This window comes from Mesopusillimonas faecipullorum (assembly GCF_020539505.1).
GTDB lineage: Bacteria > Pseudomonadota > Gammaproteobacteria > Burkholderiales > Burkholderiaceae_B > Mesopusillimonas > Mesopusillimonas faecipullorum.
Genome location: NZ_JACDXW010000010.1, coordinates 1 through 42,546, shown reverse-complemented (window position 1 = coordinate 42,546; position 42,546 = coordinate 1). Strand labels below are relative to the sequence as shown.

Annotated in this window: 39 protein-coding genes and 1 tRNA gene; 10 read left to right on the top strand and 30 right to left on the bottom strand. The window is 57.5% G+C overall.

The genetic code is table 11. The annotated features are described in order from the left end of the window. The 16 genes from H0484_RS14220 to H0484_RS14145 all read right to left on the bottom strand — a co-directional run. The coding region (locus H0484_RS14220) for a GTP-binding protein (protein WP_255645315.1) at window positions 1-126 on the bottom strand (126 nt) is incomplete at its 3' end. 77 nt (window positions 127-203) lie between these two features. Continuing rightward, window positions 204-2,306 carry an elongation factor G gene (gene fusA, locus H0484_RS14215; protein ID WP_226955301.1) on the bottom strand — a complete coding sequence of 701 codons (2,103 nt, stop codon included), beginning with the start codon at window positions 2,304-2,306 and terminating at the stop codon, window positions 204-206. Between the two features lie 15 nt (window positions 2,307-2,321). Next, window positions 2,322-2,792, bottom strand: a complete 471-nt coding sequence (gene rpsG / locus H0484_RS14210; protein ID WP_226955300.1) for a 30S ribosomal protein S7 — start codon at window positions 2,790-2,792, stop codon at window positions 2,322-2,324. A 206-nt stretch (window positions 2,793-2,998) separates the two neighbouring features. Beyond that, the gene (gene rpsL, locus H0484_RS14205; RefSeq protein WP_226955299.1) at window positions 2,999-3,376 is read right to left on the bottom strand and encodes a 30S ribosomal protein S12; all 378 of its coding nucleotides are present in this window, start codon (window positions 3,374-3,376) and stop codon (window positions 2,999-3,001) included. Window positions 3,377-3,777: 401 nt separating this feature from the next. Next, the gene (locus H0484_RS14200; RefSeq protein WP_226955298.1) at window positions 3,778-4,236 is read right to left on the bottom strand and encodes a MarR family winged helix-turn-helix transcriptional regulator; all 459 of its coding nucleotides are present in this window, start codon (window positions 4,234-4,236) and stop codon (window positions 3,778-3,780) included. A gap of 58 nt (window positions 4,237-4,294) precedes the next feature. Next, window positions 4,295-5,230 (bottom strand): ABC transporter permease, encoded by a 936-nt coding sequence (locus tag H0484_RS14195; protein WP_226955297.1) that lies wholly within the window; start codon window positions 5,228-5,230, stop codon window positions 4,295-4,297. Beyond that, the gene (locus H0484_RS14190; protein ID WP_226955296.1) at window positions 5,230-6,282 is read right to left on the bottom strand and encodes an ABC transporter permease; all 1,053 of its coding nucleotides are present in this window, start codon (window positions 6,280-6,282) and stop codon (window positions 5,230-5,232) included. Before H0484_RS14190 ends, H0484_RS14195 begins: the two co-directional genes overlap by 1 nt. Beyond that, complete coding sequence (locus H0484_RS14185) at window positions 6,264-7,781, bottom strand: ABC transporter ATP-binding protein (protein WP_226955295.1); 1,518 nt, start codon at window positions 7,779-7,781, stop codon at window positions 6,264-6,266. The genes H0484_RS14190 and H0484_RS14185 overlap by 19 nt, the downstream gene beginning before the upstream one ends. 15 nt (window positions 7,782-7,796) lie before the next feature. Then, complete coding sequence (locus tag H0484_RS14180) at window positions 7,797-8,786, bottom strand: BMP family protein (protein WP_226955294.1); 990 nt, start codon at window positions 8,784-8,786, stop codon at window positions 7,797-7,799. 92 nt (window positions 8,787-8,878) lie between these two features. Beyond that, the gene (locus H0484_RS14175; RefSeq protein WP_226955293.1) at window positions 8,879-9,565 is read right to left on the bottom strand and encodes an isochorismatase family protein; all 687 of its coding nucleotides are present in this window, start codon (window positions 9,563-9,565) and stop codon (window positions 8,879-8,881) included. 36 nt (window positions 9,566-9,601) lie between these two features. Beyond that, window positions 9,602-9,889, bottom strand: a complete 288-nt coding sequence (locus H0484_RS14170; protein WP_226955292.1) for a hypothetical protein — start codon at window positions 9,887-9,889, stop codon at window positions 9,602-9,604. Next, window positions 9,886-11,703, bottom strand: coding sequence for a hydantoinase B/oxoprolinase family protein (locus tag H0484_RS14165; RefSeq protein WP_226955291.1), 1,818 nt, complete (start codon window positions 11,701-11,703; stop codon window positions 9,886-9,888). Before H0484_RS14165 ends, H0484_RS14170 begins: the two co-directional genes overlap by 4 nt. Window positions 11,704-11,705: 2 nt before the next feature. Further along, a complete protein-coding gene (locus H0484_RS14160) occupies window positions 11,706-13,832 on the bottom strand; it encodes a hydantoinase/oxoprolinase family protein (protein WP_226955290.1) in 2,127 nt (708 codons plus the stop codon). 233 nt (window positions 13,833-14,065) lie between these two features. After that, window positions 14,066-14,644, bottom strand: coding sequence for a YceI family protein (locus H0484_RS14155; RefSeq protein WP_226955289.1), 579 nt, complete (start codon window positions 14,642-14,644; stop codon window positions 14,066-14,068). Window positions 14,645-14,727: 83 nt separating this feature from the next. Then, the gene (locus tag H0484_RS14150) at window positions 14,728-15,279 is read right to left on the bottom strand and encodes a cytochrome b (RefSeq protein ID WP_226955288.1); all 552 of its coding nucleotides are present in this window, start codon (window positions 15,277-15,279) and stop codon (window positions 14,728-14,730) included. Next, window positions 15,266-16,495 (bottom strand): citrate synthase, encoded by a 1,230-nt coding sequence (locus H0484_RS14145; protein ID WP_226955287.1) that lies wholly within the window; start codon window positions 16,493-16,495, stop codon window positions 15,266-15,268. The genes H0484_RS14150 and H0484_RS14145 overlap by 14 nt, the downstream gene beginning before the upstream one ends. A gap of 183 nt (window positions 16,496-16,678) precedes the next feature. Here H0484_RS14145 and H0484_RS14140 point away from each other — a divergent pair, with 183 nt between their 5' ends. From H0484_RS14140 to H0484_RS14110, 7 genes are read left to right on the top strand one after another with little or no spacing between them, the layout of a single operon-like run. After that, a complete protein-coding gene (locus tag H0484_RS14140) occupies window positions 16,679-17,542 on the top strand; it encodes a fumarylacetoacetate hydrolase family protein (RefSeq protein ID WP_226955286.1) in 864 nt (287 codons plus the stop codon). Then, a complete protein-coding gene (locus H0484_RS14135) occupies window positions 17,535-18,551 on the top strand; it encodes a cupin domain-containing protein (RefSeq protein WP_226955285.1) in 1,017 nt (338 codons plus the stop codon). The genes H0484_RS14140 and H0484_RS14135 overlap by 8 nt, the downstream gene beginning before the upstream one ends. A gap of 54 nt (window positions 18,552-18,605) precedes the next feature. Further along, window positions 18,606-19,778 carry an ABC transporter substrate-binding protein gene (locus H0484_RS14130; protein WP_226955284.1) on the top strand — a complete coding sequence of 391 codons (1,173 nt, stop codon included), beginning with the start codon at window positions 18,606-18,608 and terminating at the stop codon, window positions 19,776-19,778. A 37-nt stretch (window positions 19,779-19,815) separates the two neighbouring features. Then, window positions 19,816-20,703, top strand: coding sequence for a branched-chain amino acid ABC transporter permease (locus H0484_RS14125; protein WP_226955283.1), 888 nt, complete (start codon window positions 19,816-19,818; stop codon window positions 20,701-20,703). Then, window positions 20,700-21,662: a branched-chain amino acid ABC transporter permease gene (locus tag H0484_RS14120; RefSeq protein ID WP_226955282.1), complete on the top strand. Its 963-nt coding sequence runs from the start codon at window positions 20,700-20,702 to the stop codon at window positions 21,660-21,662. Before H0484_RS14125 ends, H0484_RS14120 begins: the two co-directional genes overlap by 4 nt. After that, window positions 21,659-22,396, top strand: coding sequence for an ABC transporter ATP-binding protein (locus H0484_RS14115; protein WP_226955281.1), 738 nt, complete (start codon window positions 21,659-21,661; stop codon window positions 22,394-22,396). The genes H0484_RS14120 and H0484_RS14115 overlap by 4 nt, the downstream gene beginning before the upstream one ends. After that, a complete protein-coding gene (locus H0484_RS14110; protein ID WP_226955280.1) occupies window positions 22,393-23,094 on the top strand; it encodes an ABC transporter ATP-binding protein in 702 nt (233 codons plus the stop codon). The genes H0484_RS14115 and H0484_RS14110 overlap by 4 nt, the downstream gene beginning before the upstream one ends. A gap of 102 nt (window positions 23,095-23,196) precedes the next feature. Here H0484_RS14110 and H0484_RS14105 read toward each other — a convergent pair whose 3' ends face one another. Both H0484_RS14105 and H0484_RS14100 read right to left on the bottom strand, forming a co-directional pair. Further along, window positions 23,197-24,183 carry an ABC transporter substrate-binding protein gene (locus tag H0484_RS14105; protein WP_226955279.1) on the bottom strand — a complete coding sequence of 329 codons (987 nt, stop codon included), beginning with the start codon at window positions 24,181-24,183 and terminating at the stop codon, window positions 23,197-23,199. Between the two features lie 36 nt (window positions 24,184-24,219). Then, complete coding sequence (locus H0484_RS14100) at window positions 24,220-25,551, bottom strand: Rieske 2Fe-2S domain-containing protein (protein ID WP_226955278.1); 1,332 nt, start codon at window positions 25,549-25,551, stop codon at window positions 24,220-24,222. Between the two features lie 138 nt (window positions 25,552-25,689). Between H0484_RS14100 and H0484_RS14095 the strand changes: the two genes are divergently transcribed. After that, complete coding sequence (locus tag H0484_RS14095; protein ID WP_226955277.1) at window positions 25,690-26,889, top strand: Gfo/Idh/MocA family protein; 1,200 nt, start codon at window positions 25,690-25,692, stop codon at window positions 26,887-26,889. Window positions 26,890-26,911: 22 nt separating this feature from the next. Then, window positions 26,912-27,457 carry a MarR family winged helix-turn-helix transcriptional regulator gene (locus H0484_RS14090; protein ID WP_226955276.1) on the top strand — a complete coding sequence of 182 codons (546 nt, stop codon included), beginning with the start codon at window positions 26,912-26,914 and terminating at the stop codon, window positions 27,455-27,457. 8 nt (window positions 27,458-27,465) lie between these two features. On the opposite strand, the gene H0484_RS14085 is transcribed toward H0484_RS14090, so the two are convergent. Together H0484_RS14085 and H0484_RS14080 are read right to left on the bottom strand one after the other, a co-directional pair. Next, window positions 27,466-28,023, bottom strand: coding sequence for a DinB family protein (locus H0484_RS14085; RefSeq protein WP_226955275.1), 558 nt, complete (start codon window positions 28,021-28,023; stop codon window positions 27,466-27,468). Further along, window positions 28,023-28,877, bottom strand: a complete 855-nt coding sequence (locus tag H0484_RS14080) for an IclR family transcriptional regulator (RefSeq protein WP_226955274.1) — start codon at window positions 28,875-28,877, stop codon at window positions 28,023-28,025. The genes H0484_RS14085 and H0484_RS14080 overlap by 1 nt, the downstream gene beginning before the upstream one ends. A gap of 236 nt (window positions 28,878-29,113) precedes the next feature. Here H0484_RS14080 and H0484_RS14075 point away from each other — a divergent pair, with 236 nt between their 5' ends. Continuing rightward, window positions 29,114-30,193 carry an aromatic ring-hydroxylating dioxygenase subunit alpha gene (locus H0484_RS14075; protein WP_226955273.1) on the top strand — a complete coding sequence of 360 codons (1,080 nt, stop codon included), beginning with the start codon at window positions 29,114-29,116 and terminating at the stop codon, window positions 30,191-30,193. Between the two features lie 128 nt (window positions 30,194-30,321). Here H0484_RS14075 and rpoC read toward each other — a convergent pair whose 3' ends face one another. The 10 genes from rpoC to H0484_RS14025 form a co-directional block, all read right to left on the bottom strand. Next, a complete protein-coding gene (gene rpoC / locus H0484_RS14070) occupies window positions 30,322-34,572 on the bottom strand; it encodes a DNA-directed RNA polymerase subunit beta' (RefSeq protein WP_226955272.1) in 4,251 nt (1,416 codons plus the stop codon). Further along, window positions 34,572-38,684: a DNA-directed RNA polymerase subunit beta gene (gene rpoB / locus H0484_RS14065; RefSeq protein WP_226955271.1), complete on the bottom strand. Its 4,113-nt coding sequence runs from the start codon at window positions 38,682-38,684 to the stop codon at window positions 34,572-34,574. Before rpoB ends, rpoC begins: the two co-directional genes overlap by 1 nt. Before the next feature lie 166 nt (window positions 38,685-38,850). Beyond that, entirely contained in the window at window positions 38,851-39,231 is a 381-nt protein-coding gene (rplL, locus tag H0484_RS14060) for a 50S ribosomal protein L7/L12 (protein WP_226955270.1), read from the bottom strand. 72 nt (window positions 39,232-39,303) lie between these two features. Next, on the bottom strand, window positions 39,304-39,828 hold the full coding sequence (gene rplJ / locus H0484_RS14055; protein ID WP_226955269.1) for a 50S ribosomal protein L10: 525 nt from the start codon (window positions 39,826-39,828) through the stop codon (window positions 39,304-39,306). 257 nt (window positions 39,829-40,085) lie between these two features. Continuing rightward, the gene (rplA, locus tag H0484_RS14050) at window positions 40,086-40,781 is read right to left on the bottom strand and encodes a 50S ribosomal protein L1 (RefSeq protein WP_226955268.1); all 696 of its coding nucleotides are present in this window, start codon (window positions 40,779-40,781) and stop codon (window positions 40,086-40,088) included. Between the two features lie 2 nt (window positions 40,782-40,783). Continuing rightward, a complete protein-coding gene (rplK, locus tag H0484_RS14045; protein ID WP_226955267.1) occupies window positions 40,784-41,215 on the bottom strand; it encodes a 50S ribosomal protein L11 in 432 nt (143 codons plus the stop codon). Between the two features lie 73 nt (window positions 41,216-41,288). Next, window positions 41,289-41,822 carry a transcription termination/antitermination protein NusG gene (nusG, locus tag H0484_RS14040; protein ID WP_226955266.1) on the bottom strand — a complete coding sequence of 178 codons (534 nt, stop codon included), beginning with the start codon at window positions 41,820-41,822 and terminating at the stop codon, window positions 41,289-41,291. A 3-nt stretch (window positions 41,823-41,825) separates the two neighbouring features. Beyond that, window positions 41,826-42,206 (bottom strand): preprotein translocase subunit SecE, encoded by a 381-nt coding sequence (secE, locus tag H0484_RS14035; RefSeq protein WP_226955265.1) that lies wholly within the window; start codon window positions 42,204-42,206, stop codon window positions 41,826-41,828. Window positions 42,207-42,253: 47 nt separating this feature from the next. Beyond that, window positions 42,254-42,329: transfer RNA gene (locus tag H0484_RS14030), tRNA-Trp, on the bottom strand. 90 nt (window positions 42,330-42,419) lie between these two features. Further along, window positions 42,420-42,546, bottom strand: a 127-nt coding sequence (locus tag H0484_RS14025) for an EF-Tu C-terminal domain-related protein (RefSeq protein ID WP_449288526.1), incomplete at its 5' end; no start/stop codon positions are given.

The window sequence follows — 42,546 nt, the reverse complement described above, 5'->3', positions numbered from 1 at the left end:
GCCGCCAAATTCCTTGGACAACACCGTGCAGATCGCTGCCGTCAGCGTCGTTTTGCCGTGGTCAACGTGGCCAATCGTGCCTACGTTTACGTGCGGTTTCGTCCGCTCAAACTTCTCTTTTGCCATGACTCAATTCCATCAATTAGTTCAAGAATACAGATAAGCATTCCGCCAGCCACTAGGGCTGGACGGAACCCAGTTTATTATTTACCGCGCGTGCTGATGACTTCATCAGCCACGTTCTTGGGAGCCTCAGCGTAGTGCTTGAACTCCATCGTGTAGGTTGCCCGACCTTGGGTCTGCGAACGCAGGCTGGTCGAATAACCGAACATCTCAGCCAGCGGCACTTCGGCTTTGATGATCTTGCCGCCGCCAGGGATGTCGTCCATACCTTGCACCATACCGCGGCGGGACGACAAGTCGCCCATGACCGTACCGGCGTAATCTTCAGGCGTTTCAACTTCGACAGCCATCATGGGCTCGAGCAGCACGGGGCTGGCCTTGCGCATAGCGTCTTTGAAAGCCATCGAACCAGCCATACGGAAGGCGTTTTCGTTGGAGTCCACATCGTGGTAGGAGCCGAAGGTTAGCGTAACCTTGACGTCGACCACGGGGTAGCCGGCCACGATACCCGAAGGCAGCGTGTCTTGAATACCCTTGTCCACTGCGGGGATGTACTCGCGAGGCACCACGCCGCCCTTGATGGCGTCGACGAACTCGTAACCACCGCCAGGAGGCAGGGGCTCGAGTTTGATGACTGCGTGACCATATTGACCACGACCACCGGACTGCTTGACGAACTTGCCTTCGACGTCTTCGACCGTCTTGCGAACGGTTTCGCGGTAAGCCACTTGAGGCTTGCCAACGTTGGCTTCAACGCCGAATTCACGACGCATGCGGTCGACCAGCACTTCAAGGTGAAGCTCGCCCATACCGGAAATAATGGTTTGGCCGGATTCTTCGTCGCTGCTGACGCGGAAAGAAGGATCTTCCTGAGCCAGACGCGACAAGGCCACGCCCATTTTCTCTTGGTCGGTCTTGGTCTTGGGTTCGACAGCCTGCGAAATCACGGGCTCGGGGAACTCCATGCGCTCGAGCAGGATGTGCTGACCTATGTCGCACAGGGTTTCACCCGTGGTGACGTCTTTCAGACCAACCACTGCGGCGATGTCGCCTGCCAGAACTTCTTTGATTTCTGCACGGTTGTTGGCGTGCATCTGCAAGATACGACCGATACGTTCTTTCTTGCTCTTGATAGGGTTATAAACCGTCTCGCCAGAGTGCAGAACGCCCGAGTACACGCGCACGAAGGTCAACTGACCAACGAAGGGGTCGCTCATCAGCTTGAATGCCAGCGCCGAGAACTTGGCGTTGTCGTCAGCAGGTAAGCTGATCACGTTGCCGTCATCGTCGGTCCCTTCGACAGGAGGAATATCGACCGGCGAAGGCAGGTAGTCGAGAACGGCGTCAAGCATGCGCTGAACACCCTTGTTCTTGAAAGCCGTGCCGCACAACATGGGCTGGATTTCGCCGGCGATAGTACGCAGACGCAGACCATTGTTGATTTCGGCTTCAGTCAGCTCGCCTGTTTCCAGGTACTTGTTCATCAGGTCTTCGTTGGCTTCAGCAGCCGACTCGACCAGCTTTTCGCGCCACTCGACAGCGTCGTCAGCCAGATCAGCGGGGATATCTTCGTAGTCGAACTTGGTGCCGTTCGAAGCTTCGTCCCAGATGATGGCTTTCATCTTGATCAGGTCGACCACACCCTTGAAGGTGTCTTCAGCGCCGATGGGGATGACGATAGGCACAGGGTTAGCCTTCAGGCGCACCTTGAGCTGCTCGTAGACCTTGAAGAAGTTGGCGCCGGTGCGGTCCATCTTGTTGATGAACGCCAAACGGGGCACGCCATACTTGTTGGCCTGACGCCACACGGTTTCGGACTGGGGCTGAACACCGCCCACGGCGCAATACACCATGCAAGCACCGTCGAGCACGCGCATCGAGCGTTCGACTTCAATGGTGAAGTCAACGTGGCCCGGGGTGTCGATGATGTTGATGCGGTGCTCGGGACGGTCGCCCGCCATGCCACGCCAGAAAGCAGTGGTGGCCGCCGACGTAATCGTGATACCGCGTTCCTGCTCCTGCTCCATCCAGTCCATGGTGGCGGAGCCTTCGTGGGTTTCGCCCAGCTTGTGGTTGACACCGGTGTAGAACAGGATGCGCTCGGTCGTCGTGGTTTTTCCAGCGTCGATGTGGGCGGAAATACCGATATTGCGGTAGCGCTCGATTGGGGTTTTGCGGGCCATGATTGAGTCCTTAGATTACCAACGGAAATGGCTGAAGGCCTTGTTGGCTTCGGCCATTTTGTGCGTGTCTTCGCGTTTCTTCATCGCGCCGCCACGGCCTTCCGCCGCGTCCAGGAGCTCGCCAGCCAGGCGCAGATCCATGGACTTTTCGCCGCGCTTTTTGGCGGCTTCGCGCAGCCAGCGCATCGCCAATGCCAGGCGGCGCACAGGGCGCACTTCAACCGGCACTTGGTAGTTAGCGCCACCGACGCGGCGGCTCTTGACTTCGACGACGGGCTTGATGTTGTTGATGGCGGTGTTGAACACTTCGATGGGCTCTTTGCCCGTCTTGCTCTGGATCTGGTCGAGGGCGCCATAGACGATACGCTCGGCGACAGCCTTCTTACCAGACAGCATGAGGATGTTCATGAACTTGGCCAATTCAACGCTGCCGAACTTGGGATCGGGCAGGATTTCACGTTTTGGTACTTCGCGACGACGCGGCATTTTGACACTTCCTTGTGACAGTTCAGTTGAATCGCACCATTTTGGCGCGACCATGACCCCCTAACGAGGGAGCCCCTTACGTGCCCGCATTGATTTTATGCTGGGCTGCACATGACACCCTGCCCCGAACAGACGGGACCGAATGAAGCATATGTGTACTACAGATGTACGACTTAAGGGTTACAGCAGTTACTGCAAAAAGGCGATTAGGCCTTCTTGGGGCGCTTGGCACCGTATTTGGAGCGCGATTGCTTGCGGTCTTTCACGCCTTGCAAGTCGAGCGAACCACGAACAATGTGGTAACGCACACCGGGAAGATCCTTGACCCGACCGCCGCGCACCAGCACAACCGAGTGCTCTTGCAGGTTGTGGCCTTCACCGCCGATGTAGGAGATGACTTCGAAGCCGTTGGTCAGGCGCACTTTGGCAACCTTACGCAGAGCGGAGTTAGGCTTCTTGGGGGTGGTGGTGTACACACGGGTGCAAACGCCGCGGCGCTGCGGGCAGTTTTCGAGCGCGGGGCTCTTGCTGCTGATGTGGCTGACTTCGCGCGGCTTGCGCACGAGTTGACTAATGGTTGGCATGTCCTTAACGCATCCTTTGAGCTGCACGCACCTACAAAAAGCAAGGCATGCACTGAATGATCGCCTTTCGCGTGACTTTGAATGCCAAGCTAAGCGACTCAACCTAAGTTGGGCCGTTAAACCCCGCACCCAAAAACAACTTAGGCGGTTTTTTGCGCAAAAACCGCCCATTAACCAAAGATGTTGCGTTAAAGAGCGGCTTTTACTGAAACTTGCGCGCTAACCGACTAACCCGGCGCGCTTCCTGGCCGTTTGCTTGGCTAACCCGCCGCATAAACACGCAAGCAGGAAAACAAGTTTTCGGTCAGCTCGCCATCATAACACAAAATGCGCAAGCACAGGCACTTTTTACTAGACAAGCACTACATAAGTCGTGCAGTAAGCAAGTGCTCTAGACGTCCTTAAACACGACATACATGTTCTGCCACTTTTTTCAGGGATACGCCCAAGGCGGTACGTTCTTGTTGATCAAGCACTTCAAGCGCGTTCTGAATAATTTTATGCGCATCGGGCCAAGCTTGCGCGTATTTCGTGCGTCCTAGTTTCGTCAGATAAACCCGGGTGGAGCGATTGTCCTGCGGGTCGCTCTTGCGCACCGCCAAGGCGCGCTCCTCCATCTGGCTGACGACGCGACTTAGCACAGCAGGCCTGACGGCCGTAGCACGCGCAATTTCCGTAATATTCTTGCCATCCTCATCGTGCAGATACTGCAACACCCGGAAATGGATGTAGGTGATGTCCAGTTTACGCAAGGTAAAGTTGCGCAGGTCCTGTTCCATACGGAAGATGATAGAAGCCATCTGGAACGCGATATTTTGGTCTAGGCCCAACTGGGGCGGCTTGAGGTCTGGAGTCGACATACGGGATCAAACAAGTTGCGCTCGCGGCTACGGATATCGTTGCCACGGCAGCGATTCACTAAGCGCTTCGGCCTGCACGTAAAGACCTGAACGGCAAACCCAAGGCGGCTGGAGCGGCCGAGCGTCTGGCGAATATTACCAGGGCCACCAACGCAAGCCCATACGGCATCATCACAAAAAACTGGTAAGGAACGCCTGGATACCAAGTCTGTAGTCGTATCTGCAAAGCGTCCGCCAAACCAAAACCCAGACACGCCACCAATACACCCAACGGATTCCAGCCCCCAAACACCACACAGGCGATGGCGATGAACCCCCTGCCAGCCACCATCCCTTCGACGAAGGCATTCACCTGCGCCAGCACGAGAAAAGCGCCCCCCAATCCCGCCATCGCCCCGCCAAACAGGACTGCCATGAGGCGATAACGATTGACGCTCACCCCCGCCGCATCGGCTGCTTGGGGGTTCTCGCCAGCAGCGCGTAGTTCTAGCCCCCAGCCCGTACGCGACAGACCGAAGTACAGAACGACAGCCAGTACGATCGCCACATAAACCAGCAGGGTATGGCTGAAAAGAACCTGGCCTATAAAAGGGATCTCACGCAGTGGTCCAAAATCGACGGCGGCGAACGATGGGATCGAGACCGGCCCGCCTCCCCCTATAGTGAGTCGGTAACCAACACCCGACAGACCCGCCCCAAGAAAAACCAGCGCCAGCCCAGAAACGATCTGATTGGCGCATAAGTATATGGAGACCCAGCCGTGCAGCGCCGCCAAAACCACGCCGCCCGCAATGGCCAGTATCGTCCCGCCCCAAGGGGAACCGGTATATACAGCGCCGGCTGCCGCCAGAAAGGCGCTGAACAGCATGATGCCTTCCAGTCCGACATTCATCACGCCGGCACGCTGGCTCACCGTCTCGCCCAAGGCGGCAAAGACGATGGATATGCTCAGTCTAATGCCCGCCGCCACAAGACCTGCAATCATCAACTCCATCAGGACGCTCCCTTCTTTTTGGAGATCGAATCAAAGCAAAGAAAGCCCATCATCACTACGCCCTCGATGATGTAAACGATAGGAAACGGAATGCTAGCCTCGCGCTGCAAGACTCCGGCACCCACATAAAAAATGGCAAACAACACCGCCATAGGCGGCACCCACAAGGGCGAAAGGCGGGCCATCAAAGCGATAGCGATAGCCGCTTGCCCATAGCCCGAAGAAAAATTGTCCTGCAGGCGTTCATGTATTCCCGCCACCTGTACGCTGCCCGCCAAGCCGGCCAGGCCAGCACTGATAAACATGGCCCACACCACGACACGCTTTTCCCGCAAGCCGGCATAACGTGCAGCGAGAGGATTGCAGCCTACCGCCGTCAGACGAAAGCCAAATGCTGTCTTCTTGATCAGAATGTACAAAACCACCACCGCAAGCACAGCTACTACCAAACCGTAATGCACTCGCGAACCCTCAATCAAATTAGGCAGCAGCAACGTCTCGGGCAGGTAATCGCTCCATGGCATCAGGCGCGCGGGCTCTTGTAATGGACCGCGTATCGCCCAACTTAGTAACTGCAACACCATGAAGTTCAGCACAATGGTAGAAATGATCTCGCTTGCTTTGAAGCGCACAAGCAGCCACCCTACCAGCACCCCCAATAGGCCGCCGCCGACAAACCCTGTTAGCAGATAAAGCACCAGTCCCAGCGGCGCGGGTAAATCAGCAAACAATGGCACACAGGCAAACGCTATCATCGCCCCCATCAGAAACTGTCCATCGCCACCGATATTGAACACCCCAGCCCGGAAAGCAACGGCGACGCCCAAACCTACCAGCGTCAACGGTATGCATTGCGTTAGCACCTCGTAAAAGCCGTTAGAGGTGCCCAAGGTATAGCTCAGTAGTGCTGCGTATGCGGCAAGAGGATTTTTGCCGGCAGCCATAATGAACACTGCGGGTATCAAAGCCGTCACCAGGGTAATCAGCGAAGCCGCCCACCATAACGCTCTGGGCCTCTTGGTGTTGGCACCCTTCATCTTTGAGTCATCCACCTGCCTACTTCCTGAAGAGTCGTTTCTGAAACCGCCACAGGACCGTGCAAACGACCGGCTGACAGCACCATGATGCGGTCAGCGATTGGCCACACCTCAGCCAAGTCGGCTGAGGCCAGCAGCACCCCGGCTCCGGTCGCACGCCGCTCTAGCAGCTGATTATTAATAAAGGCGATAGTTTTAACGTCCAAGCCCCGCGTAGGATGGGCTGCGACGATCAGACTAGGGTGACTGGCCAACTCTCGCGCCAACACCAGTTTTTGCTGATTCCCTCCCGACAGCTGTGACATTGCCGCCTGTAAACTTGGTGTTTTTATCGCGTAGTCTCGCACTGCCTCTTCTACAGCCGTTTCGACCTGTTTGGGTCGCAACCAACCTAGACGATTAAACTGCGCACACCCCAAATGCGTAAGCAGAAAGTTGTCTCCCAGCGACGCATCGGGCAAGACACCGTCTTTGAGCCGATCTTCAGGGATATGGCAAACGCCTTGGCGACGCAGCGCAGCAGCGTCCAAATAGTCGCCCCCTTCTCCGAACCAGTAGTCCAGCCGCCCAGCGTCGGGCTTAAGCAAGCCGGTAACAGCACGCACCAACTCGGATTGACCATTACCTTCCACCCCGCACAAGGCCAGGATTTCGCCGCGACGCACCTCGAAGGTGGCCTCATGCAAGGCAACCGTGCCATTGGGACGCTTGATTGTCAGCCCCGCCGTCTTGAGCAAGCTCTGCCCCGACTGTACCGCACCGCTCTTCTCGGCCAAAACCGGCATCTCGTCTCCCACCAGCAAACGGATGAGATCCTCCCGGCTTTTGCCTCTTACGTCAGAGTTATTAACCACTTTGCCATGGCGCATCACGACCACCCGGCGACAGCTTTCAAGGATGTCCTCGAGCTTGTGGCTGATGATGATGACTGCCGTGCCCTGAGCCGCAAGCCCCGCCACCATGCGAAACAGCGCAGGCCGCTCTTCTTGGGACAAAACAGCAGTGGGCTCATCCAGAATCAACAGACGCGGTTTGCGCGACAGTACCTTCATGATCTCGACCCGCTGCTGCTGACCTACCGTCAACCTATCGACGCGGACATCGAAATCCACATCCACGCCCAGGCTTTTGGCCAGCACACCAATTTCGGCTCTCAATCCACCGAAACCCAGCAGCATACGCCGCCCCCAACGGGGGTCGCCCAACGCCAGATTTTCGGCAACCGTCAAGGCCCCTACCAACTTGAAGTGCTGGTGCACCATGCCTATGCCGGCTTCAGCCGCCTCTCGAGGGGACGAGAGGACAAGCGCTTGGCCGTTCAACTGCATCGTGCCGCCATCTGGCCGAATCAGGCCCGAGATCACGTTCATTAGCGTGGATTTCCCCGCGCCGTTCTCACCAAGAATACCCATCACCTCACCCGCATCCAGCGTCAGGCTGACGCCATCGTTTGCAATGAGACTGCCGTAACGCTTGGTGATGCCTTCCAGCCGCAGGAGCGGAATATCAGCCATCGTCAGCTCCGCGTCTCAGGGAGAGGTTTTTTCCTTGATTTCGGGCAGATCATCTATCGTGCCCGCTCGTATGCCATCTTCTATGGCCTTGATAGCTGCTTTGTCCTCGCTGGACAGCTTGCTTTCGAAGTTGCGCAACGGTGCCAGGCCAATGCCATTGTCATTCAAGCCCAACAAATAGTTCCTGGGCTCTATGGTGCCGTCCATCACTTTGCTGATGGCCATATCGATATTCACATCGAAGTTGATCAGGGCCGTGCTAACGATGGTGTCCGGCGCTAAGGCCGCCGAGTCGAAGGCCGTACCAATCATCAGCACCCCCTTCTCTTTAGCGGCCTGCAAAGTGCCCAACACGTTCTCGTTGCCTATACCCGACACCACATCCGCCCCGCTGTCTATCATGCTGGAGGTGATTTCTTTGGCTTTGGCGATGTCGGAGAACGAACCGACATAGGCAGAAAGCACTTGGATATCAGGATTGATACGCTTACTGCCACGCTTGAAGCCTTCGTCGTATTCCTGAATGGTGGGCACAGGAATAGCAGGCACGTTGGCGATCTTGTCTGACTTGCTGACCAAGGCAGCCAGCGCACCGGCCATATATCCAGCATCACCCCAGCGGTTGTCGAAGGAGGCCAGGTTGGGCGCTGCCGCAACTTTGGCGGTATTAACGATGAACCATGTTTTTGGAAAGCGTTTATGTATACGCTTGGCAGAATCGGCAAACTGGAAGCCATGAGCGATGACGACGTCATAACCATCGCGGGCATAAGAGGACAGCGCCTCTTGGGCTTCCGCCACCCCCGTATTTTCGCGTACCGAAACTTGAAGATCGGGATATTTTTCTTTGGCCTTCTTGATGCCATCGGCAGCAGCGCTATTGAACGTGCCGTCCGTTACGGAACCGGGCAGGATCAACGCCACCTTTAAAGGGCCTTTACCCTGTGCAGATACCGTAAACGGCAAAATAGCCAGGAAAAGAGTGCAAAGCAATCGGCGTAGCATATTTGTCTCCTGAGGGGTTTTATAGTGATGCTGCGTTGCGCTGCTGATCGGCACGCTCGCATACAAGCGCGCATGCCGACTTCAAACGACTACTAAGGCTTAAAACTGCGCATCATTTGCAGGGCTTCGTGACGAGTCAGCACGTTGCCAAACTGCTGGATGATGTTTTCCATCGCCGAACGATGCTCTTCGTCCGACAAAGCACCGCAGCAATCAGACAAGAGCGTCACCTTGAAATCCATCATCATGGCGTCGCGTGCTGTAGATTCGCAGCAGACATTGGTTTTGGTGCCTGCGATTAGCACCGTATCTATGCCCATGCTGCGTAGGACGCGCTCAAGCGAAGAAGAGCCCGCTGTCAAAGCGCTATAGCGGTTCTTGATGACCGTGATGTCGTCGTCCGCCACCACCAATTCCGTGTAAACGGCTTGATTCTGCGGCGAATTGCTTTCCAAGGTTCGTGTGCGTACCTCTCCGGCCACCACATGGTTGTAGAACAACTCCCAGTCACTACATCCCTTGTGCTGCGTGTTCGCGTGCAATACCCAGATGACTGGCACGCCGTCTTTGCGCAACTCGGTCGTCAATTCATTGATATTGGGCACGATGCCCCTTGAGCTCGGCACCTCGGCCGGCGACCCCGGTGCGCAGAAGGTGTTTTGCATATCGATAATCACCAACGCCGTTCGTTTCGGATCGATTTGCTCGTAGAAGTTGATACGACCGCGTCTCGCCATCAGACGGTCGCGGATTTCTTGTCGGATCTGTATATCGTGCATAGCCTTCACCAATAAATAAGTGATAGGCGAACGGACTCAGCCGCTCACGCTATCGTAAAGAAAAGGATCCTCTTTCAGAGCAATCTCGCTATCCAGCAAATGCCCGCAACCATTGCAGACAAACTGGCGCAATACGAGATCGGGATGAACGGCAGCTGACCAGCCAGGTAGCTGCGCTACAGACGCCGTCTGTAAGACAGCGTTGTCCTTCCAGTGCCCAGCGCTATCAGCTGGGCTCAGGACATGACCGCAAGCGGCGCAGCAAATACCTCTGTCGCTACCGGCGTCAAGGCGCACCAAGGTGGGGGATATTCTAGTCGTCATGCCTGAGCTCCTGCGTTTAGCCGCTTGGCTTTAAGTTGCGCCCGCAACGCCTGGCTTGCCGCCTCGTCGAGCTGCCCATTCAGAAACACTGCACCATACAAAGCGGTTGCGGCCTCTTCTGACACCGTCTGCGTAATGACATCCGCCTCTACGTCGGAGAAAGGCCTAAGCAAGGGGTCGCCTACGCCGCCCCCGCCATTCCAGCGCAAATAAAAAGCGTCATTGCTACCTAAAGGGAAGACCCCCCAACTGATGGGCTCCGCCTTACCCGACAAAGTCGCCGCATCCGTTTCCATACGCAATGGCACCGCCTCGTCGTCAGACCCACGGAACAGCACATAATCATTGGCCGCACCCGAGCTACCGCCCGCCAGACCGTCGCTCATGGGGAATTTGGAACCCTTGCCGGACAGCACAAAGTTAATACCGCCGTCAGGGCTGCCATGCGGCACAATGGCGATTTCCCCTCCCAAACCGCCACGATACCGCCCGGCTCCGCCAGAGTCGCGCATACGACGTCGGAACAAATAACGTATGGGGAAAGCCGCTTCTACTGTTTCCACGTTGGCCATGCGGGAAATCGGGTTAGGCATTTCACCCCCGATATCCACCCCATCACCATAGGTCTTGGCTCCGCCGGCACCGGCGAATGTTTCGGTCAGGGTGTCGATAGCCAAGCGCCCTTCTCGCGTATAACCAAACATGAACACCGCAAAGTGGTTGGCATGCCAAACCGCCGTGGCTTCCTCTTTGTACTTTTCGCTGGCAGCCAGCATCTTTCCTATGGCCGAGCACGCCGCGTTGTTCACCGATTGAATCGCACCCACAGTCGCCACCGACACGGGTGCCGGACGCGTGCAGTTAACGATACTGCCTTCTGGCGCAATCATCTTGATCGGCGCGACTGCTCCTTGGTTCCAGGTAATGTCGTAGCACAGCAGCGGAAACAGCGGTGCGAACAGACCACCCAAAGCCGCCCATTTGGTGCAATTCACGCTATAGCGCGATTGCGGACTAGAGCCCGTAAAGTCGAAGGTCAGAGTGTCGTCACGCTTGGTCATGGTCAGCAGCACTTTGGCTGTCTCGCCCTTGACGTCTATGTACTGGCGCGATTGCCATTGCCCATCCGGTAACTCACGCAGGCGCTGGCGCAACAATTGCTCTGACTGTTCTATCAGGCTACGGCCCACATGGTCTACCGCCTCTGCGCCATATTTATCCACTAGCGCCAGCATGCGTTGGCCGGCAACGTTATTGCACGCAATCAGCGAGCGCAGGTCCAAAGCCACCATTTCCGGGCTGCGCACCATGTTCAAGACGGTGTCCCATACATCTTGGCGCAGTTCCCCCTTGCTGATTAACTTCAAGCCCGGGCTGCTGAAGCCTTCGCTATAGATGTCCGTTGCATCAGGCGCAAAGCCACCCGGGTTCATTGCACCGATATCCGACACGTGCACAAAGCATGCACTCCAGGCGATCAGTTTGCCAGCATGATGAATGGGGGCAAGCATGTACACATCCGAGGTATGCAGTGCCGCCGTGTAGGGGTCATTCAGCATGAATACATCACCCTCTTCGATCTGCCCCTCGAAACGGCGGATGACAGCCTTGCAAGCTTCCGCTGCGCTCGTCAGGTGATGCAGAAAGCCGACGCCACCCATCAACAGTGAGCCGTCCGCGCGGTACAGGCTCACCATCAGGTCATGACCCTCATTGGTAATAGCCGTACCCGAAACATGCTTGAGCGTGATGACTGCTTCTTCGACGACACGGAACAAGCGGTGACGAATAATGGAATAAGTGATCGGATCCATGCTTAACCTCGCTCAAATTCGATGATGACGTTACGGTACTCATCAACACTGGCCCGCTGCCCAGCCTGAAGCACGATGGTGGTAATAGGGGTATGCACCACCGCCGGCCCACTGAAGCAATTACCTGGCGACAGCTTCTCGAAGTCATAGATATCCGCTGGCGCCAGGCCATTGGCCTGTTCGACGAAGATCTCGCGTTTACCCATCAAGGCAGCACTGGCGTCCTTGCCCCCGGTAGGTACTGTTGGCACCTCAGGCTTTTTGAGCAAACCCGCCGCTTTTAAGCGAAACACCTTCATTTCTATACCCGCTTCGCGGTAGGCAGAGCCCTTGCCGAACTTACGCTCATAAAGCGCCTCGAAATCGTTTAGCAATTGGGTCAAACCTTCTTCCGTCAACGGCACAGCAGCCCGCACCGGCGTCGTCAGCTCATGTACCTGCCGCGCATAACGCAAGTCTACTGACCACTCAAAGTGCATTTGCTCGTCGGCAAAGCCCTCCTCGCGCAATTGGGCGCGCGCCTGCTCAACCAGGGGCGCATAAATGGCGTTGATCTCGGCTGCTGGCGCACTGGCCGGCAATGTCCGGGGAATAGAATACTGGTGCACGATGTCGGCTGACACCAAACCAAAAGCGCAGTTCACCGAGGCGGTATACGGAATCACGACCTTGCGGACACCCAACTCGTCACCGAACATGGCGGACAGCATGCCGCAAGAACCGCCGAAGGAGTGCAAAACAAAATCTCGGGGATCTAAGCCACGTTCTACGGTAATTTCCCGGATAAGGTCGGTAATCTGAGCAGAAGCTAAGCGATAAATACCTATCGCGGCTTGCGTCACGCTCATCCCCAACGGTTTGGCGATTTTCTCTTCGAAAATACGGCGTACAGGCTCTACATCCAACTTGATACTGCCCCCCAGGAAGGTATTGGGGTCCATATAGCCGATCAACATGAAAACGTCGGTCAAGGTTGGCTCTGTGCCACCCAGACCGTAACAGATAGGCCCGGGACGCGAGCCTGCCGAACGCGGACCTACCCGCGGCTCTCCCGTCGCTTCATCTATGCTGATGATCGAGCCACCGCCCGCACCTATGGATACCACCTCGATTTTGGGTGCCGAGTAGTGAAAGCGATCCACCATAGGTTCACGCGCGTACTCGATTTCACCATCTTGAATCACGCTGACTTTAAAAGTCGTCCCCCCCATATCCGTCGCGATGATATCCGGCTGGTCCAACAACTGCCCCAAAGACCTACTGCCTATCACGCCCGCCGCAGGCCCACACTCCAACATACCCACCGAGCGATCCCCAGCTTCTTCTGCCGGCAGTAAACCGCCGTAGCCCTGCATGACCATGGTCTGGCCGCGATATGCCGTGCCGGAGAGCTTTTTCTGCAAGTCAGCCAAATAGCTTTGCGTAATTTCGCCGCAATAGGCATTGATGACTGCTGTAGATGTGCGTTCATACTCGCCGGGCATAGGCGCAATATCGGATGACAAGGTGCAGTAGGCACCCGGCGCCACACGCTGGGCAACCTCTTTGATCAAACGTTCGTTCTTCGAGTTGGCAAAGGACCACAGTAACGACACGGCAATGGCTTGCGCGCCTTTCTCTTCCACCAGATAGCGTATGGCTCTTTCGACGCTCGCTGGCTCAAGCTCTCGCAAGATCTCGCCGGTAGAGTCGACTCGTTCGCCCACGCCACATGTCAGATCGGGCGCCACCAATGGTGCGGCGCGCTCTGTCTTGACGATGTGTTTGATGCGGTCTTCGGTCAAACCACCCCAACGGCCATATGCACCCCGAGTGACATGGATGGTGTCTTCAAAGCCTTCGGTGGTCAGCAAGCCAACCTTGGCCCCATCTCTCGTCAGGATGGTGTTGTCGACAACCGTTGAGCCATGCACGAAGAGATACGTCTGCGCCAAAAGACTGTCGAGCTCTTCGCCCATGGCCTGCGCCGCCGAGCGTATGGAATCCAGAATGCCTGTCGCGTAATCAGGCGGTGTAGATAACGCCTTTCCTATGCGTATGGGCTCTCCTTCTGCAAAAACCACCGTATCCGTACAAGTGCCGCCGACGTCGGTGGCAATCATGTACTTGCGCTTCAGTGCTACATCCATGCTTGTCTCGCCTCCTTTTTTATCTGTAATTACAGATATATTTACAGCCTTTATAACAGCTATATTTACAGGTAAGTACTATGGAGAACACTAACAAGGGTAAATACTAGTCACTCACAACCGACCTTCTAATCCCCAGAAAATCGTCTGTCGTACACGCAAAGCTTTCCAGCTACTTCTCATGAAAAACGGCCCCGAAAGGGGCCGTTCATGTCTACGAAAAGTGTGACCAATCAGGGCGCGATAGCCTCTACCACCAACACCAAAGTGACATCGTCGCTTACTGCGGGAACAAACTTGGAAGCATTGAATTCCGAGCGTTTGATGACTGCCGTGGCATTGGCGCCTATGGCCGGTTTCTTAGCCATGGGGTGCTCTTTGGACGCAAACGAGGTCAGCTTCAGCGTGACAGGTTTGGTGACGCCCTTGATGGTCAGGTCGCCTTCGGCGGCTACGGGTTTGTCGCCTTCGAAAATGACCTTGCTGGATTTGAAGGTGGCCGTGGGATGGGCTGCAGTATCCAGAAACTCTGGGCCTTGGATGTGCTTATCAAAGCCATCGTGCCCTGTGGTGATTGAAGTGGTATCTACCGTGACGTCTACAGAACCGGTTTTGGCGTCGGTATCAAGCACGATGGTGCCTTTGGCCCCATTGAACCGCTGCTGCTGGGTGCTAAGACCAATATGCGGGTAAGAAAAACCGGCAAAGCTGTGCGAAGGATCCAACTCGTAGGTGACGGGTGCCGCGACAGCGGCAGACATGCCTACGGTCAGCGCCGTGGCCAGAGAAAAACGCATAATCGAAGGGAACATGGACGTCTCCGTTATTGAAATTAGGGCCGCTACCAGCCCGATGGTAAAAAACCAATGCCGTACCCATAACTCAACCCGCCGCTTTAACGCGGGCGGGAGAATGAAAATGTCATGCGCGCCAGTATGCCATCGCGATCCCAAAATTGATGTTTGAGTACCGCAAGCACATGCCCCGCCACCAAGACAATCAAAGACCAATTCAGAGCAAGATGAACCTGCCCGAGCAGTTGGGCGAGCTCTCGGTCGCGACCTAGTAAATCGGGCAAGGGCAGCACACCAAACCAAACTGTTTGAAAACCCATGGCCGAACTCATCAGCCAGCCGCTAAGGGGAATAATCAGCATCAGGGCGTACAACAAGCCGTGGGCCAGATGCGCCAGCGCAATCGCCGCCCGCCCCATGTGGGAAGGCAAGGCGGGCGGGCGATGCGCTACCCGCCAAGCCAAGCGTAAAACGGCCAATAGAAACACCGTTATGCCCGCCCATTTGTGCCAAGAATAGATTTGCAGTTTCTGGGGCGAAAGCGGTAGGCCCTGCATGTAAAAACCCAGGCCCAGCATGCCCAGAAGCATCACGGCCATCAGCCAATGCAGTGTTCTGGCAGTGAGCGTATAGCGTTGCTTAGCGTCCATCATAGCGCCCCTGGGGCCGAATCATCTGCCCCGCCAATCGTTGTTCAATAACATGGGCAACCCAACCTACGCTGCGCCCCACAGCCCATAAAGCGCTGGCACCGCGGCGCGGCAAGCCCAAGGCGCGCGCCACTGCCACCAAGCCTAGTTCCAGAGCCGGCCGCTGACCCGTGGCAGTTTCGGTTTCGCGTATGACTTGGTAGATGTCTTCCAGCGCTTGTGGCCCGACAAGCTGTTCTGCCAGCCTTAATAAAAACTGCGCACGCGGATCACCTGCGGCATACAAGGGATGCTGAAAGCCCGGCAACCGCGTGCCTGGCTGAATGCCTGGGGCCATCTGCGCCCTGGCCTGCCCCGGTTCGGGCGCCGCCAGCCATAGGTCTTCGGTACGGTCGCAGCTGCCGCCAAAATACTGGCCGGAATGCCCGGCAATGCTGGCCAACAGACACGCATGCAAGCCGGCCCCGGTTGAGGCCACCACGCGTGCTGCGTAGGTAGGCGACGAGAGGTCGTGATCGGCGCAGGTAATCAGCACCGCATTAATGGCGGCCAGATGTTCAGGCGTCGCGGCAAGGTTCAAGGCACGCAATACGATATGCGCGACGGTTTCCCCCTGCTGCGGGCGCACGAATGCGGCTTGAGGCGTCAACATGCCCAGACACCCCGCATAGGCGCACACCAGACGCCGCGCCAACCCAGCCGTGCTGCCAGAACGCAACTCTTTTCCGGCAGGCTCACCCATCACAATGGACACCGTGGCCATTGCCCTCAGAAACGGCACCTGCCCCGGAGGCAGCTGCAGCGCAGCCAGGGCGCCTTCCATATTGGCGGGAATGTCATCGTGCTCCCAAGCCAGGGGCTCATCAAGCAACAGGCCTGTCCATAAGAGTTCGGCGACGTTTTCGATACGACCTGGGTAGGCCGCCAGGGCACTAAACAGACGGCCCCGATACATGGGGCCTTCGGGCGTGATTTGTGTGAGGGCGGTAGAAAGACTGCTGGATGAATCGGCCTGCCAAGCCGGCATGGCCGCTGCCCCCGGCGTATTGCTGGCCCGCCGCGCCGCCAGCTTTTCGACGTCTTCGCGCGAGTAAAGCGAGCGTTTGGCCCCTGGCGCCGTGATGCGCCGTATGAGCTGGCGACTGACATAGGCATAAAGCGTTTGCTGCTTTACGCCCAGGCGTTCCATGGCTTCGGAGGCGGTTAGGTAATCGGTCATCAACGCTCTCTATTCATATTCTTTTAGCGATTTAACCACTAACAATCAATCTAATCAATATACTTGATCAATTAAATATCAACAGTGTATAGTCAATAAAAAATCATTACCGGAGACGCATAAAATGGGCATGGTACGTAAACCGCAGCACACGCTTCGGCCCAGCGCCGCAGGGGTCAAACAATGAAACTCTGCCGTTTCAATGACCATCGTTTAGGCGTGGTTGAGGGCGATGAAGTCATAGACGTCAGCGCGGCGCTGTATACCCTCCCCCCAATAAGCTACCCGGTGCCGCCCGGCGATTTACTCATCGCGCACTTGCCCGAGGTACGTTCAGCCGCGCAGCAGCTACAGGGCAGCGCCCCCCGCCTGGCCCTGAAAGACGTAAGCCTGCTGACACCGGTGGCCAACCCCAGCAAAATCATCGGCGCCCCCATCAACTACAACGACCACATAGACGAAAGCCGCAAAGACGACGGCATCGCCCATGGCCGAAAAATCACCACCATTCACGACTGGGGCCTGTTTCTCAAATCCAGCACATCGCTCATAGGTTTCGGCGAGCCCATCGTCTTGCGTCACGGTGAACGCCGTAACGATCACGAATGCGAGCTGGCCGTCGTCATCGGCAAACACTGCAATCAGGTCAGTGCTGATCAAGCCCTGCAATACGTGGCGGGTTACGCCATCGGCCTCGATATCACCCTGCGCGGGCCGGAGTTCCAGTGCTGGCGCAAGTCCATAGATACCTACAGTGTCTTGGGCCCCTGGCTGGTCACCGCCGACGAACTCGATTCACCCGACAACCTCGAACTCAGCCTTCACGTCAATGGCGAACCCCGTCAGTCCTCCAGCACCAAGCACCTTGTCATGGGCGTGGCCGAACTCATCGCCTGGGCATCCAGCATGTATGCCTTGCTGCCGGGGGACATCATCATGACGGGCACGCCGGCGGGGGTAGGGCCCATCGTGCCAGGTGACCAGATCCAGGCTTATGTGCAAGGCGTGGGCTCGGCCACCATACAAGTGGCAGACCGCTATGCCTAACCCCTCTGCATCACCCCATCTGCCGCTGCTCGATGCGCTGGCACAAGCTCACACGCAACCGCTGTGGGACCGCTATATGCGCATGTTGACCATCGAGCCCAAGTCGCCCGACGAGGCCATGCTCTGGGGCTGGCAAGCCATGCAGCCCCTTATCGAGCGCGCCCGCCGCGAGGTGCCCATGGAGCACGCAGAGCGCAGAGTGCTGCTATTGGCTAACCCCGCTTTTGCGCCTCACCCGTACACCACCACCAATCTGCAGGCCGGCCTGCAGATACTGGAACCCGGCGACCATGCACCGCCCCATCGCCACACCGTGGCGGCATTGCGCCTGGTCATGCAGGGCACCGGCACCGTGACTCGGGTAGACGGCAAACACTGCCCCATGGAACCCGGCGATCTTATCCTCACGCCCTCGTGGTGCTGGCACGAGCATCAGCATGACGGCGACGGCCCTATGGTCTGGTTCGACGGGCTGGACGTGCCTTTTGTCCATGCGCTGGGCACCGCATTCCTGCAGTTCGGCCCTACCGGCGAAACCCCTGCACAGTTCGATGACGCTATCGCACAGGCGGGTATGGCACCCGTAGCACCGCCGCCGGCCTACCAGCAATACTCCCCTCGTTATCGCTACGATGCAGGCTCGGTGCGCGCGGCCTTGGCCAGTCTGGCCCCTGCCGCCGACGGCTCACGCTTGTTGCGGTACACCAACCCAAACACCGGCGGCCCCGTCACCCCCACCCTAGACTGCTACGCCTTGGCACTTAAGCAAAACGCGCAAAGCCGCAGTTACCGCTCAACCAGTAACGCCATCGTCGTCGTGGTCAGCGGCCAGGGCGTTTCCACCGTGGGCGACAGCGAACTGGCATGGCAAGCCAACGACGTTTTTACGCTGCCCCACTGGAAATGGATCACGCATCGCGCAAGCAGCCCCGATGCCCAACTGTTCTTAATGTCAGATCAAGGTTTGCTGCAGAAAATAGGCTATCTACGTACCGAATGGGAAGCCTGAGCACAGGCACCAACCCCCATAGAAAACACCTCTAAGAGGAACAGGAGACAAAACATGAAAACCACCCCTACCCTACTGAAATGCCTGCTGGCCACTGCCGGTCTCGCTTGCGTGGGCGCTGCCCAGGCCGATATCAAGCTGGGTTTTATGGGCCCCATGAGCGGCCCGCTGGCCATCACAGGCCAGGATTTGCGTCGCGGCCTAGACCTGGCGCTTGAACACTTGGACGGCAAACTGGGCGGTGAAACGGTTACGGTTGTTGCCGCCAACGACCAGGCCAATCCCAGTGTCGCCACGTCCGAGCTCACCCGCCTTATCGAGCAAGAAAAAATCGATGTTCTGATGGGCATAGCCGCTTCCAACGTCGCCATGGCCATTGCTCAACCCGCTACGCAAGCAGGCTTGCCCGTGCTTTACACGCATGCGGGCCCCGGTGCACTGGCCGGCAAAGCCTGCGCCCCCAATCTGTTTGCCTTGGGCCATCAAAACGATCAGTACGGCGAAGCCATGGGTCGTTACATGAAAGACCAAGGCGTCAAGAACCTTTACGCTATGGGCCTGGATTACCAAGCCGGCTGGGAAATGGTCGATGCTGCCCTGCACGGCTTTGGTGGCAAAGCCAGTGCCAAGGTCTACACCCCCATGGGTCAGGTTGACTTCGCCCCCGAGCTCTCGCGTGTGCGCAACAGCGGCGCCGACGGCCTGTACGTCTTCTATCCGGGCGGCGCTGCGGTGGCCTTCGTGCGCCAATTTGCCGCCTCGGGCCTGAAAAACCAAGTGCAACTGTATTCCGTGGGCGCGCTGGTCGACCCTACCGTTATTGGCGCCCAAGCTGACGCTGCGCTGGGTGTGATTTCGGCCAACACCTGGAACGCCGGCATAGACAACCCCCAAAACCAGCGCTTCCTGAAAGACTTCGTCGCCAAGCACGACCGCGAACCCACCACCTTCGCCGCTCAAACCTACGACGCCGTCATGTACCTGGATGCCGCACTGAAGAAAGCCGGCGGCGCCCAAGACCGCGCCAAGCTTATCGACGCACTGCGTCATAACGATGGCTTTCAATCCATACGCGGCAATTTCAAGCTCAACCGTAATCACTTCCCGATTCAGGACATGGTCATCCAACAGGTTGAGAAAACCGATGGGGGCTACCAGCAAAAAATCCTGGCCAAGATCGAAGACGTATCCGACCGCTACGTCGACGAATGTGAAATGAAGTGGTAAGCCGGTCTTACCAACCTTTGCCCTACCGGAGACACGCATGAGCCTGGCATTGCTGCTGGAACAACTACTGAACGGACTGCAGTTCGGGCTCATGCTGTTCCTGCTGTCGGTAGGCGTCACGCTGATTTTTGGCGTGATGAATCTGGTCAATATCTCCCACGGCTCGCTGTTCATGCTGGCGGCCTTCTTTACCTATTCCGCGGGTGCACGCTGGGGTTATGGCCTGGGCCTGCTGATAGGCCTGGGCGGCATCATCATCGTCGCCATCCTGCTTGAATGGCTGGTCATCCGACGCCTGTACCAAAAGTCTCATTTGGATCAGGTGTTGGGCACCTTTGGCCTCATGCTTATTTTCAACGAGCTGGTGCGCATCATCTGGGGGTCGGAGCCCATCTTCGCTCTCACTCCCAACTGGCTGTCGGGCTCTATACAGCTCTCCGAAAACCTTTACTACCCCACCTACCGTCTGGCCATTACCGTCGTGGCGATATTGGCCGGTTTGGCCATCTGGCTGCTGCTGTCACGCACACGCATAGGCATGCTGGTGCGCGCGGGTGCCGATAAACGCGAAACCGTCGAGGCCCTGGGCGTCAACATCAACTTCCTGTTTGCCGTGGTCTTCGTCATAGGGGCGGTTCTAGCCGGCTTGGCAGGCATCATGATGGGGCCGCTCATCACGGTGGAATCCGGCATCGGTGATCCACTGTTGATTCTGGCACTGGTGGTCATTGTGGTGGGCGGCGCAGGCTCGCTCAAGGGGTGCCTGGCAGCCAGCGTGCTCATAGGCATGATAGACACGCTCTCGCGCGCCTTGGTGACCGCAGATTTTGCCGGCGGTGCAGGCCGAGCGATCTCCAGCATGTCGGTTTATTTATTGATGTTGGTCGTACTGCTACTGCGACCACAGGGGTTGTTCACACGATGAAACTCGCATCATCGAACAAGGTGGGGCTAGACGCCTGGGTCGTAGGGCTGATATTGCTAGGCGCCCTCTTGGCGGTAGGCGTACTCGACGTCTACCAGCTCAAACTGCTGGGTAAAGTGCTGATTTTCTGGTTGATTGCGCTGGGCCTGCAATTACTGGTGGCGCAAGCCGGCGTCATCAGCTTGGGGCATGCGGCCTTCATGGCCACCGGCGCCTACATCGCGGGTCTGTTCTCGCTGCAGGGGCAGCACGACTTGATTCTGATGCTGGCCTGCGTGGCAGTGGCCTGCGCAGCCTTCGGCAGCTTGATGGGCGCCCTGATTCTACGTACCCAAGGCTTGTATCAGCTGATGGCCACCCTGGCCATCGCACAGATGGCCTATTACGGTTTTCAAAGCCTGCGATCACTGGGCGGCGACGACGGTTTTGCCGTCAGCAGTCGCCCCAGCGTACTGGGCCTGATCACCTTGAACACCGATGTGAAACTGCTGTTGGCCATCATCGTTATCTTGGCCTTGGGCCTGTACGTGGCCCATCGCATTCGCCGCTCCGAAATGGGCGCTCTCATGCTTGCTGTACGCGACGATGGCCGACGCGTCGCCAGCCTGGGCATCAGCCCTTACGGCGTCAAGGTATGGGCGTTTCTTATTTCCGCCGTTTTCACCGGCATAGGCGGGGCGCTGTTCGCACAACTCACACGCTTCACCAGCCCCCAGCTAGGTAGCTGGTATATGTCCGGCGAGCTCATCATTCTGGTACTGCTGGGCGGCGGCAAAACACGCAGCGGCTTGTTTCTGGCTGCGGTGGCGGTGGTGGGAATACAAGAGGGGGTAGCACGCTACACCGATCATTGGCCTTTGGTGCTGGGCGCACTCGTGCTGGCGCGGGTGCTTTGGCCAGAGAATCTGGGGGCGCTCAAAAAGGCGGCCACGCCTGGTGAGCAAGGAAAAGCATCATGACTCACACTGCGGCACTGCAACTTAAAGGCCTGGACAAGCGCTACGGCGCGCTGCACGTTACCCAGGACGTCAGCCTGGAAGTACGCACCGGCGAAATCCACGCCCTGATCGGCCCCAACGGCGCCGGTAAGACCACACTCATGGCGCAGATCGCGGGCCAACTCAAACCCGATGCCGGCCAAGTGCTCATACAAGGGCAGGACGTAACCCATTGGTCTGCCCAGCGTCGCGCCCGTGCCGGCCTGGCCCGCACCTTTCAAACCGGCAGCGTGTTTCGTTCGCTCACCACCCACGAAAACGTGGCCATTGCGCTGAATGCCAAGGCGGGGCGCGCCTCGTTGTGGCGCCCTTTTCGTCGACCCGAGACGCTGAAACAAGCCGACGAAACCTTGCAGCGCTTTGGCCTGCATGAAGAACAAAGCGCCGCCAGCCTGGGCTACGGCACCTTGCGTCAACTAGAGTTGGCCATGGGCCTGGCCACCACACCTAGCATCTTATTGCTGGATGAACCTCTGGCCGGACTGAGTCACACGGAAAGCGCGCAGGCCGTCTATTTATTGGCGGGGCTACGCCACAGCTTTCCCATGCTGCTCATCGAACACGATATGCAGGCTGTTTTTGCACTGGCCGACCGCATCAGCGTGCTGGTGGGCGGCAAGATCATCGCAAGTGGCACACCCGACGAAATACGCGCCAGCCACGAGGTCAAGCAAGCTTATCTGGGGGACGCATGAACTCGCCTTTGCTCAGCGTCCAAGACATACACACTTCCTACGGGGCCGCGCCCGCCTTGTTCGGTGTCAGCCTGCAGATTCAGCGCGGTCAAGCGGTCAGCCTCCTGGGGCGCAACGGCATGGGCCGCTCTACCACCATTCGTACCATCATGGGTATGTTGCCCTTGCAAGGCGGCAGCATCGTCTTCGATGGCCATCGCTTGGGGCATCAGCGCACCTACCGTGTGGCTAGCCTGGGCATAGGCTTGGTGCCCGAAGGCCGCCAGATCTTCTCAACATTGTCAGTACGCGAAAACCTGATTGCCACCGCCAGGGGTAATGGCCCCTGGACGCTGGAAGCCATTTACGAGTTGTTCCCGCGTTTGGAAGAAAGAAGCGACAACCTGGGCAGCCAGCTTTCCGGCGGCGAGCAGCAAATGCTGGCCATAGGCCGGGCCTTGATGACCCACCCCAAACTGCTGATTCTTGATGAGGCCACGGAAGGTCTGGCGCCCCTGATACGCGAGGAAATCTGGGCCACGGTCAGGCGCTTGCGCGACCTGTCGCAATCCATTCTTATCGTGGATAAGAACCTGCCTGTGCTGATGGACTTATGCGACCACCATTACGTACTGGAACGCGGCAAAACCGTATGGGATGGCGATTCTGCCGCGCTTAAAGCCAATATGGAACAAGTGCAGCAGTACATGAGTCTGTAAGCCGGCGGTACAGCAGCTGCAAACCGCCGCCCCCGCTAGGCCTTGCGCGTGCCCCCTGCGCCGAACCCACCCACAGGGCCGGCTCGGCGCAAGCTTTGGCGTTTAAATAACGGCAGTTTCAAAAGTAGAGGGATGGAAGAGCTCCTCTACGGTCACCAAACGCTTAGACAAGCCTTGGCCATGATGATGGCGCAGAAAGGTTTCCAGCGTAGGCAGGTTGGCTTTCACCCCATACGACCAGAAATCGTCACCCATCAAGGCTTTGGCGGCCTTCAGTTGCTCTTCGACAAAAGGCAGGGTGACCTTGGTTGCCGAGGTATCTGACAAGCGATCGAGCGCATAGGCTTTGGAAGCCGAGAAAGCCTTGAATACCGCTGCTGCCAGCCAAGGGTGCTGTTCCAGCAAGGCATTGCGTATACCCACCACGTGCATGATGGGGAAAATACGGGTGCGCTCGTAATACTGCTTGGCTGTCACAGTAGGGTCAGGAAACAGCCAGCCGATGTCGGGATTCTGACGAGCAAGGCCACCGGGTGGGCGGGGCGCAATGAAGGCGTCCAGTTCACCATCGTTCAACATGTCCGAAATGGTTCGGCCAGGCGGCGCATTTTCCAGTTTGATACCGGGCAGATCCAGTCCGATTTTTTCAACACGGTCGGGCTCGTCGATGCCACCGCGCACCCAGGTGACATCGGAAGCGGCGACCCCATAATCATCTTGCAGCACGGCTCGCGCCCACACGATGGCGGTCAGTTGGTATTCGGGCACGCCTATGCGCTTACCTTTCAAGTCTTCAGGCCGCTTGATGCGATCGGTACGCACATAGATAGACGTATGCCGAAACGCCCGAGACAGAAACACGGGGATAGCCGTGTAATCGTTGCGACCCTGCGAGACCTTGACCAGATGACTAGAGAAGGAGAGTTCCGAAATGTCGAACTCGGTGTGGCGAAAAGCCCGAAAGAAAGTTTCTTCGGGGGAAAGCGTCATGTACACCGGGTCGACGCCATCGATCTGAACGTGCCCGTCCAGCAAAGCGCGGGTGCGGTCGTAATCGCCCATGGCGATGGAAAGCTGCAACTTGGCCATTTGATTCCTTATGGAGAACTTGTCTTCAAACCGTATTCAGGCGTCTTTACCCACAGCGTAACTGGGTGCGACACTCGCATCATTCACTTCCTCGACGGCTTCCCAAACGTACCGCACGGGGTGCTCACGCCAGTCTGCGCTTTTGGCCACCATAGCCTGGAACGCGCAAACATCGCGGGGTATGGCCTGATCTAATGTGCCAATAGCCGTGCCTTGTTCTTCAAACTCGCGGATAGCCGCCAGCATGCGTTTACGAAACGCCACCACCGCCATATCGCTTGAACCCAGTTTGTCGCGCGAGCGGTTGGCAATAGGGCCCATGGTGACCCACATGGCAACGTCTTGGTTGGGAAAGCCGGTAATACCGGTGAAGTTGCCCGCCTTCATTGCCTCCCTGTCTTGCCAAAAGCGGTTTTCTTTATTGCGCAGTGGGCGGTAGCGCTCGTCCAGATCCACCCCCACGGTTTGGCGCAAGAAAACACGCCAGTCTTGCGTGCTGGGCACGTTGTCGGGGTGACCCCAAGCAATGAAATAGAACGCCGTGTTCTCGTCATCGATAGGGACGTTGATATTGGCAACGTTGTACAGATTATTGGGGGGAATCAACGCCGTGGCGGGTGCGACGAACACAGTGGAGCGGACATAATCGTTAACGTCGGCCCCATAGGTGGGAATTCGGATGGCAGCGTAGCGAAAGCCATACGAAGTGCGCTCGACCTGCATACGAGGCGCCTTGTCGGTAGAAGGACGCAGCCACACGCTGCCGGTGGCCTTGGCACTATTGACTTCGGCAGGCACCATGTCGGAAGAGTGCAGGCTGGAACTATGCGCGGAGTCGATGGCGCCTTCGAGTACCTGCGCCCAGTTGCAGGGTAAAAGCACCTTTGCCACCGCCAGTTTGACGTCTGCCGTAGGCGCCCAAGCCGGTGGCTGGAATTCGGGTACGTCGTTTTCCGGGCCCATATAGGCCCAGATGAAACCGGCCCACTCTTTGACGGGGTAAGCCTTGTGCTTGATGGCATCCATCATGCGGCTGTTGGGCGGCTCGGACACCATTTCGGTAATGCGCCCGCGCACGTCCATCTTCCAGCCGTGGTACAGGCAGCGCAGACCACCCTCTTCGTTGCGCCCCAATACCAACGACGCGCCACGGTGCGGACAGTACTCGTCCATAACGCCGACGTTGCCGTCGGTGTCCCGGAATACGACCAGATCTTCGCCCATGACGCGAGCCTGTACAGGCGTGCCGTCTGGATCCGGCACTTCTTCGAGCAAACAGATAGGTTGCCAATGACGACGCATGATCTGGCCCATGGGGGCATCACCTACGACGCGAGTCAGCAGTTCGTTTTCTTCACGGGTCAACATGAGAATTTTCCTTGGATGGCGCTGTTTAGGAGGCCTGCGTTTATGATTAGATATCTAATGCAGTTGCCAAAATAATATTAGATATCTAATATCTATGCAATAGAGACTATCCATGACCCTTAAAGGCAGAAGCCAAACATGACACAGCGCGCCATCGGACTCGGCATCGTCGGCCTGGGCCGAGCCTTCACCTTGATGCTGCCCACCTTTCAGGCCGACCGCCGCATCCGCCTGGCGGCCGCTTGCGACCCGCTGGCGTCTGTACGCGCGCGCTTTGCACAAGACTTCCAGGCGCCTGTGTATGAAGACGTCGCTGAACTGTGTGCCGACCCTGATGTAGAAGCGATCTATATTGCGTCGCCGCATCAGTTTCATGCCGAGCACGTCGCCCTGGCAGCCCAGGCAGGCAAGGCCGTGCTGGTAGAAAAGCCCATGGCCATTACGCTGGCGCAGTGCTCACAAATCGTGGATATCGTCGCGCAAACCGGAGTGCCTCTCATCGTGGGCCATTCCCACAGTTTCAATGGCCCGGTGCTGCATGCCGCACGTCTGCTGCATAGCGGCCAATTCGGCCCCGTGCGTATGGTCAGCGCTTTGAATTTCACCGATTTTCTTTACCGCCCCCGACGACCAGAAGAACTCGACACCGCACAAGGAGGGGGCGTGGTTTTCAGCCAAGCCGCCCATCAGGTGGATATCGTGCGTTTATTGCTGGGCGGATTGGCCAGCAGCGTGCGCGCACACACCGGCCAATGGGACGCAAGCCGCCCCACTGAAGGAGCCTATGCGGCTTTGCTCAGCTTCACCAACGGGGCGTTTGCCACCCTGAACTACAGCGGTTACGCCCACTACGACAGCGACGAGCTGATGGAAGACATAGGCGAAATGGGCCAGCGCAAAGCGGCGGGCACCCACAAAAATACGCGCTTGCGCTTGGCGCAAACCAACGAGGCACAAGAGGCCAAGCTCAAGGCCAGTCGCAATTACGGCGGCACCGACTATCAAGCGCCAGCCGCCACGCCGCCGCAGCATCATCAGCACTTCGGCTATATACTCGTTTCGGCTCAGCAAGCCGACCTGCGGCTAACCCCAGACGGCCTCATGGTCTACACCGGCGACGAGCGTTACTTCGTGGCGACACCGCTAAGCGAAATCCCGCGTGTCGAGGTCATAGACGAACTTTGGTCTTGCGTGCGCGAGGGCCGGGCTCCGGTACACAGCGCCCAATGGGCGCGCGCAACCGTAGAGGTATGCCTGGCCATGCTGGCTTCCAATGCTCAGCGTGGCGACATCCCTCTGCACCACCAAGTCGCCGCGCACCTTGCGCCCCAGGCCTAGGGCCTTTGCCAACCTTTACGCCATGACAACCGCCGCTTCCAAGACCCCCGATACGTCTCACGCAGAAAACCAGCAGCACCAAGACCGTTTGGCTCACCTCGTCAAGAACGCCTGGCGCGCCATGGTGCGCGCCCTGCAGATCCGTCTGATCGAACACAATGTCTCGTTTGGCCACTGGTCTTTCCTGCGCATACTCTGGGAAAAAGACGGCCTGACCCAACGAGAACTGGCCGACCGCAGCGGTATGACCACACCCACCACCTTCACGGCCATCAATGCCATGGAAACCCTGGGTTACGTGCGGCGCAAGCAGATGAACGGCAACAAGAAGAACGTGTATATTTTTTTGACACCCAGGGGCCGCAAGCTGGAAGACAAGCTTCAACCCCTGGCCGAAGAGATCAACGCCGCTGCCGTAGAAGGCCTGAACGAAGAGGACATCCAGGCGGCCCGTTTGGTTCTTGAGCAGATTGCCGGCAACTTGGTCACCTACGAGCAAAAGCTGATGCAATCCGAGAATCTGCGCGTGCCCTCTACCCGTCAGTTAGGCAAGCTGTACACCAGCTGAAGCCCAGGCTACAGCTCGGGAATCAGCATCAGCAAGTCTGTCTCGCCAGGGTCTATGCCGGCCTGCTTTAGCAAGGTGGTCGCCTGCCCACGATGATGCGTCTGGTGGTTGAACAGATGTATCGCCAGCGCCTGCAGACTGCGGCGTACCGGCATACCTTTCATGCTGCAATAACTGAGCACGGTGTCGGGCGGTAATCCACCTACGATTTCGGCCATTTCGATAAGCGCGGCGTCTAGCCGACGGCGGTACTGCCACAAGCTTGGCAGGTCGTCGAACAATTCGTCGTTCAAGCGCGATGGGGCTCGCACCTCTTGTAATAACGCCAACGGCTGTGCCAGTGCCTCGTGGCCGGCAAAACGCTTAAGCCACAATACATCGCCAGTCATCACATGGTTCAAGGTGCCCAGAATAGACCCAAAGTAGGCGCCTCTGTCACACCTTAAAGCCTGCTCATCCAAGCCGGCAGCAATCGCGTAGAGCTTTTCGTTCATCCAGCGGTTGTAGCGTGCCATCATCAGGAACCAGCTGTCATCAGTGGCCAAGATATCTTCTGAGGCCGTCATCATCGCTCCTGCTGCGCTTGATTCGGATCACGCCAGCCTATTTGCTGGCTGAGCCTCGTGGTGAGTTCTAGCAAGGCCTGGGCGGGGGCGCCGTTGGGGTCATCGGACATTTTCCCCATGGCACCCACTACCGATATCACGGCTGCCGGTAAGCCCGCACGATCCAGCACCGGCGAAGCAATAGCGCTAAAGCCCGCCAGCAGCGAACCAGCAGCGCATGCCAAGCGGGTGGCGCGAATGGACTTCAGCTGCGCCTCAAGGTCGCTTTCAGAAGCAGCGTTTGCCGCTTGTTCCTTCCACTCGCGTTTTTCTTTTCTCATCATGCCCGCTGTCGTGGTGCGCGGCATCCATGCCGCGTATACCAAGCCTGTGGCCGAATGGGTTAAAGGCAGGACACTGCCGACTCGAATCTCCAACACAGTGCGGTTGCGGCCATCCACCCTATCGACCACGGTCGGGCCATGCGAACCCCACACTGAGAGCGCAGCCGTATAACCCAGTTTTTCGGCCAACAAGGGTAGCTCTGCCCCGACAAGGCGCACCACATCTATTTTTTCCAGCGCCGACAAGCCCAGCTTGAGTGCCGCAGGGCCTAAGTCGTATCGCCCGTATTCACCGTGTTGCTTCACCAAGCCCAGCTCAAGAAAGCTGACCAAGTAAAACCGCAGCTTGCTTGGCGGCATGCCCACCGCCTGCCCAAGCTCTTTCAGACTAAGCGCCGTCTGGGCCTGAGCGAGGCAATCCAGTATTTGAAAACCGATCACCACAGACTGAATGCCACGCGGTTTACGCTGTGCATCATCGTCCAGTTCAGGTTCAACTTCCTTGCCTTTGTTTTGAACGCCTTTCTTCATGGCAATCCCCCTTCATCCAACCAGCAATCATGACACGACTGCACGCAAGCCAGCAACGTCAATGTATTGCCCTTCACAAACAAGTGCTTCTCGGGATTTCCCTATAGGCCTTAGGCATAATTTTTAATAATATTATTGTATTGATTTTATATTGTTGAACAATAGCGCTAGAGATGCACCGTGCCATTTCTGCTTGGCGTGCTGCCCACTCTGCCATAGCCCCCCAAGGAGCCCCCATGTTCTTGAAGAATGCTTGGTACGTTGCCGCTTTCGATCACGAGTTCGAACAAGCCTTTATTGCCCGCCGGCTGCTGGATATTCCCCTGGTCATGTTCCGCACGGGTGACGGCGAGCTGGCCGCGCTGGAAGACTTGTGCCCTCACCGCCTGCTGCCGCTTTCCTGTGGCAAGCGCGTTGAAGATCAAATGCAATGCGGCTATCACGGCATGCGCTTTGATGCCCAAGGGCACTGTACCGACGTGCCCGGCCAAAGCAACATACCGGCTGCCGCCCACATTCGCAGTTTTCCGCTGGTGTCGCGTCACGGCTTGGCATGGATATGGATGGGCCCCGCCGAACTTGCCGATACCGCGCTCATTCCCGATCTTTACCAGAACGACCATCCGCAATGGGCAGCCTCACGTGGCTATCACCACATCCAAGCCGACTACCGACTGGTCAATGACAACCTACTGGATCTTAGCCACGAAACCTATGTGCATCAGCGCACCATAGGCAACGAAGAAGAAGAGTCCATCGCCAACTACCCCATGACCGTGACGGTTACGGACGACAGTTTGATACGGGTACACCGAGAGATGCCCAATATCGATCCACCCCCATTCTTCCAGCTGCTCCTGCAGCAAAACGGCCCCATCCATCGCTGGCAGTCCGCCGTCCATCTCGTGCCCTCTATCAACCTCACCATTGTCGGTGCACACCCAGTAGACACCGAGCGCAGCTCCGCCGCCGTAGGCCACGCCATGCACCTGTTGACACCCGAAACCGAAAGCTCCACCCATTATTTCTGGTCCTTCGTGCGCAACTGCCGCCTAAACGACGAGCAACTGACGCAGATCATCGTCAACGCCAGCCGCCACACCTTCGACGAAGACAAAGTCATTCTCGAGGTTCAGCAAAAACAGGCGCAAGCCCTGAACCGCCCGCTACCGTCGGTGGCCATCAAACTGGACGAGGGCCCCATACGCGCCCGCCGCGTGCTGGAACAACGCCTGAAGGCCGAGGGCAATGATGCTTCGTATGTGGTGGCTCCGCCCGAACTGGTGCCCGAGCATTCTTATGCGGTGTTGGACTAAGCTGTAGGCGCCTTGTATCGCCTACAAAACAAGAAGCCCGCCAAACTATTCGCATGGCGGGCTTCTTGTTTGTACTGACACCGCTACCGTTTTGACACGCCTTTCAAGCGTGCCTATCGGTATCAGGCTTACTCGGCGTCGGCAGCCGGCAGATCGGTTTCCGGAGCTTGCGACTCGGCAACGACGTCCACGGACACCACAGGTGCGTCTTCGAACGGGTTCTCCAGCGCGCGCAGTGCCTGGCGTTCGGCCGCCTCGTGGCGTTCCTTGGCCTTGCGGGCATTGTGATACGACATACCCGTACCAGCCGGGATCAGACGACCCACAATGACGTTTTCCTTCAGGCCACGCAGGTCGTCGCGCTTGCCCATGACGGCAGCCTCGGTCAACACGCGGGTGGTTTCCTGGAAGGAAGCCGCCGAAATGAAGGAGTCGGTCGACAGCGAAGCCTTGGTAATACCCAGCAGCACGTTGTCGTACGTGGCTGGAATCTTGCCTTCGGCTTCGACGCGATCGTTCTCGTTCAGCAGTTCGGAACGCTCAACCTGTTCACCCGTGATGAAGTTGGTGTCACCGGCGTTGGTCACGTTCACACGACGCAGCATCTGACGCACGATCACTTCGATGTGCTTGTCGTTAATGCGCACGCCCTGCAGACGATAGACGTCCTGCACTTCGTTGACCACATAAGTAGCCAATTGCTCTATGCCCTTCAAGCGCAGAATGTCGTGCGGATCGGCTGGGCCGTCGACGATCATTTCGCCCTTGTGCACCACTTGGCCGTCGTGCACCAGTACCTGTTTTTCCTTGGGAATCAGGAACTCGTGGCTGACACCGTCCAGGTCGGTGATGACCAGACGCTGCTTGCCCTTGGTGTCCTTACCGAAGGAAACCGTACCCGTGACATCGGCCAACATGCCGGCATCCTTGGGCGAACGAGCTTCGAACAGCTCGGCCACACGTGGCAGACCACCGGTAATGTCGCGAGTCTTTTGCGATTCTTGCGGAATACGCGCCAGCACTTCGCCCACCGACACATCCTGGCCATCGCGCACGGTGATCAGTGCGCCGACCGGGAAGGAGATGTTGACCGAGTGGTCCGAACCAGCAATCTTGACCTCGTCGCCGTTTTCGTTGAGCAGCTTGATCTGCGGACGCGTAGCCGCCTTGGTCGAGCGCGTCTTGGGCGTGATCACGACCAGCGTGGACAAGCCTGTGACTTCGTCGAGCTGGCGAGCCACGGTCACGCCTTCTTCGATGTTCTCGAAGCGGACCTTGCCGACGTACTCGGAGATGATCGGACGCGTCAGAGGATCCCACGAAGCCAGACGCTGACCAGCCTTGACCGTATCGCCGTCGCCCACCAGGATGGTGGCGCCGTATGGCAGCTTGTGGCGTTCGCGTTCGCGGCGATTGTCGTCATAAATGACGATTTCGCCCGAGCGCGAGATGGCCACGCGTTCGCCCTTGGCGTTGGTGACGTAGCGCATACCCAGCGCGAAGGCTGCGGTACCAGCCGACTTGGTTTCCACCGAGCTGGCCATGGCAGCACGCGAAGCGGCACCACCAATGTGGAAGGTACGCATGGTCAGCTGCGTGCCGGGTTCACCGATGGACTGAGCGGCGATCACACCAACCGCTTCACCTTGGTTAACCAACGTGCCGCGGCCCAGGTCGCGGCCATAGCAATGGGCGCACAGACCATGACGCGTTTCGCAAGTCAGGGGCGTACGCACCTTGACTTCGTCCACGCCCAGCGAGTCGAGCAGTTCAACGACGTCTTCGTCGAGCAGCGTGTTGGCCGGAACAGCCGTTTCCTGCGTCTCGGGGTTGACAACGTCGGCAGCCGTCACGCGGCCCAGCACGCGTTCGCGCAAGGGTTCGATGACTTCACCACCTTCAACCAGCGCTTTAAGCGTGTAGCCTTGCGTCGTACCGCAATCGGTTTCGATAATGACCAGATCTTGCGTCACGTCGACCAGACGACGGGTCAGGTAACCCGAGTTGGCGGTCTTCAGTGCCGTATCGGCCAAGCCCTTACGTGCCCCGTGGGTCGAGATGAAGTACTGAAGTACGTTCAGACCTTCACGGAAGTTGGCGGTAATAGGCGTTTCAATAATCGAGCCGTCAGGCTTGGCCATCAGGCCGCGCATACCGGCCAACTGGCGAATCTGAGCGGCAGAACCCCGGGCGCCCGAGTCAGCCATCATGTAGATGGAGTTGAACGACTCTTGGCGCACTTCCTTACCGTGGCGGTCGATGACCGGTTCGGTAGAAAGCTGTTCCATCATGGCCTTGCCGACCTTGTCGCCGGCCTTGCCCCAGATGTCCACCACGTTGTTGTAGCGCTCTTGGGCAGTGACCAGACCCGACGAGTACTGCTTGTCGATTTCCTTGACCTCGCCGCTGGCCTGGGCAAGGATTTCTTCCTTGACCGTAGGCACAACCATGTCGCCCAGGGCGATAGAGATACCACCACGGGTAGCCAGGCGGAAGCCCGATTGCATCAGCTTGTCGGCGAAGATAACGGTGGCACGCAAGCCGCAACGACGGAAAGAATCGTTGATCAGACGCGAGATTTCTTTCTTCTTCAGGGCGCGGTTCAGCGCCGAGAACGGCAGGCCCTGAGGCAGGATCTCGGACAGCAGCGCGCGTCCCACTGTGGTTTCGACGCGCTTGAGCACCGGTTGGAAATTGCCTTCGGCATCCTTCTGGTATTCGTGCAAACGTACGGTAATGCGCGTTTGCAGCTCGACTTCGTGACTGTCGTAAGCACGTTGCACTTCGGCCAGATCGGCGAAGAACATACCCTCGCCCTTACCGTTAACGCGCTCACGCGTCGTGTAGTAAAGACCCAGCACGATATCTTGCGACGGAACAATGGACGGTTCGCCGTTAGCGGGGAACAATACGTTGTTCGAAGCCAGCATCAGCGTACGCGCTTCCAACTGCGCTTCGAGCGACAGCGGAACGTGAACAGCCATCTGGTCGCCGTCGAAGTCGGCGTTGAACGCCGCGCAAACCAGCGGGTGCAGCTGAATAGCCTTGCCTTCGATCAGCACAGGTTCGAAAGCCTGAATGCCAAGACGGTGCAGCGTAGGTGCACGGTTCAGCATGACCGGGTGCTCGCGGATCACCTCTTCGAGGATGTCCCACACCACAGGCTCTTGGCTTTCAACCAATTTCTTGGCCGCCTTGATGGTGGTGGCCAAGCCCATGATTTCGAGCTTGTTGAAAATGAAGGGCTTGAACAGTTCCAGCGCCATCAGCTTGGGCAGACCGCATTGGTGCAGCTTGAGCTGAGGACCGACCACGATGACCGAACGGCCCGAGTAGTCGACGCGCTTGCCCAACAAGTTCTGACGGAAACGACCGCCCTTGCCCTTGATCATGTCGGCCAGGGACTTCAGTTGACGCTTGTTGGCGCCCGTCATGGCCTTGCCGCGACGACCGTTGTCCAGCAAGGAGTCGACCGATTCCTGCAGCATGCGCTTTTCGTTGCGCAGGATGATCTCGGGGGCCTTGAGTTCGATCAGGCGCTTCAGACGGTTGTTGCGGTTGATGACCCGGCGATACAGATCGTTCAGGTCGGAGGTCGCAAAACGACCGCCATCCAGCGGCACCAGAGGGCGCAGCTCGGGAGGCAGAACCGGCAGCACTTCCATGACCATCCAGTCGGGACGAATGCCGGACTTCTGGAAGCCTTCGATGACTTTCAGACGCTTGGAGATCTTCTTGATCTTGGCGTCGGAGGCAGTGGCTTTGAGCTCTGCGCGCAGGGTTTCGACTTCGCGATCGATGTCGATGGTGCGCAGCAGTTCACGTACGGCTTCCGCACCCATCAGGGCATGGAAGTCGTCGCCGTATTCTTCCGTTTTGGCCAGGAAGTCGTCGTCGGACATGATCTGACCACGCTTGAGCGGGGTCATGCCAGGTTCGATCACGCACCAGGCTTCGAAGTACAACACGCGTTCGATGTCGCGCAGCGTCATGTCGAGCACCATGCCCAGACGCGACGGCAGCGACTTCAGGAACCAGATGTGCGCAACGGGGCTGGCCAGCTCGATGTGGCCCATGCGCTCGCGACGCACCTTGGTAACGGTAACTTCGACGCCGCACTTTTCGCAGATGACACCGCGGTGCTTCAAACGCTTGTACTTACCGCACAAGCATTCGTAGTCTTTGACCGGACCAAAGATCTTGGCGCAGAACAGACCGTCACGTTCGGGTTTGAACGTGCGGTAGTTGATGGTCTCGGGTTTGCGAACTTCGCCGAACGACCACGACCGGATTTTCTCCGGCGAAGCGAGGCCGACCTTGATGGCGTCAAATTGTTCGTCTTGCGAGACTTGCTTAAATAGATCGAGTAGCGCTTTCATCAGTTACGCTCCAAATCCATGTCCAGGGACAGGGATCTAATTTCCTTGACGAGGACGTTGAACGACTCTGGCATGCCGGCATCGATCACGTGGTCGCCCTTGACGATGTTCTCGTAGACCTTGGTACGGCCAGTGATATCGTCGGACTTGACCGTGAGCATTTCCTGCAGCGTATAAGCCGCGCCGTAAGCTTCCAGCGCCCACACTTCCATCTCACCGAAACGCTGACCGCCGAATTGGGCTTTACCACCCAGAGGCTGTTGCGTAACCAGCGAGTACGGGCCGGTGGAACGCGCGTGCATCTTGTCGTCGACCAAGTGATGCAGCTTCAGGTAGTGCATGTAGCCCACAGTGACAGGACGCTCGAATTGCTCGCCGGTACGACCGTCGAACAGCCAGGCTTGCGTACGGTCGTCAGTCAGCTTGAGGTCTTGGGCGACTTGATCAGGATAGGCCAGCTTCAACATGGCGGTGATGTCTTCTTCGGCAGCGCCGTCGAACACAGGCGTAGCCAGCGGCACACCATTGGCCAGGTTGCGAGCCATTTCGATGACTTCGTCATCGCTCAGCCTTTCGAGATGCTCGGGACGACCACGCTCGTTGTAGACCTGTTCGAGGAAGCTACGAACTTGCTTGGCCTGAACGCCCTTCTCTTGCTCGATCATGTCGTTGATACGACGGCCCAAGCCCTTGGCAGCCCAACCCAGGTGAACTTCAAGCACCTGCCCGATGTTCATCCGCGAAGGCACGCCCAGCGGGTTCAACACGATATCGACAGGGGTGCCGTCAGCCATGTGCGGCATGTCTTCGACCGGGGTGATGCGCGAGACCACGCCCTTGTTACCGTGACGGCCGGCCATCTTGTCGCCAGGCTGCAGGCGGCGCTTGACGGCCAGGTAAACCTTGACCATTTTGAGCACGCCGGGGGGTAGCTCGTCGCCTTGCGTGAGCTTCTTGCGCTTTTCTTCGAAAGCCAGATCAAACTGGTGACGCTTCTGTTCGAGCGATTCCTTGGCTTGCTCAAGCAACACAGCGTGCGCTTCGTCCGAAAGACGAATATCGAACCACTGCCAGCGGTCGAGTTCAGCCAGATAAGCGGACTCGACCTCTTTGCCCTTGGCCAGCTTGCGCGGGCCGCCGTTGACGACCTTGCCAACGAGGAATTTCTCGATACGGTCGAAGGTATCGTTTTCAACGATACGCAGCTGGTCGTTCAAGTCTTGGCGGTAACGGCGCAGTTCGTCGTCGATGATGGACTGAGCGCGCTTGTCGCGGTCGATACCTTCACGCGTGAAGACCTGCACGTCGATAACCGTGCCAACCATGCCCGAAGGCACGCGCAGCGAGGTATCTTTCACGTCGGAGGCTTTCTCGCCGAAGATGGCGCGCAGCAGCTTTTCTTCGGGCGTCAGTTGGGTCTCGCCCTTGGGCGTAACTTTACCGACCAGCACGTCATCGGCACGCACTTCAGCGCCAATGTGCACAATGCCCGAATCGTCCAGGCGATTCAGTTGCGTTTCTGGCAGGTTGCTGATGTCGCGCGTGATTTCTTCAGCGCCCAGTTTGGTGTCTCGTGCCACTACCGTCAGTTCCTCGATGTGGATCGAGGTATAGCGGTCGTCGGCTACGATTTTTTCGGAGATCAGAATCGAGTCTTCGAAGTTGTAACCATTCCAGGGCATGAACGCGATCAGCATGTTCTGACCCAGAGCCAGTTCACCCAGGTCGCTGGACGCGCCGTCAGCCAGCACGTCGCCACGTGCGACGATGTCGCCACGCTTAACGATAGGACGCTGGTTGATGTTGGTGTTCTGGTTGGAACGCGTGTATTTGGTGAGGTTGTAGATATCTACACCGACTTCACCCGCGACGTTCTCTTCGTCGTTGACGCGAATCACGACGCGGTCTGCATCAACGTGGTCAACAAGACCGCCACGACGAGCTTGCACGGTGGTGCCCGAGTCGACCGCTACGGTGCGCTCGATACCGGTACCGACCAGAGGCTTCTCGGGGCGCAGGCAAGGAACCGCCTGACGTTGCATGTTGGCGCCCATCAGTGCACGGTTGGCGTCGTCGTGTTCCAGGAAGGGAATCAACGAAGCAGCTACCGACACGATCTGCGAAGGCGCAACGTCCATGTAGTCGACGTTGTCAGGCGCAGTCAACAGCGTCTCACCCGCTTGGCGGCAAGCCACCAAATCGTTGGTGAAGCGACCTTCTTCGTCCAGCTCGGCGTTAGCCTGGGCAATGATGAAGTTGCCTTCTTCGATAGCGGACAGGTAATCGATCTGTTCGCTGACCTTGCCATCGATAATTTTGCGATAAGGCGTTTCCAGGAAACCATACTCGTTCAGACGAGCATAAAGCGCCATGGAGTTGATCAGACCGATGTTCGGACCTTCAGGCGTTTCGATGGGGCACACACGACCGTAGTGCGTGGGGTGCACGTCGCGCACTTCAAAGCCGGCACGTTCGCGAGTCAGACCGCCCGGGCCCAAAGCCGAAACACGACGCTTGTGCGTGATTTCGGACAAGGGGTTGGTTTGGTCCATGAACTGCGACAACTGGCTGGAACCGAAGAACTCTTTAATCGCCGCAGAGATGGGCTTGGAGTTGATCAGATCGTGCGGCATTAGGTTCTCGGACTCAGCCTGACCCAGACGCTCTTTGACGGCACGCTCTACGCGCACCAAGCCGGCGCGGAACTGGTTTTCGGCCAATTCGCCCACGCAACGCACGCGACGGTTACCCAGGTGATCGATATCGTCGATCTGACCACGACCATTACGCAACTCGACCAGCACCTTGATGGTGTCAAGGATGTCTTCGTCGGTCAGCGTCAGCGGACCCGCGGTGGTTTCGGCGCGACCCAAGCGGCTGTTGACCTTCATGCGGCCAACACGCGACAGATCGTAGGCTTCTTCGCTGTAGAACAAGCGTTGGAACAGCGCTTCGACCGCTTCTTCGGTTGGCGGCTCGCCGGGACGCATCATGCGATAGATGGCGATACGAGCCGTGTTCTGATCGGCGGTTTCGTCAGTACGCAAGGTTTGCGAAATATAGGGGCCACGATCCAGATCGTTGGTGTACAGCGTCTGAATATTGCGCACGTTGGCGATGCGCAAGTCGGCCAACACGCCTTCGGTGATTTCGTCGTTGGCGTTGGCGATGACTTCGCCGGTCTCTTCGTTGACGATGTTCTTGGCCAGCACCTTGCCCAGCAAGAAATCTTCAGGAATAGACACGTGCTGCACGTTAGCAGCCTCGAGCTCGCGCAGGTGACGTGCGTTGATGCGCTTGTCTTTCTCGACGATGACCTTACCGCTACGATCGGTGATGTCGAAGTGGGCCACTTCACCCTTCCAGCGCTCGGCCACGAATTCCAGCAGACCGCCCTCACTTTGCAACTCGATGTTGTCGAAGTCGAAGAAGTGAGCCAGGATGGCCTCGGACGTCATGCCGATGGCCTTGAGCAGGATGGTGACAGGCATCTTGCGACGACGGTCGATACGGAAGAACAGGATGTCCTTGGGATCGAACTCGAAGTCTAGCCAGGAACCACGGTAAGGAATCACGCGTGCGGAAAACAGCAGCTTACCGGAGCTATGCGTCTTACCGCGATCGTGCTCGAAAAACACGCCGGGCGAACGGTGCAGCTGTGATACGATGACGCGCTCAGTACCGTTGATCACGAACGAACCGGTGTCTGTCATGAGCGGCATTTCGCCCATGTAGACTTCCTGTTCTTTCACTTCCTTCACGGTAGGCTTACTGACTTCGCGGTCCATCAGCACCAGGCGCACTTTGGCGCGCAAGGGCGAGGCATACGTCAAACCGCGCAGTTGGCATTCTTTTACGTCGAAAACCGGGTCGCCCAGGGTATAGCTGACAAATTCCAGCCGTGCCATCTGGTTATGACTGACTATCGGGAAAATCGATGTGAAAGCTGCCTGCAGGCCTTCATCTTTACGTTGTGAAGGGGCAGCTTTTTCTTGCAGGAAAGTGGAGAAAGATTCCAATTGCGTCGCCAGCAGGTAAGGAACGTCCTGGACGTCCTCTCGCTTGGCGAAGCTTTTACGTATGCGCTTTTTTTCGGTAAACGAATAAGGCATGAGCACTCCGACTCGATGGGGTTACACAGACCGTCAACCACGGCCCTGGTTTACGACTCCAGAAAACCTGTCTGTCCAAATGAAACCCGATGGCCATAACGGGTTTTCTGGAGACGCAAAACCCGGAAAGACCGAAATCGGTCTTTCCGGGTGAGAACAAGCAGGATTACTTGAGCTCGGCCTTAGCGCCAGCTTCTTCCAGCTTCTTCTGAGCAGCTTCGGCGTCAGCCTTGGCCATGGCTTCTTTAACAGCCTTAGGAGCGCCGTCAACCAGGTCCTTGGCTTCTTTCAGGCCCAGACCGGTGATTTCGCGCACGACCTTGATGACGTTAACCTTGTTGGCGCCGACTTCCGTCAGAACCAGGTCAAACTCGGTCTTTTCTTCAGCTGCGGCAGCAGCGCCACCAGCGGCGGGGGCAGCTACGGCCACGGCGGCGGCAGCAGCCGACACGCCGAATTTTTCTTCCATGTCCGTGATCAGTTCGGACAGTTCCAGGACCGTCAGGTTAGCGACGGCGTCAAGGATTTCTGCTTTGCTCAGTGCCATTTGTAGAACTCCAAATATTAAATAAATGCCAGGTTGGGTATCGCTCTGTCGTTCGACGAGTTCCGCTGCAAGTTATGCAGCTTCCTTTTGGTCGCGAACGGCCGCCAGGCCACGCACGAACTTGGTAGGAACTTCGTTGAGCGTACGCACAAATTGCGTGACGGGTGCTTGCATGGTACCCATAAGTTTTGCCAGCAACTCTTCGCGGGAGGGCATCGTGGCCAAAGCCTTGACGCCATTCGCGTCAAGCTGGCTGCCGGGCAGCGAACCGCCCTTGATGACCAGCTTGTCGTTGGTAGTAGCAAAACCGGCAAGTACCTTGGCTGCCGAAACGGGGTCGTTGCTGATGGCGTACATCAGCGGGCCGACCATTTGATTGGTAAGACCTTCGAAAGGCGTACCAACCACCGCGCGGCGTACCAACGTGTTCTTCAGAACGCGCAGGTATACACCCGACTCACGCGCTTTTTTGCGCAATACGGTGACGGAAGCGACGTCCAGACCACGATACTCAGCGACGACGATCGATTGGGCGTTGGCCAGTTCGGCAACGACTTCTTCGATGACGACCGCTTTCTCTGCTCGATTGAGACTCACGGTATGAACACTCCATCTAACGACACAAAGGACGACCCTTCGTGTCTACCGAATGCGGCGCTCCTGGTCGAGTTCTTGAAAAGAATTCTTCCATGGGCGCCGTCTGCGCTGGATGAGAATAGCCAGACAGATGCCTGATTCTTCTTGATTAAGCCCAAAGCCTTAAAAAAGACGATTTGGGCTCCAGCGGTCTTTGACAGCGGCACCCCCAATACAGCCGGGGGTACAGCCCAAAGTACTGTTTGTGACAGCCTGAATTAGGCGGTCAACGAAGCGATTTCGACACGTGCACCGCCACCCATGGTGGAGGACACGGCCAATTTGCGCAGATACACACCCTTGGCGGATGCGGGGCGAGCCTTGTTGAGGGCTTCGACCAGCGCGGCCAGGTTGCTTTGCAGCTTTTCGGTGTCGAAGGAAGCACGACCGATAGTGGCATGGATAATGCCGGCTTTGTCGGTACGATACTGCACTTGACCTGCCTTGGCGTTCTTGACTGCCGTAGCGACGTCAGGAGTTACCGTGCCCACTTTGGGGTTAGGCATCAGGCCACGGGGACCGAGCACTTGGCCCAGGGCACCCACGACGCGCATGGTGTCGGGAGAAGCGATGACGACGTCGAAGTCCAGGTTACCGGCCTTGATGCTGTCAGCCAGGTCGTCCAGGCCGACGATGTCGGCGCCAGCGGCTTTGGCTTCCTCGGCTTTGTCGCCTTGGGCGAACACAGCCACACGGACCGATTTACCCGTACCAGCAGGCAGAACCACCGAGCCGCGAACCAGTTGGTCGGACTTACGGGGATCGATACCCAACTGAACGGCCACGTCGATGGATTCGTCGAACTTGGCAGTAGCCGTTTCTTTAACCAAGGTCAGCGCCTCGGCAACGGGGTAGAACTTATTGCGATCGATCTTGGCGCGGATCGCTGCCGCGCGTTTGCCCAGCTTAGCCATGATTAAACGCCCTCCACTTCGATGCCCATGCTGCGCGCACTGCCAGCCACCGTACGAACTGCTGCGTCCAGATCGGCAGCGGTCAGGTCGGGAGACTTGGTCTTGGCGATCTCTTCAGCTTGGGCGCGCGTCAACTTGCCGACTTTTTCGGAGTTGGGACGTGCGGAACCCTTTTGAATGCCAGCTGCCTTTTTGATCAGGATCGTGGCCGGCGGAGTCTTCATGATGAACGTGAAGCTCTTGTCGGCAAAGGCGGTGATGACGACAGGAATCGGCAGACCGGGCTCCAGACCTTGAGTCTGGGCGTTGAAGGCCTTGCAGAATTCCATGATGTTCAGACCGCGCTGACCCAGCGCTGGACCGATGGGGGGGGACGGATTGGCCTTACCAGCTGGGACTTGCAGCTTGATGAAGCCGACGATTTTCTTCGCCATGCTTTACTCCTTGCGGGTTCATGCGTTCAGGATGTCTGGAAGACACCCAGAACTCCCCGGGGTTGAAAAACGATCAAGCCTTTTCGACTTGACCAAAATCGAGTTCGACAGGTGTGGCGCGGCCAAAAATAGTGACCGAAACGCGCACCTTGCTTTTCTCGTAGTTGACGTCTTCGACGTTGCCGTTGAAGTCTGCGAACGGGCCTTCTTTGACCCGAACCATTTCGCCCACTTCGAAAAGAATTTTGGGCCGGGGTTTCTCGACGCCCTCTTCCATTTGCGAAAGAATTTTTTCTACTTCGCGCTCGGAGATGGGAGCCGGACGGTTGCCGGAACCGCCCAGGAAGCCAGTGACACGATTGGTGCTTTTCACCAAGTGCCAGCTGTCATCGGTGAGATCCATTTCTACCAACACGTAGCCGGGGAAAATACGGCGTTCAGTGATGGATTTTTTGCCACCTTTGACTTCGACGACTTCTTCGGAGGGCACCAGAATGCGCCCGAAGGATGTCTGCAAACCTGCCTGCTCAATACGCTCGGTCAAGGCTTTGCTGACGCTTTTTTCCATGCCGGAATAGACATGAACCACGTACCAGCGTTTACTCATGTCTTATCTCCATCCTAGTAACAGGCCATAGATGACCCAGCCTAGGGTTTTATCCACCAGCCAAAGAAATATGGCCATGATGATGACGAAGACGAACACGATGCCCGTCATCTGCATAGCTTCTTTGCGAGTCGGCCAATGGACACGCTTGACTTCGTGATAGGCATCACGGCCGAAGGCCATTGTGCGACGGCCAGGTTCGCTAGACCACGCGATAAAGGCGGCGATGATGACGCTTACAAGGAAAATCGCTACGCGTACTACGCCAGGCTGGCCGTCGAGTACCGAGAACGCAACGATGCCAGCGGCGATAACGAGCACGGCCAGCCCAAGCTTGACACGATCTAGCGTGCTGTTGACAGTTTCTACTTTGGTATTCGACATATGATGCGAGTTGTCCCGCTGTATCGCTTGCTACGCAGCGATTTGGATGGCAGGGGCAGTAGGAATCGAACCTACAACCTTCGGTTTTGGAGACCGACGCTCTGCCAATTGAGCTATACCCCTATAACCTGAAAAGACAGCCTTCGTCAGACTTGGGCTGCCTACTGCATGCCGATGTAAACCCACTACAGCGGCATGCAGATTCAAAACTACTTAAGCGATGATTTTGGCGACGACGCCGGCACCGACGGTACGGCCACCTTCGCGGATAGCGAAGCGCAGACCTTCTTCCATGGCGATAGGCGCAATCAGCGTCACTTCCATCGACACGTTGTCACCG

Coding starts and splice junctions, on each gene's coding strand:
- fusA (WP_226955301.1), bottom strand. CDS start 2,306: ATGGCCCGCAAAACCCCAATCGAGCGCTACCGCAATATCGGTATTTCC.
- rpsG (WP_226955300.1), bottom strand. CDS start 2,792: ATGCCGCGTCGTCGCGAAGTACCAAAACGTGAAATCCTGCCCGATCCC.
- rpsL (WP_226955299.1), bottom strand. CDS start 3,376: ATGCCAACCATTAGTCAACTCGTGCGCAAGCCGCGCGAAGTCAGCCAC.
- H0484_RS14200 (WP_226955298.1), bottom strand. CDS start 4,236: ATGTCGACTCCAGACCTCAAGCCGCCCCAGTTGGGCCTAGACCAAAAT.
- H0484_RS14195 (WP_226955297.1), bottom strand. CDS start 5,230: ATGGAGTTGATGATTGCAGGTCTTGTGGCGGCGGGCATTAGACTGAGC.
- H0484_RS14185 (WP_226955295.1), bottom strand. CDS start 7,781: ATGGCTGATATTCCGCTCCTGCGGCTGGAAGGCATCACCAAGCGTTAC.
- H0484_RS14180 (WP_226955294.1), bottom strand. CDS start 8,786: ATGCTACGCCGATTGCTTTGCACTCTTTTCCTGGCTATTTTGCCGTTT.
- H0484_RS14175 (WP_226955293.1), bottom strand. CDS start 9,565: ATGCACGATATACAGATCCGACAAGAAATCCGCGACCGTCTGATGGCG.
- H0484_RS14170 (WP_226955292.1), bottom strand. CDS start 9,889: ATGACGACTAGAATATCCCCCACCTTGGTGCGCCTTGACGCCGGTAGC.
- H0484_RS14165 (WP_226955291.1), bottom strand. CDS start 11,703: ATGGATCCGATCACTTATTCCATTATTCGTCACCGCTTGTTCCGTGTC.
- H0484_RS14160 (WP_226955290.1), bottom strand. CDS start 13,832: ATGGATGTAGCACTGAAGCGCAAGTACATGATTGCCACCGACGTCGGC.
- H0484_RS14155 (WP_226955289.1), bottom strand. CDS start 14,644: ATGTTCCCTTCGATTATGCGTTTTTCTCTGGCCACGGCGCTGACCGTA.
- H0484_RS14150 (WP_226955288.1), bottom strand. CDS start 15,279: ATGATGGACGCTAAGCAACGCTATACGCTCACTGCCAGAACACTGCAT.
- H0484_RS14145 (WP_226955287.1), bottom strand. CDS start 16,495: ATGACCGATTACCTAACCGCCTCCGAAGCCATGGAACGCCTGGGCGTA.
- H0484_RS14140 (WP_226955286.1), top strand. CDS start 16,679: ATGAAACTCTGCCGTTTCAATGACCATCGTTTAGGCGTGGTTGAGGGC.
- H0484_RS14135 (WP_226955285.1), top strand. CDS start 17,535: ATGCCTAACCCCTCTGCATCACCCCATCTGCCGCTGCTCGATGCGCTG.
- H0484_RS14130 (WP_226955284.1), top strand. CDS start 18,606: ATGAAAACCACCCCTACCCTACTGAAATGCCTGCTGGCCACTGCCGGT.
- H0484_RS14125 (WP_226955283.1), top strand. CDS start 19,816: ATGAGCCTGGCATTGCTGCTGGAACAACTACTGAACGGACTGCAGTTC.
- H0484_RS14120 (WP_226955282.1), top strand. CDS start 20,700: ATGAAACTCGCATCATCGAACAAGGTGGGGCTAGACGCCTGGGTCGTA.
- H0484_RS14115 (WP_226955281.1), top strand. CDS start 21,659: ATGACTCACACTGCGGCACTGCAACTTAAAGGCCTGGACAAGCGCTAC.
- H0484_RS14110 (WP_226955280.1), top strand. CDS start 22,393: ATGAACTCGCCTTTGCTCAGCGTCCAAGACATACACACTTCCTACGGG.
- H0484_RS14105 (WP_226955279.1), bottom strand. CDS start 24,183: ATGGCCAAGTTGCAGCTTTCCATCGCCATGGGCGATTACGACCGCACC.
- H0484_RS14100 (WP_226955278.1), bottom strand. CDS start 25,551: ATGTTGACCCGTGAAGAAAACGAACTGCTGACTCGCGTCGTAGGTGAT.
- H0484_RS14095 (WP_226955277.1), top strand. CDS start 25,690: ATGACACAGCGCGCCATCGGACTCGGCATCGTCGGCCTGGGCCGAGCC.
- H0484_RS14090 (WP_226955276.1), top strand. CDS start 26,912: ATGACAACCGCCGCTTCCAAGACCCCCGATACGTCTCACGCAGAAAAC.
- H0484_RS14085 (WP_226955275.1), bottom strand. CDS start 28,023: ATGACGGCCTCAGAAGATATCTTGGCCACTGATGACAGCTGGTTCCTG.
- H0484_RS14080 (WP_226955274.1), bottom strand. CDS start 28,877: ATGAAGAAAGGCGTTCAAAACAAAGGCAAGGAAGTTGAACCTGAACTG.
- H0484_RS14075 (WP_226955273.1), top strand. CDS start 29,114: ATGTTCTTGAAGAATGCTTGGTACGTTGCCGCTTTCGATCACGAGTTC.
- rpoC (WP_226955272.1), bottom strand. CDS start 34,572: ATGAAAGCGCTACTCGATCTATTTAAGCAAGTCTCGCAAGACGAACAA.
- rpoB (WP_226955271.1), bottom strand. CDS start 38,684: ATGCCTTATTCGTTTACCGAAAAAAAGCGCATACGTAAAAGCTTCGCC.
- rplL (WP_226955270.1), bottom strand. CDS start 39,231: ATGGCACTGAGCAAAGCAGAAATCCTTGACGCCGTCGCTAACCTGACG.
- rplA (WP_226955268.1), bottom strand. CDS start 40,781: ATGGCTAAGCTGGGCAAACGCGCGGCAGCGATCCGCGCCAAGATCGAT.
- rplK (WP_226955267.1), bottom strand. CDS start 41,215: ATGGCGAAGAAAATCGTCGGCTTCATCAAGCTGCAAGTCCCAGCTGGT.
- nusG (WP_226955266.1), bottom strand. CDS start 41,822: ATGAGTAAACGCTGGTACGTGGTTCATGTCTATTCCGGCATGGAAAAA.
- secE (WP_226955265.1), bottom strand. CDS start 42,206: ATGTCGAATACCAAAGTAGAAACTGTCAACAGCACGCTAGATCGTGTC.